Raw genomic sequence first — 57,025 nt, 5'->3', positions numbered from 1 at the left:
TGGGCGCCAGCCCCGGATCGGCGCGCATGGCGGCCAGCAGATCCTGGCGCATCCGCACCAGCTGCAGCGTGGCCCCCGGCGCCAGGTTCAGCCGCCGCAGCAGGGTCTGGCGGGCGGGCTCGACCACTCGGAACAGATCGGCCACCGCCGCCGCATCGGGCGCCTTGTCCCAGGCCGCATAGGCCTCGCGGATCGCCTGCGCATCGACGCCGTGATCGTCGCGCATCGACCGGAAGAAGGTGAGGCGCTCGTCGCCGTCCAGCTCGGCATAGGCGCGCAGCGCCTGCTCGGCCACCGCGACCCGTGCGGCGTCCCCGATCCGGCCCATCAGCACCGTGCAGGCGACCCGCGCGCGTTCCGAGGCGGGCCGCGCCAGCGCCTGCAGGGTCGCCGCCTCGCCCCCCCGCGTGCGGCGCGTGATGGCCTCCACGAAATCCGACAGGAATCCCAGTCTCTGCTTGCCCATGATGCGATCCTCCCCTGCGTCACATATACACAGTTTGGAGGCTGTTGTATATAACAACCCTCCGAATGGACTTTTCTGCTCCTTTCGGATGAGATGACCGCACCTGCACCGCCGAAGGCCGCCATGACCCTGCCCACCGCACAGCGCATCCGCCTTGCCTTGGAAAACGCCATCGTCGATGGCCGTCTTGCCCCCGGCATGCGCATCGATCCCGATCAGGTGGCCGCCGACTACGGCTGTTCCCGCACCCCGGTTCGCGAGGCGCTGCAGGCGCTCGAGGCCTCGGGCCTGCTGATCGTGCAGCCCAAGCGCGGCACCTTCGTGGCCCGGCTCAGCGTCCCGGAACTGATGGAGCGCTTCGAGGTCATGGCCCAGATGGAGGCCTTCTGCGCCCGCCTCGCCTGCCGCCGCGCCACCCCCGACGATCTGGCCCGGATCGAGGCCGCCAATCTGGCCTGCGCCGCCGCCCGCACCGATCCCGACCGCTACTATGCCGAGAACACCGCTTTCCATCAGGCCATCTACCGTGCCGCCCAGAACGACTTCCTGCAGGCCGAGACATTGCGCCTGCAGGCCATCCTGCAACCCTATCGCCGCCGCCAGCTGCAGGCGCCCGGCCGCGTGGCCCGCTCGCTCGAGGAACACCGCCGCATCGCCACCGCCATCTGCGCGGGCGACGGCGACGAGGCCGCGCGCGCCATGACCGACCATGTGCTGGTGCAGGGCGAACGCTTCCAGGATCTGGTGGCGCTGGTGGGGCGGCTTGCGCCTCAGGCGGGCGGGGTCGCCTTGCGCTGACGCCGCCGCTCCAGCCCCAGGGCATGCTCGCGCCAGATGATCAGGATGCCCGCCAGGATCACCAGCGCCGATCCTCCGATCACCGCCGCCCCCGGCACCTCGGCAAAGACCCACCAGCCGATCGCCACCGCCAGGATCATCGCCACATAGTCGAAGGGCGCCACGACCGAGGCATCCGCATGGCGATAGGCCGAGGTCAGCAGGATCTGCCCCAGCCCCCCCAGCAGCCCGGTCAGCACCAGCTGCATCAGCACATAGCCGCCGGGCAGCACCCATCCGAAGGGCAGCGTCAGCAGCGACAGCCCGGTCGAGGTGATCGAGAACCAGAAGACGATGGCCGAGGTGCGTTCCACCTGCACCAGCTGGCGCACGAAGATCTGCGCCAGCGCCGCCGCCCCTGCCCCGCCAAGCGCCACCGTCGCCCCCAGCATCCGCAGCGGATCGCCCCCGGTTCCGGCGCGGATCTGCGGCGACAGGACGATCAGCACCCCGGCCAGCCCCAGCCCGACCATGCCAAGCCGGAAGGCGCGCACGTTCTCACCCAGAAACATGCCCGCCAGGATCACCACCAGCAGCGGTGCCGCAAAGCCGATCGCCGTCACCTCTGGCAAGGGCAGGATCGACAGCGCCCAGAAGTTCAGCGCCATGGCCGTGGTCCCCACCAGCCCGCGATAGAGATGCCCCATCGGGTTGGCCGTCCCCAGCCCGATGCGCAGCTCGGACCGCCACAGCAGCCAGACCAGGATCACCGGCAGCGCGAAGAAGGACCGGAAGAAGACCTGCTGCCCGGGCGGGATCGCGGCGCTTTCCGCCGTCGCCTTGATCAGCGCCGCCATCAGGGTGAAGACGGTGACGCTGGCGCATTTCAGCGCGATGCCGCGCAGGGGAGAATCGCTCGGGGGCATGGCGGCGGCCTTGTTGGGATCGGGGGTCCCGAAGGGCTAGCCCCGGTTTGCACGATCTGCAAGGCAGTTTGGGGGGATTTGGGCTGCCACGGCGGCCTTAACTATGTATTATCATTAATTTTCAACTACTTAATATGAAGCCCGCGGGTCGGGTGCTTCGAGGGCAGGCTGCCTCCCCCGCTGCGGGCCGTCCTGACGGAAAAGATGGTGCCGCCCCGGCCCTGCCGGCGGGAAGAAGTCCCGGCTCCACGTCCTTCCCCGCGGGGAAGGACGGCCCCCCTGCCCTGCCGGACGTCCCTGCGGGGAAGATCAGAGGACCCCTCCCCGCAGGCTGATCTTCCCCGCAGGGAAGATCACTCGATCTGATCCAGCATCGAGGCCACCGCCGCCTCCAGCTTGCGCCGGTCGATGGTCGAGAAGTCGCGGGGCAACCGGATCTCCAGCCGCCCGTTGGCGGCGGTGCATTTGGCCTGACCCTGCGGGCGGGTCAGCTGGAAGGTGGTCTTGGCCTTGGCCTGCGCCTGCGGTTCCGGGGGCGCGGGACGCGGGGCCGGCCCGGTGGCCATAGCCGCCTCGCCCTGCCCCGCATAGCGGCGCAGCACGGCCAGCTCGTCGGTGATCGACCGCGTGTCCCAATCCTTCAGCTCTGACTTGATCGCCGCAACGATACCCGGCACGTCCTCCAGCTTCTGCGACAGCGACAGGCCCAGGGCGCGCGGGATCTCCTGCGGATACAGCAGCACCTCGCCCAAGCGCTCGACCAACGGGATGAAGTTGCGGATATAGCTGCGCTTCTGATACCCGGCCGAGCGGAACAGGATCGCCACCGCCTTTTCCGCATCATGCTCGGCGGTCATCGGGTCCATCGCGTAATGCACCGCCAGCTGCGCCATCTCGGCAAACGAAATGTCCTTGCGCACCATGTTCTCGTCGACCATCCGGCGATACAGCGCCTCCAGCTGGTCGCCGCGTGCCGCGATCCCGGACGGGATCCGCCCCCAGGCCTCGGCATCGCCGGTCTCCTCCAGCAGCTGCCGATAGGCCGACAGCCGGCGCCAACCCTGGATCAACTCATAGCGCCCCTCGGTCGAGGGCTCGACCTGGATCGGGTTCGACAGCCCGATGTCGCGGATCGAGGCGACCAGTTCGGCCAGCTCGAAATCGGCCACCGGCTTGCGGTCGCGGACCAGCTTGCCCGTGTCGATCGCGTCCAGCGAAATCAGGTCGGTAATCAGCCCGGCGCGCTTCAGCCGCACATGCTCCTGCGCCAGGGCGTCGTTCTCGGCCCGGATCCGCGCCTCCATCGCGGCCCGGTCGCGGGTGGATTCGGCCGTCTCGCTGATCGCGGCGGCCATCGGCCCGCGCCGCTGCTCCTTCCCGGCGGGGAAGGTTTCTGCCGGATCGGGACTGTCCTCCTCGGGAAGGTCGATGTCGAACATGCGGCGCTTGCGGCTCATGCTGTCTCCTCCAGCTGCGTCCAGGCGGCCAGGACATGGCCGCGAAACTCTTCATAGCCCTGATCGAAGGTCGCCCGCGCCCGGCGCCAAGTGCCCCGGGTCATCTCGCGATAGTCGATCTCGTAGATCGAGCTGAGGAACCGGCCCGACTGCTCGACCGCCCGGGTCAGCTCGATCGGGTGCTGCGCCAGGCGATCGCCGAAGACCTGGCGGAAGGCCGCGAACATCGCCTGGTGCAGTTCGTTCGAGGGCTCGAACCGGGTCATCAGGAAGCGGATGTCGGCAAAGGCCTTGGGCAGGGCGATCTTCCCCGTGGGGAAGTTCTCGAAGCCATGGGACAGATCCTCCAGCGCCTCGGCCAGCTGGCCGATGAAGCTGGTCGTGCTGTCATATTCCCAGTAGCCGGGGCCCGAGGGGATATAGAGCATGTCGGCGGCAAAGACCGCGTTCATCGACTGATAGCCGATGGCGGGCGGGCAGTCGAAGAGGATCAGGTCGTAGGCGTCATCCGCCAGGCTGTCGAGGAAGCGCGAGACGGCGCCGAAGAAGGTCCATTCCGGATTGAGGTGGCGGTACTGCGCGCTGGCGAACTCGACGAAGGCGGCGTTGGCGCAGCTGGGAACGATGTCGATGGTGGGCCAGGCGGTGGGCTTGATGAAGTCGGCGGGGCGCAGCGTGCCCAGGCCCATGTCGCGGATCGAGGCCGGCAGCTTGCGCCGGGGCAGGACCGTGCCGCTTTCGGCGCCGGAGGTGGCGGTGTTCATGCGGTCGGTCTCGCGCTCCAGATCGCGCGCCATGATGCCCCAGACCGTATGGTCCTCGCCCACGTCGTTCAGGCCCATCGAATGGGACAGGGTCGCCTGCGGGTCGAAGTCGACGACGAGGACGCGGTAGCCGTCCAGCGCCGCGGCATGGGCGAAGTGCAGGGCCACGGTCGACTTGCCGGCGCCGCCCTTGAAGTTGGCGATGGCGGCGCGGAAGGCGCGCTTGCCCTCGGGGCGGGGGGGCATCAGGGACTTCTTGTTGATGCGGATGCGGCGGCGCAGCTCGTTGACCTCGTCGAGGCTGAACCAGCGCTGCCGGCCATCCTCCTCGACTTCCCCGAGGGGAAGGTTCGGATCGGCGGCCAGCTTGCCCCGGAAGGTCGACTGGTTGATCCGGAAGATCAGTTCGGACACCTCCCAGGACGAGAAGCGCCGCAGCGTCTTCTCGTTGGCCGGGCTGAAGGTCTGGCGGCGGATCCAGCCCTGCATCTTGAGGGATTGGGATTGCAGCCGGGCGAGGTCTTCGTGCGTATACATGTTGTGCCTGTTTCCGAGGACGCTGATTGTTGCTGATCCCGGTTTTACGCGCGATTTGCGCTTTTGGCAAAAGCCTTGTTCACTGAACACCAAGAATACACCAATTCCAGCCCCTGTTGCGCGAATCGCCTGTGCAACGCGCGCTGTCTCCCGCTTCGCGGTGCTCCGGGAAGGAGCGCTGCGGCGCCCCGGATTGGGGGACAGGGTAGGGCAGGGCGCCCCGGATCAGGGGACATCCAGAGCGTAATGGGGGACAGCCAGAGCGGCCTCCTATACCAATGATACCCATTTTTGAGAGGGGGCAGCGAGCGTTGCAGGGCGCAACAGGGCGATCTGCTTGACAGGATCGCGTTTTAGGACGCTAATGCCGGCAGGATGGTGAAAGGCGTTTGCACTCGCACAAGACCTCGCCCTCCGACACAAGGCCGGACCCCCCGGCAGGCAGGAGCCGTGATGCAGATCGTCCGTCCGGTCGGCCGTGAGGCCGCGGCCAAGAAATACGACATCCTGTCGGCGTTGATGGCGCATGCCTTGGCGGGCGATGCGCATCGGCAGCGGCTGGTCCTGCGGCTGATGGCGCTGATCACGACCCGCTACAATTGGCAGAAGAACGAGCTGACCGTGGGCCAGCGCGAGATCGCGCGGCTGTGGTGCGTGGACGAGCGCACGGTCAAGCGCGACATGGCGCGGTTGCGGGGCTTGGGATGGATCACCGTCAAGCGGCAGGGTGCCCGGGGGCGGGTGTCGGTTCTGGGGATGGATCTGGAGCGGATCCTGCTGGACAGCCGCCCGGCCTGGCCCAATGTCGGCGAGGATTACGTGGCCCGCATGACGGGCCGCGAACCCTCTCTGGCCGAGGAGGGGGGGCCGAATGTCGTGCCGTTCCGCCGCGCCGACCCCGTCCCGGCGGGGCAGGGGGTCTGGGCGATGATTCGCGACCGGTTGCAGGCCGAGGACCCGGCACTGTTCGAGGCCTGGTTCGCGGGCCTGGTCGAGACGGGGCAGGGCGCGGGCGTGCTGCATCTGGCCGCGCCCTCGCGCTTTCACGCGACCTATGTGCGCACGCATCTGCTGGGGCGGTTGCAGATGGCCGCGCGCCGGGCGGATGCCGGGCTGCAGGCCGTGCGCGTGGATTGATCGGCACCCGGTATTTGCGCATTATGCACGTTCTGGTTGAATGGCGTCGAGAAACATCGGGATGGTGACAAATCCGGCACCGGACTGCTAAAAAATTCACGTAGTGCAAAAAATCCACACATCGCGCCTTTTCTGGGCCCCGGGGGGCTTGTCTCAAGCCCTTGGAGATGCGTAAAAATATTTGAACAAAACTGTGTGATGCAGGGAACCGACGTGAAATTGTCATTTGTTTACCCCCTTGCGCCCGCTGAACCATCCTGTCTATTTGGATAGGTGAATGCGCCGGAGACCATAGTTGGCCTAACCAGTTCTCGCTTTTTCGGCACCCGAAAAACATATGTTTAAAACAGTGGAACGGTCCGATGACCTTTGCCTATTCGATTGCGGTTGACCCTACGCTCGCCCGCGTCTGTGACGGACTTCTGGAACGCCACCTGCCCCCGACCCTGATCGGCATGCTGGACCTTGCCGCCAGCGACCGGCCCAGCCCCGGGCGCACCTGCCTGGCGCAGCTGATCCCTCTGGGGGCGGGTGCGGCGCAGGCGCAGCGGCTGTCGGAGAGCGGGCAACACGGCCTTCCGGTGATCGAGGTCGATCCGGAACATCCCGAACTGCTGGCCGAGCGGGTCACCGCCCTTCTGGTCGAGCGGCTGCAGCGCAGCGAGACGGCGGCGGCGGCCTCGCGCGAATCGGCGGCGATGCTGCGGCGCGAGAACATCTCGGGCGCGGTGCGGTTCCGCGAGATCGAAAGCTTCCTGCACGCGCTCGGCAATCCGCATGTCGCGCGCTCGCTGCATTGGGAGCCCTCGGGCGCCATGACCGAACTGGAGGCCGAGAGCTGGGTCAGCCAGCTGCTGCCCCTGAACATCGTCAGCATCACCGCGATCGACCTATGGCTGCCCGAGCGCGTGCATGCGCAGACTTGCGAGTTGCAGGTGCTGCTGCAGGACAGCACCGGCGACGAGCACGCGCTGACCGAGATCCCCGACGAGATGCGCATCGGGTCGGGCTGGGTGCGCTTTGCCCTGCCGATGGCGGTGCAGGGGGATGCGCGCAACTGCTCGCTGGTGCTGCGCAATCTGGGGCCCGCGCGGCTGGTCGTGGGATTGGGGATGCGCATGCCCGATGCCCGTTTCTGTGCCCAGGGCGAGACGATGCCCGGCGATCAGGTGCTGGCGCTGCGGGTCTGGAAGGCGCTGGCGGGCGCCTCGATCCCCGAGCGGCGCGAGAAGCCGATGATCGATCCGCGCCTAGAGATGACCGCGCGGGTGCTGCAGCCCTCGGCACTGCCGGCGCCCGAGATCTTCGCGATGCCGACCTCGGCGATGGATTACATCACCGCCGATTTCTGGGAGGCCGAGGATGCGATCATGGTCCATCCCTCGCGCAGCGGCCCGGTCTGCGCGGTGATCCGCGACGTGCCGATGCGGGGGCTGCTGCAGCTGTCGGCGGTGGTGACGGCGGGTCATGCGCGCTCGCCCAACCTGAACTTTGCCATCGGCGTCACGCCGCAGGGGGCGATCAGCCGCGACGGGATCTGGGAAAGCTGCCTGGGGGCCTGGGTGCACGGCCTGCCGGCGGCGGGCTGGGCGCAGGTCCATTGCGTGCCCACCGCGCCGATCACCGACCGGGCCGACATCTATCTGGCCACCTCGCTGGCGCAGGACCTGCCGAACGATCACAGCTGGGGCTTGTTCCGCAGCTTTCGCGCCGTGACCGGCCAGCGCGCCGCCGAGGAGGATCTGTGATGCAGCACAGCCCGATCCGTCTGGTCCCCCCGCAGGTCACCGTGGTCATTCCCGTCAAGGGACACCCGGTGCTGCTGGACGACGCCATCGCCTCGGTCCGCCGCGAGATGGCCGAGGGCGTGATCCTGCGGCTGATCGTGGTGGATGACGGCTGCCCCTATGCCGAGACGCGGCAATGCCTGGACGACTGGCAGGCGCGGATGGGCGCGCAGATGCTGGTGCTGCACCATGCCAATGGCGGGCTGTCCTCGGCCCGCAACCGCGGCATCGAGGCGGCGCTGCGGCTGGATCCGGGGCTGGACGCGATCTTTCTTCTGGACAGCGACAACCTGCTGGCCGAGCGCGCCGGGCTGACCATGCGCCATCTGCTGGAGACGCATCGCGATCACGACTGGTTCTATCCCGAGTTCGACTTCTTCGGACAGGCCGGCAACTATCGCACCGAGCCGGTCTTCAGCCCGCTGCTGCAGGCCGAGGCCAACCAATGCGACGCGGGCAGCCTGATCCGGCGCCGGGTCTTCGACGCGGGGCTGCGCTTCGACGAGGAGATGCGGCAGGGCTATGAGGATTGGGATTTCTGGCTGCAGGCGGCCAAGGCAGGCTTCACCGGACGCTCGGCCCGCCGGCCGCTGCTTCTCTATCGCAAGCGCCCGGCCAGCATGCTGAGCCATTCCCACGAGGTCGATCAGGATCTGCGCCGCTTCCTGCGCCGCAAGCATAAGTGGCTGTTCAACCCGGCCGCGCTGGTCGCGCTGGAGGCCGCCAGCTTTCCGCGCTTCGCGCTGATCACCGGCGAGGGGCGCACCGTGTCCACCTGCGTCGATCCCGATCACCAGACCCCGGTCGCCACGCCCGAGTTCGAACGCATGGTGCTGGCGGCGATGGCCGATCCGCATGCGAACCACGCGCCTGCGCATCTGATCTTCCTGCGCGAGGGGGTCGAGGATCATCTGCGTCAGGCGCGTCTGCTGCATGGCGTGTTGTGGAATTTCGAGCGCCGGGCGCTGCGCAATCCGCATGATCTGGACCTGCTGTTCCTGGACCGCCATCCCGACGGCGGCCATGACATCGCCACCGACAGCGGCAATCCCGACCGCACGCCCGACGCGATCTGCCTGCGCCTCTCCACCGCGCAGGACTGGGTGCGGCGCGGGGTCGAGGACCGGCTGCGCAAGCTGGATCTGGTGCCCTCGCAGGAGGATGTCTCCAGCTGGACGCTGCGGGCGCCGGCCCATGTGGGCGGGCTGGCCGGCGGGGCGGCGGCGGGCGAGGTCCTGCGCGGGACCATGCTGGCGCTGGTGCGCAGCCCCTATCTGGCGGCGCTGCAGACCGGATGGGGCTGGCGCGATCCCGGCGCCGCGATCAGCCGCGACCGCACCGTGCAGATCCCCCGGAATGCCGTCGATGGCGGGGTGACCTTCCCGCTGCTGCGCGCCAAGGGCAGGCATGACATCGCCCTGGTGCTGCCGATCTTCAACATCGGCGGCGTCGAGCGCGTCGCGGCCAGCATCGCGCGCGAGCTGTCGGCGGCGGGCCACCGGATGCATCTGGTCGTGCTCAGCGACCGTCCCATCGACACCGACCCCTGGTCGCTGGAGCCCTTCGCCACGATCACCTGGCAGGCCGACAGCAACGCGCTGGACTGGAGCGGCGACGAGTTCCTGGGCACCGCCGAACCCCGATGGGGGCAGGGCGCCGAGGGCACCGACCTGATGGGCCTTCTGGGAGGGATGGACGTGGTCATCAATGCCCATTCCGCAGCCCTGCACAAGGTCGCCGACCGGCTGCGGCGCCGGGGCGTGCTGATGATCGATCACGAGCATCTGGTCGAACGCTCGACCTATGGCCGCGCCTATGGGCCGCCGCATCTGGCCCTGGCCTATGAGCAGGCCTATGATCTGTTCCTGACCTGCTCGACCCGGCTGATGACCTGGATGCATGCCAATGGCGTGCCACGCGAGAAGCTGATGGCCGTTGTCAACGCGCCGGGCTATCCGATGTCGCGGGCCGAGCAAGGCTTCCTGACCGCCGCGCGCGTCACCGCCCGGGCCCGCCGCCAGCCGCTGCGCGTGCTGTTCATGGGCCGTCTGGACAAGCAGAAGGGCATCGACCGGGTCTGCGCCATCGCCCGCGCGCTGGCCGATCAGGCGCCGCGCATCACCCTGTCGGTGGCCGGGCGCTCGGTCGTCGAGGCGGATGGCGCGATGCTCAGCTGGCCCTCCGAGACGCGCTTTCTGGGCGCCGTGCGCGGACCGGCGGCGATCTCGCAGCTGCTCAGCCAGACCGACATCCTGATCCTGCCCTCGCTCTACGAGGGGCTGCCCTTGTCGGTGCTGGAGGCGCAGCGCTGCGGCGTGGTGCCGATCGTGGCCGAGGCGGGGGCGGTGCGCGAGGCGATCGAGGATGGCCGGAACGGCTTTGTCGTCCCGCAGCAGGACTGCGCCGAAGCGATGGTCGCCCGCATCCTGATGCTGGACGGCGACCGCGCGCGGCTGGCCGAGATGGCCCAGGCCGCCGCCGAGACCAGCCCGACCTGGACCGAGGCCACCGAAGGTCTGCGCGCGTGGCTGGACCAGCGGCTGCCGGAGCTGTCCGACCTGCCCGCCGGGACCCCGGCTGCGGCGGTCCAACCCAAATACATGTTTTCCTGAAACGGAGTTCAAGAATGCCTCAGACCATCCATGACAGCGCGGTCCGGAATTTCCAGATGGCGGCCAACCTGCTGATCGCCCTTCAGGGCCGCCGGCTGGTGCTGACCGGCGAGGCGGCGGCCCTGCTGGACGGACGTCCCAAGGCCCTGCTGTCCGAAGGCTATAACAGCCTGTCGCCGCGCTTCGGCATCTGCATCCCGCAGGACACAAGGGGCGAGTTCGCGATGACGCCCGAGGGCGACGGGCTGGAGTTCCGCAATTCCGGCACCCCCTGGATGACCATGGAGGGGCTGCTGTCTTCCATGGACCCCTGCAGCTGCTATCTGGATGCCGATGCCTCCTTCCCCACGCCGACCGTGGCCGATGTCTTCCTGCGCGACTTCACCGATGGCGGCACGATCCGCGACAGCCTGCAGACCGAATGGCTGCTGGGCAACGACCGCGCCACCGTCTGCAAGCTGGAACTGCCCGAGGCGGCGGATGATGTCGCCAACCGTCGCATCGTCATCCACCTGCGCCAGCCGCCCGTGCGCTTCACCCTGCGCAAGCTGGCGCTGACGCTGATCTGACCCCCCGGAAAGGGCCCGTCTTGGACCTGAAACTGCATGTCGACTTCTGCTTTTCCTGCCCCGGCGGCCGCGTCGTGGCCGCCGGCTGGAGCCAGGATCCGCGTCCGGCGCTGATGGTGCATGCGGGTTCGGCCTCGCTGGCGCCGGTGCATCTGATCCGCTTCGCGCGGCGCGACCTGCGCACGCTGGAGCCCTTCGGCTATCTGGCGGTCTTCGACCTGTCGGGTCATCCCGACGCGCTGGACGATCCCTCCGAGGAGATCTTCCTGGCCGTGGGCGCCGAGCATGCCCGCATCGGCGGCGCGCGCCTGGCCACGGACGCGCGCAAGATGGTCGAGATCGGCGTCGACGAGGCCTTCTTCGCGCTGCTGCGCCTGATGGCCGAGGGGTCTGTGCCGATGCCCGACCGGGCCCTGTCGGGGCCGGTGATCACCCGCATCCGCGCCGCCCGGCCGCTGCCCGCCGAGGCCGAGACCCATGCGCTGAGCGTCGATCTGGGCCAGATCGCCGAGGCGGGGCAGGGGGTCGCCTCGGGCTGGTTCCTGCCCACCGCCGCCACCCAAGGGGCGCTGCACGCGGTGGCCTTCGACGACCGGCAGCTGGCGCGGGTGACGCTGCTGCAGGGTGTCGTGACGCGGACCGATCTGGCCGCCTATGGCGACCGCTATGTCTATGGCGGGCAGGATGGCTGGCTGGCCGCCTTCCGCTTTGCCGCACCCGCAGCCGGCGCCGCGCGGCTGCTGGTCATGCTGCCGGGACAGCTGGCCGATGCGGGGGTCCTGCATCCGCTGACGCAGGTGGCCGCCCCGCAGATCGCGCGGCTGCTGGTCGAGGCGCGCATGTGGCAGGAGGATCCCGAGGGCGCCGACGCCCTGCACCGCGCGACGCTCGCTGCCTCGGACACGCCGGCGATTGCGATGCCCGACACGCCGCCGCTGCCCGGCGATGCGCCCATCCTGCTGATCCTGGATCACGATCTGGCCGCGCCCGATCTGCGCGACGTGCTGCGCCGGCTGTGCCAGGCGACAGGCCGCGCCATCGACCTGCATCTGCTGCGCCCGACGCTGACCCCCGATCTGCGTGACGCGATCGCGGGGGCGGCGCGCGAATGCGGCCCGCGCATCCGCATCCTGGGCTGTGCGCCCAAGCCTCCGGTCACGGCCGAGGGCCCGGCGCTGCTGGTCCATGCGCGCAGCTCGATCCTGTTCCATCTGGCCGCACGGCTGCCCGTCCGGGGCGAGGTGCCGGATCACGACCTGCAGGTTCTGGCGCTGGACGTGCTGGCCAGCCTGCCCGGCGGCGCGGGCCGGATCGCCGCGCGCTTCGGCACGGATCGCCCGGCCTTCCTGTGCTGGGGCGATGCGGCGCGGCTGCTGCCCGCGCTGGCGCCTCTGCTGGGCGATGCGCTGGTACCCGAATCGGCCTTCCGCCAACTGGCCGCGCAGCTGGACGGCGCGGGGCGGCTGGCGATCCTGCCCGCCGATCCCACCGGCTTTCACGCCGGCGATCAGGGGCCCTTCGCGGCGGCGCTCTTCGACAGCCTGACCGGCCATGATTTCGACGCGCTCTCGGCCCGTCTGCTGCAGGAGGCCGGGCAATGACCCGCACCGTGATCATCTCGCATTCCCATCCCGCACTGCGCTATGGCGGCGGCGAGGTCGCGGCCTATCGCCAGTTCCAGCACATGCTGGAGGGCGGCGAGGACGTGTATTTCGTGGGCTCGACCATCGGCCCCGAGGATGGCGCGCGCTTCTTCGGACCGGCGCAGCGGGTGCTGTCCTTCTCGGACCGCGATTTCTGCCTGCGCGGGCTGGGGATGGACGCCTTCGTGATGGAGCATCCCCGGATCGAGACCGAGGACTGGCTTCTGGACTTTCTGCTGGCGCTGGAGGGGGACGTCTACCATTTCCACCATTTCTGGAACATCGGCGCGGGCACGCTGCGCCGGCTGCGCGCCGCCCGCCCGCAGGCGCAGATGATCTGCACCCTGCACGAGATGACCGCGATCTGCGCCAATCACGGCCAGATGGTGAAGACCAGCGGCGAGCTGTGCTTTGCCGCCTCGGACGTGGCCTGCGCGGCCTGCCTCAAGCGCTCGCCCGCTGATTTCATGCTGCGCCGTGCGCGGATGGCGGGCATGCTGGACCTCTTCGACGTGCTGCTGTCGCCCAGCCAGTTCATGGCCGACCGCTTCGAGGTCTGGGGCATCGCGCCAGGCCGCGTCGGCGTGATCGAGAACGGGCTGGACCACGGTGACGCCCCCCCGGTGCAGTCCCAGGCCGACCTGACCCGCCGGTCGCGCCGCTTCGCCTTCTTCGGGCAGGCGACGCCGACCAAGGGCCTGGACGTGCTGATCCGTGCGACGCAGGAGATCGACGCCCGGATCCGTGCGCAGGCGACGGCGCCCGCCGTGGCCCCGGCCCGCGGCAAGGCGGCGGCCAAGCCCGCCCCGGGCGAGACGGCGGCACCGACCGGCCCGCGCGCGCCGATCTCGCTCGAGATCTACGGCGTCACCGCCGAGGGGTTCGCCGCGCTCTGGCCCGACCTGACGCCGCCCGATTGGGTGCGCTTTCGCGGCCGCTACCGCCCCCAGGACTGCATCGCGATCATGCGCCGCTTCGGCTGGATCGTGATCCCCTCGGTCTGGTGGGAGAATTCCCCGGTGGTCATCCAGGAGGCCCGCGCCGCGGGCACGCCGATGATCGCCTCGGATATCGGCGGCATGGCCGAGAAGACCGCCGGATGGGGCGTGCAGTTCCCCGTCGGAGACCCCGACGCCCTCGCCGCCGCGATCCTGTCGGTCCACGACCGCCCCGAGATCCTGGCCCAGCACATCGCCCTGATCGCCCCGCCGCTGGATATGGCGGGGTTCATGGAGGAATGGCGGGTGGCTGTGTCTGTCGTCAAATAAAAAAATATGCAGCTGCGACTGGAGATAGATGATGCGAACTGCCGTGATGACTATGGCCTATAATGAGGGAGTAATTTTGCCTAAATGGGTAAAGTACTATGGCCAAATCTTTGGAAAGGAAAACCTATTTATATTTGACCATGGGTCAGACGATGGGTCTACAGAAAATCTGGGCGCTGTAAACATAATTAAACTTCCTCGGACTCCATTTTCGGATATTGTCAGATCTAAGATGATATCTAGCTTTAGCGCTAGTTTCCTTAGTTTCTTTGATTACTTTATTTATACAGATGCGGATGAATTTCTTTGTGTGGATCCCGTTAAATATATAAATCTGAAAAATTACTTACATGTGAAAGCGCCCGAACATGTGACTGCCATAGGGTTGAATATTTTTCACTCCTTCGAGGATGAGGCTCCACTCAATATCTCTCGCCCGGTTCTCACGCAGCGTTCATACGCTTATTTTCTACCGTCAATGTGTAAGACGCTTATTACCAAAAAGCCAACAAACTGGGGAGGGGGTTTTCACGCGTGCAATCACAGACAGAACTTCGATGAAGTGTACAACTTTCACCTAAAGCAGATGGATCGCGAGATTGCGCTAGACCGCTTGCGCATCCTTCGAAGTATTGAAAGAGATGGTGATTTTGGAACTCACCAGAGAATTGAAGACGCAAAAATGAACTTGATCTTTAAACAGATAAACTCACGCGATAGAGAGGATAATTTTGATTTTTCTTTTGAGATAGAAGAACTTGAAGAAAACATTTCTAAAAATCACGCTGACAAGTATATTTTTAACGTAGACTACCAAAGCAGGCACAGGAACAACCTCCGTAAAATCCCTGAACAATTTAAAGGAATATTCTGATGTACCTCTATGTTAAAGTGTTCGGCGAGCGGAACAGTGGAACTATCTACCTTAACGCGCTAATAAGGGAAAATACCAATGCAATAATCTTGGATGGCGACACTAAAGGGAAAGGTGGACTTCTCGGAAGTGATAATTTGGTGTTTCCCGATTGCTATACTGGAGATAATGATTATCTCCAAGATATGGATCACGTTCGAATGCTGAATTCGGATTTTGGATGGAAGCATGCTGCTCCTCCCCTTAGCACAATCGAGTTTTCACCTTTCAAGAATTTTTGCCGACTGGTCTTTACAACAAAGCATCCTGTATTCTGGCTTAAGTCAATGTACAACCGGCCTTATAATCCTAGGCTGCAGCGCGCTGATGGGTTTTCTAATTTTATTAGAGCACCATGGCCGGTGTCTAGAAGAGATAATCTCGGGTGCGATTCAGTTCCAACTCCTGTCGAACTCTACAACAGGAAAGTGTTGTCGTACATAGAAGCAAGCAGAATTTTCGCGCCCAATTCAATTTTTGTGAAGTACGAAGATCTCTTGGCTGATACGGAAGCGACGGCTTCTAAAATATGTAGCGACGTTCTGGGTTATGGGAATGGAAAATTTAAGAATGTTTTGAATTCGACAAAGTCATCTGAGGAAAACTTTGAGTTTTACAAGAATAAGTACCTTTCTGAGGATTTCGGTTACGATGTCTCACAAGAGGATTTGGAGTTTATCAAGCAAAAACTCTCCCCTAGGGTAATGAGGTACTGCAACTATGATTTTAAGACCGGCTGAAAGGTGCTGCTTGCGCTGGCTAAGTTAGTCCTCTTGCGGTTCCTTAAATGTAGTTAAATAAAGTTTATCTAGGAACGGCTTCGGAACAATATAGTGCACAAGGGAGTTGAAAGCCTTGGCCGATAAGGAAAGATCTAATGATCCAATCAAGGTTCCGAATAGTTCTTAGAGTTTGTGCGATGGCAACTACAATTCTGTCAGCCCCCGCCTTTGCCCAAGACACCCCCGACCGCCTCAGCGAAGCCGGCACCTGTCCCGCTGCCGATACCATGGCGGAGCCGGCCAATCAGCCTGACGCCTCGGAGGATGCCACGGCGCCCGAGAATACCGGGACGACGGGGTGGAGCGGCGGGACCGGGGGGTCTCAGCTGGGGACGAACATCCAGGGCGCGACGGACAGCTCTCCGACCTGGCAGCCGCCGACGGCGCGGGGGCTGGACCTGGCGGGGCTGGCCGAGCCGGTGGCGGAGTGCTGAGCCTCCGCTGATCGCCGGACAGGGGGCGGGGATGGCGGAAGGGAATGGGAGTCGAACCCACCCGGGACAGGCTCGCTGCCCCAACCGGAGTTGAAGTCCGGCCGCCCCACCGGGGACGAATCCCTTCCACGCAAGAACGCATGCGCCCCCGGTCCTGTTGATGGACCGGGGGCGCTGTGATGACAAGGGCAGCCGTGGACGGGGGCAGCCCTGCCGGGGTGGCGGTGTGACGCGGGCGGGCCGGGCTCAGCCGGCCAGAAGCGCGGCATTGCCCCCGGCGGCGGTGGTGTCGACGCAGAGATGCCGCTCGTGGCACAGATGCGCGCGGTCGGGCAGGGCGGTGATCAGCGCCACCAGCGGGCCGGGACGTGCGGCCAGCGCCTGCGCCAGCGCGCGGCCGGTGGCCGCGTCGCCCCACCAGAGGACGCCCGCCAGATCCGGCAGGGCCGCGATCTCGTCGGGGGCGAGGGAGCCTTCGGCGCCGACCGCCTGTCCTTGGCCCCGCGTCACCGCCGCCATCTGTGCCGCCACTGCCGCAGGGCCGGGGCCGAGGCAGAGGATGGGGCCGCGCGACAGGGTTTGCAGGCGGTTCAGCTCTCCGGTGGGGCCGGGCATCAGCATCTCGGTCGGCGCGGGGGCCGGCGGGGGGGCGGTCAGCGCCTTGGTCAGACGCGGGGCGCTGTCGGTCGTGGTCCAGGCGGTGCCGGGTTGCGGCGCCTCGGGCGCCAGAAAGCGCGGTAGATAGAGCGGCCCGCCCGCCTTGGGGCCGGTGCCCGACAGCCCCTCGCCGCCGAAGGGCTGGCTGCCGACCGTGGCGCCGACCTGGTTGCGGTTCACGTAGAGATTGCCGGCATGGATGGCCTGCGTCACCTCCTGCACGCGGCTGTCGATGCGGGTGTGCAGGCCGAAGGTCAGCCCGTAGCCGCGCGCGTTGATGGCCGCGACGACCTTGTCCAGATCACGGGCCTTGTAGGTCGCGACATGCAGGACGGGGCCGAAGATCTCGTGATCCAGATCCTCGATGCCCGCAACGCGCAGCAGGGTGGGGGGGACGAAATGGCCGGTCTCGGGCGCGGCGATCCGGTGCAGGAGGCGGTCCTGGCGGGCGGCGAGATAGTCGAGGATGCCGGCCTTCGCCTCGGCATCGATCACCGGGCCGACATCGGTGGCCAGATCCCAGGGATCGCCCACACGCAGCTGATCCATCGCGCCCTTGATCATGTCGATCAGATGCGGGGCCACGTCCTCCTGCACATAGAGGCAACGCAGCGCCGAGCAGCGCTGGCCGGCCGAGCGGAAGCTGGAGGCCATGATGTCGCGCACCGCCTGTTCGGGCAGGGCGGTGCTGTCGACGATCATCGCGTTGAGGCCGCCGGTTTCGGCGATCAGCGGCGTGCCGGGCGCCATGTGATCGGCCATGCTGGCGGCGATGAGCCGCGCGGTGTCGGTGCCGCCGGTGAAGACCACGCCATTGATGCGCGCATCGCGGGTCAGGGCCGCGCCGACCGTGCCGCCCTCTCCGGGCAGCAGTTGCAGGGCATGGGTCGGCACGCCCGCGCGGTGCAGCAGGCGCACGGCATGGGCGGCGATCAGCGGGGTCTGCTCTGCGGGCTTGGCCAGCACGGCATTGCCGGCCATCAGCGCGGCGGCGATCTGGCCGGTGAAGATCGCCAGCGGGAAGTTCCACGGGCTGATCGCGGCGATGATCCCGCGCGGGGCGCGCGTGTCGCCCTCGCCCTGGCCGGCATAGTAGCGCAGGAAGTCCACCGCCTCGCGCAGTTCCGCCACCGCGTCGTTCAGCGTCTTGCCGGCCTCGCGCGTGAGGATGCCGAAGATCGGGCCGAACTCGGCCTCGTAGAGATCGGCGGCGCGGCGCAGGATCGCGGCGCGCGCGGGCGCGGGGGCGGTCCAGGGGCGGGCATTCGTGATGGCCTGGGCGACGGTGGTGTCGTCGGCGTTCGTGACCTGGGCGATCGGTTCGCCGGTGGCGGGGTTGGTAATCGGTTGCGTGGTAGCATCGCCGGGGGGCCAGCCCCCCGGGCCCCCCGGGATATTTTCGCCAAGATGAAGGAGGGGCGCGGCGTCTTCGGGGCGGGTGTCGCGGGCGGTGAAGATGGTGTGCAGGGTGTCTTCGGCGGTCAGGTCGAAGCCTTGGGAATTGGTGCGGCCCGCGCCGTAGAGGGCGTGGGGGGCGAGGAGGGCCTCAGGGGCATGGGCCTCGGCCAGGGCGTCGAAGGGATCGCGGGCGATCTCTTCGGGGGAGACCTCGTCATCGACGATCTGGTTGACGAAGCTGGAATTGGCGCCGTTTTCCAGAAGGCGGCGGACCAGATAGGCCAGCAGGTCCTGATGCGCGCCCACGGGTGCGTAGATGCGGCAGGCGGTGCGGCTGTCCTTCAGCACGATGTCGTGCAGGCGTTCGCCCATGCCGTGCAGGCGCTGGAACTCGAAGGGCGCGGCACCGCCCAGATTGCCGGCCAGTTCCAGGACGGCGGCAACCGAATGGGCGTTGTGGGTGGCGAATTGCGGATAGATGCGGTCGGTCATTCCCAGCAGCTTCTTCGCCAGCGCGACATAGCTGACATCGGTCGCCGTCTTCGAGGTGAAGAGCGGGAAGTCGGGCAGCCCCTCGACCTGGGCGCGTTTCATCTCGGTGTCCCAATAGGCACCCTTGACCAGGCGCAGCATGATGCGGCGGTCGTGCTGGCGGGCCAGCGCGTGCAGCGCGTCGATCATCGCCCCGGCGCGCTTGCCATAGGCCTGCACGACGACGCCGAAGCCGTCCCATCCGGCCAGCTCGGGGTCGGGCAGCACGGCGGCGATCACCTTCAGCGACAGGGCCAGGCGGTCCTGCTCCTCGGCGTCGATGTTCAGGCCCATGTTCGCGGCTTTCGCCTGACGGGCCAGGTCGCGGACCACGGGGACCAGCTCGGCCATCACGCGGGCCTCCTGCGCCACCTCGTAGCGGGGGTGCAGCGCCGACAGCTTGATCGAGATGCCGGGGTTCTTCGCCACCGAGCCATGGGTGCAGGCGCCCGCGATGGCGGCGATCGCCTTGCGGTATTCCTGCGCATAGCGGTCGGCGTCATGGGCGGTCATCGCCGCCTCGCCCAGCATGTCGTAGCTGTAGGTATAGCCCTTGGCCTCCTGCCCCTTGGCGCGGTCCAGCGCGGCGTCGATGGTCTGGCCCAAGACGAACTGCCGCCCCATCTCGCGCATGGCGCGGGTGACGGCGGTGCGGATCACCGGCTCTCCAAGCCGTCGGATCGCGCCGCGCAGCGTGCCCGCCAGGCCCGGCTGGTTGTCGTCCAGCACCCGACCCGTCAGCATCAGGGCCCAGGTCGAGGCATTGACCATGCTGGAGGAGCTGTCGCCCAGATGGCGGCCCCAATCGGACGGTGCGATCTTGTCCTCGATCAGCGCGTCGATGGTGGCGCGGTCGGGAACGCGCAGCATCGCCTCGGCCAGGCACATCAGCGCCACGCCCTCGCGGGTGGAAAGGCCGTATTCGGCCAGCATCAGCTCCATCATCGTGGGCTTCGAGTCGCTGCGGATGCGGCGGATCAGGGTGGCGGCGCGCGCGCTGATGCGGGCGCGGATGTCGGGGGCCAGCCCGGCCTCCCCGATCAGGCGGTCCAGAAGGGGGCCTTCGGGCTGGAACTTGGCGGTCGAATCGAGATCGTGCATGGCGGGCCCCCTTGGTTGTGCAGGCAGGATAGCGCGGCACGACTGGACGTTGTGACCAATCTTGGGGCAGGATGCAGGCGGATGTCCCAAATGATGGCGCTTCGACATGACCGACCTGCTGGATCCGATCAACCGCCGCATCCTGGCCGAGCTGCTGGCCAATGCCCGCATCCCGGTGACGGAGCTGGCGCGCAAGGTGGGGCTGTCGAAGACCCCCGTCGCCCTGCGCATCCGCCAGCTGGAAGAGGCCGGGCTGATCACCGGCTATCGCGCGATCCTGTCGCCGGTGCGGCTTGGCCTGACCCATGTGACCTATGTCGAGGTGCGCGTGACCGACACCCGCCAGAAAGCATTGGAGGCGTTCAACACGGCCATCCGCGCCGTGCCCGAGGTCGAGGAATGCTACATGATCGCGGGGGGGTTCGATTACCTGCTGAAGGTGCGGTCGCGCGACATGGCGGACTATCGCCGGATCATGGCCGAGCGGATTTCCGTGCTGCCGCATGTGCATGCAACCTCCAGCCATGTGGCGATGGAGGCGGTGGTGGAGCAGGGGGGCCTAAGCCTCTCCGAATAGGTCCAGCCGGTGCGGGTTCAGGCGGCGCAGGTCGCCCCTGCGCAGGGTGACGCCGTGGCGGTCGAAGAAATCCAGGATCTCGATGGCGACCTTGCGGCCGTTCTGCACCCGGTCGCGGAACAGGGGGGCGGTGAACCAGCCATCCTCGGTCTTGGCCGCCACGTCGCGCAGGATGGCGACCATGGCGGCGGTGACCTCGCGGGCGAAGAAGTGGTCATGGGCGATCTGGTCGGTGCGGCCCAGCTTCTGGGTCAGGCGCAGGATGCGGCGGATGTCCTTTTCGTCCGCGCCGAACTCGGTGGCGAAGTCGCGGACCCGGGGCGGGCGATAGCGTAGATCGCCCAGCAGGGCGGGACGGATGCGGTCCCAGATCGCCTCGTCCTCGGGTGACAGGCGGACCTCGTGGCCGGGCAGGCGCAGGAAGGCGCCATCCGGGACGATGCGGCCCGCCTCGGATTCGATGCGCAGCAGCGCGAGGAAGGCGTCCTTGGGCAGGCGCGGGGTCAGCGCCAGGCGCAGGCGTTCGCGCCCCAAGCCCGGCAGGTCGGGATTGGCCTCGTGGAACTGCGTCAGCTGGTCGGTGATGCCCGCGCGCAGCGTCTCCAGATGGGCGGGCGACAGGGCGAGGCTCGCGACGGTCGTGCCGCCCGCCGCTGCCAGCGCGGCCTGCGCCTGATCCGGCGACAGGCTGCGGTCGCGGGCGAAGACGGTCATGTCCTGGGGCGCGATGGCCAGCAGGGCGGACAGGGGATCCGGCGCGCGGGCGGCGCTTATCAGGGCCAGGCGTTCCGGCGTGCGGCGCTTGCGGGCGGGGGGGCGCAGGTCCAGGAAGCGGCCCCCGCCGATGGTGCGGCTGGCCGAGACGTCGCGCAAAATGAAGCGGTCGCCGATGGCCGCGGCGATGGGGCGGTCCAGCACGATCTGGACCGGTCCGGCCTCGCCCGGCGCGATGGGGTCGCCAAGTGGCACGATGCGGGCGCCGACCTCGGTCGCGTGGCTGTGCAGGCGGGCAGGGAACCAGGTGCCGATGGGCTTGGGCTCGCCGGCCAGCACGGTCAGGCGGGCGTCGATGCGGGCGGTGGGGGCGTGCAGCGAAGGCGTCAGGACGATGTCGCCGCGATGAAGCGCGTCCTTGGTCACGTCCTCTCCGGCCAGATTGAGGGCGCAGCGCTGGCCGGCCAGGCCTTCGGTCGCGGGGCGGTTCTGGGCGTGGATGGCGCGGACGCGGGCGGTGATGCCCGAGGGGCTGACGGTGACCGCATCGCCCACCGCGATGCGGCCCGTCAGCACGGTGCCGGTGACGACCGTGCCCGCGCCCTGCAGGGTGAAGCTGCGATCCACCGCCAGCCGGAAGGGACCATGGGCCGCGCGGGCGGTGGTGTCGGCCTCGGCCGCCAGAAGGGCGGCGCGCAGGGCCTCGATCCCCTCGCCGGTGACGGTCGAGACGGGCAGGATGGGCGCATCGGCCAGCGCGCTGCCCGCCAGCGTCTCGCGAATCTGGGCGGTGACCTCGGCGCGCCGCGCGTCGTCCGCCAGATCGGCCTTGGTCAGCGCGACCAGCCCGCGCGGCAGGCCCAGCAGGTCCAGGATCGCCAGATGCTCGCGCGTCTGCGGCATCACGCCGTCGTCGCAGGCCACGACCAGCAGCGCCAGATCGATCCCGCCCGCGCCCGCCAGCATGGTGTGGATCAGCCGCTCGTGGCCCGGCACGTCGACGAAGCCGGTGACCGCGCCGCCCCCCAGATCGGCATAGGCAAAGCCCAGGTCGATGGTGATGCCGCGCGCCTTCTCCTCGGCCAGGCGGTCGGCATCGGTGCCGGTCAGCGCCTTCACCAGCGCGGTCTTGCCGTGGTCGATATGGCCTGCGGTGCCGACGATCATGGCGCCAGCGCGTCCAGCAGGTCGCCATCGGCGCCGAGGCAGCGCAGGTCCAGGATCAGCGCGCCCGCATGGATATGGCCCAGCACCGGGCGGGGCAGGGCGCGCAGCCGTGCGGCCAGCCGGTCGGGCGCATCGCCCCCCGCCCCGGTGATCCGCAGCCCCGCCGAGGGGATCGTGTCGGTCGGCAGCGAGCCCGAGCCGATCTGGCTGGCGCAGTCCGTCACCGTCACCGCGTGATCGGGCAGCAGCGCCGCGACCTGCGGGGCCAGCCGGGCGGCCTGCGCGGCGATGTCCGCCTGCGGCCGCGACAGCATCCGCAGCACCGGCAGGCGCCGGTCCAGCCGGTCCGGGTCGCGATAGAGGCGCAGCGTCGCCTCCAGCGCCGCGATGCGGATCTTGTCCAGCCGCAGGGCGCGCTTCATGGGGTTCCTGTTGATCTGGGCGATCAGGTCGCGGCGGCCCAGGATGAAGCCCGCCTGCGGCCCGCCCAGCAGCTTGTCGCCCGAGAAGGTGATGAGGTCGGCGCCCTCGGCCACCGCCTCGGCCACGGTGGGTTCGCGGCGCAGCCCCCATCGGGACAGATCGACCAGCGACCCGGCGCCCAGATCGTTCATCATGATGACGCCCGCATCGCGGGCCAGCGCCGCCAGATCGGGGGCGGCGACCTCGGCCGTGAAGCCGTCGATGCGGTAGTTCGAGGTATGGACCTTGAGGATCAGGCCGGTGCGGTCGGTGATCGCCTCGACATAGTCGCGGGGATGGGTGCGGTTCGTGGTGCCGACCTCGACCAGATGGGTGCCCGCGCGGGCCATGATGTCGGGCATGCGGAAGGCGCCGCCGATCTCGATCAGCTCGCCGCGCGAGACGAGGCTGTCGCGCCCCAGCCCGAAGGTGTTCAGCGCGATCAGCACGGCGGCGGCGTTGTTGTTGACGATGGTGGCGTCCTCGGCCCCCGTCAGCTCGCACAGAAGGCCGCGCAGGTGGTCGTCGCGCTGGCCCCGCGCTCCGGTGGTCAGGTCGTATTCCAGCGCCAGCGGCGCGGCCATGGCGGCGCTGGCCGCCGCGATCGCCTCGTCCGCCAGGATCGCGCGGCCCAGATTGGTGTGCAGGACGGTGCCGGTCAGGTTCAGGATCGGGCGCAGCCGGGTCGCGGCCTGCCCCGCCAGATCGGCGGCCAGCAGATGCGGCAGGCGCGCGGCCTCGGTGGCGCCGTCGGCGCCCTCGCGGATGGCCGTGCGGGCCGCATCCAGCCGGGCGCGCGCGGCCTGCGTCACGGCCTGACGGCCATGATCCTCGACCAGCGCGGGCAGGGCGGCCAGCAGCTGGTCGACGGCGGGCAGCGCGCGAAAGCCCGACATCAGAACCCGGTCAGGAAGGGGTTCACGCCCCCGCGCCGAAGGCCGGTATCCTTCATCATCAGATCGAGGCCCAGGCTGGCCACGTCGTCGGCCACGGGTTCAAGGCTGTGGTTCTTGTTCTGGTAGAGGATCTTGACCCAGGAATCGCAATCCCCGCAGACCTCGGCGCGGACGGTCGCCTCGGTCGTCTCGACGCTGCGATAGCTGATGGCGGCGGTCGATCCGCAGCAGAGGCAGGTCAGCCGGACCTCGTTCCATTGCGTCTGGCAGCAGGCGCAGGCGGCATAGCGGACGCCGTCCAGATCACCCACCCCGATGACCGAGGAGGTCGCGGGCCGCCCCCCGCAGGCGGGGCAGACCCCGGTGCGGATCGGGACCAGCTGGCGCGCCTCCAGCGTCGCGGCGCGCCGCGCCATGTGCAGCTGCACCGCCAGCGCCGCGAACAGATGCGGGGCGACGCTGTCCTCGGGGACGGTGTCGGACAGGATGTTCTCCAGCAGCCAGTGCCGGTCGGCCAGCGGGGCCGAGGTCACCGCCAGCAGCGCCATCCGGGCGGGGTCGGGCATCTCCAATTCCGCCGCCGCCGTCAGCACGCGGTCGAGGATGTCGTGCAGCTGCGGATCGGTGGCCTCGGCCCGACGGTCCAGTGGCGGCATGCGGCTTTCGCGGGCCAGCCGCACGCGGTCGGGGGACAGGGGGGTGGCGGGGGGCAGGTCGCGGGCGAGGCGCGCCTGCAGGTCCGACAGCCTGCCCAGGAAGGCAAGCCAAGGCCCCAGATTGGCGCTGTGCCCGGCCAGGAAGTCCAGCCGCTTGGCGCGGGTCGAAAACAGCCGCGCGGGATCGGGCAGGAAGGCCAGGGGCGCGGTGGGCACGCCGCCGATCGCGGAGGGGTCGGGTTGGGGAAAGCGGGTCATGAAGGTCTCCGGGCCGACCGGCCACAGGGATGGTCCTTGGGGGTGCAGTCGGCGGTTGTGGCCGGCAGATTACTCTGCCGGGCCTTTCGTGTCGCGGCTGGCGATCTCTCGCAGCCATTTGCGGTGATGGCGCCAGGCCCATCCGCCGGTCACCGTGCCCCGGGTCATCGCCCGCAGCGTGCCGCGCGTCCAGATGGCGGCATAGACATGCATGATGAACACCAGGATGATCGCCACCGCGGCCAGCGCATGGACCAGCACCGCCACGCGGCGCACCGGCACGCTGACCAGATGGCCGACGACCTGCTGCCAGATCAGCACGCCCGAGACGATCAGCACGACGATCAGCCCGGTCATGCCCCAGAAGACGAACTTCTGCCCGGCATTGTACTTGCCCAGTTCCGGCAGGTTGTCCTCGTTGCCCTTGACCACGTCGCCGATCTTGGTGACCCAGGTCGTGTCCTCGGGCTTGGGCATGTTCAGGCGCCACAGCTGGATGAACATCAGGGCGAAGCTGACGAACAGCACCACGCCGATGATCGGGTGGATCCAGCGGGTGATCTGCCCGCCGCCGAAGAGGGCGGTCAGGAAGTACAGCGCCGGGTCGAACAGCGCCAGCCCCGACAGGGCCAGCGCGATCAGGCAGAAAGCCGTGACCCAGTGGTTGGCGCGGGTGAAGCCGCGATAGCGGCTCACCTCGACCGGGGCACGGCTTTCGATCCGGTCGCCACGTTCCGAATAATAGGGGCGGTGCGCCATCAGGCGGGCCCCCCCTTGTGCGGATCCTCGTCGGGGTCGCGGCCTTCGACCACCAGCGTCTTGGCGGCCTCGGTGTCATGCTCCTCGACCTCGTTGCCGCGCGAGAACAGGCCGTGCAGCGTGGCCCCCACCGCCGCCAGACCGATGACGGCCAGACCGGCGGTCTTGGTGACGCCCTTCCAGCCCTCGACGATGGGCGAGATGCGGGGGTTCTCGGGCAGCTCGTTGTAGATGCCCGGCTTGTCGGCATGATGCAGCACATACATCACATGCGTGCCGCCGACGCCCGCGGGGTCGTAGAGGCCCGCGTTCTCGTAGCCGCGCGACTTCAGATCCTCGATCCGCGTTTCGGCATGGGCCTGCATGTCGGCCTTGGTGCCGAAGACGATGGCCTGCGTGGGGCAGGCCTTGGCACAGGCCGGGCCCTGGCCCACCGCGACGCGGTCCGAACAGAGCGTGCACTTGTAGCTTTTATGATCGACCTGGCTGATGCGCGGGATGTCGAAGGGACAGCCGGTGACGCAATAGCCGCAGCCGATGCAGTTGTCCTTCACGAAATCGACGATCCCGTTGGAATACTGCACGATGGCGCCGGGGGCCGGGCAGGCCTTGAGGCAGCCCGGATCCTCGCAATGCATGCAGCCGTCCTTGCGGATCAGCCATTCCAGATCGTTCGTCGCCGGGTTCTCCCATTCCGCAAAGCGCATCAGGGTGAACATGTTCGGCGTCAGGTCGTGGGGGTTCTCATAGACCCCCACGTTCTCCTCGATCTCGGGATGCGTGTCGTTCCATTCCACGCAGGCGGACTGGCAGGCCTTGCAGCCGATGCATTTGGACACATCGATCAGCTTGGCCAGCTTTTCCAGCTGGCGGTCGGGTTGCGGCACGTTCCGGGTGGCCGAGATGCGGACGATGTCGCCCGCATTGAAATAGGCCTCGGTCGGCTGCACGGGCGGGTTCGAGACCGCCGTGGTCGGGCTGTTGGCCATATCGTTCATGCGACCGGCTCCTCTGCGGCGGGTTCGATGTTGACAAGGAACGCCTTGAATTCCGGCGTGTCCGTGTTGGCGTCACCGACGAAGGGCGTCAGGCTGTTGGGCCCCCAGCCTTTCTTCGCGGCGCCCATGAAGCCCCAATGCAGCGGAATGCCCACCACATGGACGGTCTTGCCGTCGCAGGTCATGGGCTTGATCCGCTTGGTCACCACGGCCTTGGCCCAGACCTGGCCCCGCGCCCCCCAGACCCGGACGCGACCGCCCTTGGTGATGCCGCGCTCGGCCGCCAGCTCCTCGCTGATCTCCACGAAGAACTCGGGCTGCAACGCGGCGTTCACCGGGTTGTGCTTGGTCCAGTAGTGGAAATGCTCGGTCAGGCGGTAGGACGTCGCGACGAAGGGGAATTCGTCGCTGCCGCCAAGCCGCGCCACGTCGGATTCGAAGATCCGGGCCACCGGGTTGCCGCGCATGCGCGGGTTGAACACGTTGGCCATCGGGCTTTCGAAGGGCTCCATATGCGTCGGGAAGGGCCCGTCGCGCATCATGCCCCGGGTGAAGAGCCGCGAGACCCCTTCCTGGTTCATGATGAAGGGGCCGACCTCGGAGGGGTTGGCCGTGGGCGCGATGTCGGGGACATCGTAGCCGCCCCAACGCTCGCCGTCCCATTGCACCAAGGGCCGCGTCGCGTCCCAGGGCTGGCCCTGAAGATCCGCCGAGGCACGGTTGTACAGCACGCGCCGGTTGGCCGGCCAGGCAAAGGCCCAGTTCAGGTACATGCCCACGTCGTCGGGATCGGAATTGTCCCGCCGCGCCATCATGTTGCCCTCTTCGGTCCAGCTGCCGGCATAGATCCAGCAGCCTGCCATGGTCGAGCCGTCGCCGCGCAGCTGCCCGAACCCGGACACCTGCTGGCCCGCCTGCACGATCACCGCGCCCGTCGCCGGGTCGGTCACGTCGCTCAGCGCGCGGCCGTTCATCTCGCGCGCCAGTTCGGACGGATGCGGCTCGCCGGGATCGGCATAGTCCCAGGACAGGTTCACGATCGGATCGGGGAAGGCGCCGCCTTCGGTCCGATACAGCTCGCGCACCCGCGTCCAGATCTGCGCCATGATCCAGGTGTCGTGCTTGGCCTCGCCCGGAGGCGTCGCGCCCGGCCAGTGCCATTGCAGCCAGCGGCCCGAATTGACCAGCGCGCCCTCGTCCTCGGCGAAGCAGGTCGTGGGCAGCTCCAGCACCTCGGTCTGGATCGAGGCCGTGTCCACGTCGTTATGCGCGCCGTGGTTCTGCCAGAAATGCGAGGTCTCGGTGGACAGGGGGTCCATCACGACCAGCATCTTCAGCTTGGACAGGCCCGTGGTGACCTTTTCCCGATTGGGGATGGACAGGAGCGGGTTGAAGCCCTGGCAGAAGTACAGGTTCACCCGGTCGTTGTTCATCAGCTCGAACATGCGCAGGATGTCATAGGCCGGGACATCCAGCTTGGGCAGATAGTCGAAGGCCCAATCGTTTTCCTCGGTGGCGGCATCGCCCCACATGGCCTTGAGGAAGCTGACCATGAAGGTGGGATAGTTCTGCCAGTAGCTGGTCTGGCCGGGCCGCAGCGGCGTGAAGCTGCGGGTGGACAGATAGGTCTGCCAATCGACCTCGGATTCCGTGGGGATGTTCAGATAGCCCGGGATCAGGTTCGACATCAGGCCGATATCGGTCAACCCTTGGATGTTGGAATGCCCGCGCAGCGCGTTCATGCCCCCACCCCGGACGCCGATATTGCCCAGGATCAGCTGCAGCATCGCCATGCCGCGGATGTTCTGCGCGCCCTTGGAATGCTGGGTCCAGCCAAGCGCGTACATCGAGGTCATGGTCTTGTCGACCGCCGAGCATTCGCCGATCATCCCGCAGATGTCGAGGAACTTGTCCCGCGGCGTGCCGGTGATGTTTTCCACGAATTCGGGCGTGTAGACATCGACATGCTTCTTCAGCATCTGCCAGACGCAGCGCGGGTTCTCCAGCGTCGGGTCGGTCAGCGCGAAGCCGTCATCGCCGATCTGGTAATCCCAGCTTTCCTTGTCGAAATCGCGCTTTTCCTCGTCATAGCCGCTGAAAAGCCCGTCCTGCCAGCCGAAATCCTCGCGCACCAGGAAGGAGGCGTTGGTGTAGTCGCGGACATAATCCCACTGCACCTTGTCGTTTTCCATGCACCAGCGGATCGCTCCCATCAGGAAGGCGATGTCGCTGCCCGGACGGATGGGCGCATAGTAATCCGCCACCGAGGCGGTGCGGGTATAGCGCGGATCGACCACGACCAGCTTGGCGCCGCGATGCGCCTTGGCCTCGGTCACCCATTTGAAGCCGCAGGGATGCGCTTCGGCGGCGTTTCCGCCCATCACGATCACCAGGTCGGTGTTCTTGATGTCAGTCCATGGATTGGTCATCGCTCCACGGCCAAATGTCGGGCCCAAACTGGACACCGTCGGGCCGTGTCAGACTCGCGCCTGATTGTCGAATCCCACAATCCCCATGGACCGGACCGTCTTGTAGGTCAGCCATGCGGTTTCGTTGGTGGTGGCGGACGCCGCCAGGAAGCCGGCCGTCGTCCAGCGGTTGACCGGCGTGCCCTCATCGTTCGTGGCGATGAAGTTGGCGTCGCGGTCGTCCTTCAGCTCGCGGGCGATCTTGTCCAGCGCCTCGTCCCAAGAAATCTCCTCGAACTGGTCGCTGCCCGCGCGGCGGATGCGCGGGTGGGTCAGGCGCGTGGGCGCATGGACGAAATCCTTCAGCGCCGCGCCCTTGGGGCACAGCGTTCCGCGGTTCGTCGGGTGATCGGCATCGCCCTCGATATGCATCAGCTCGGCGGTCTCGCCGGCCTTCACGTCGCCGCGCGAATACATGATGATCCCGCAGGCGACCGAGCAATAGGGGCAGGTGTTGCGTGTTTCCGTCGTCGTGGCCAGCTTGTAGGCGCGCACCTGCGCGGCCTCTGCTGCCTCGGCGCTGCCGAAGCCCATGGCTCCAAGCGACGTTGCCGCAACCCCCGCACCCGCAAGCCTCAGAAAGCCGCGGCGCGAAAGGTCGATATTCATGGGGACCTCCCTCTTGCCTGTCTGTCATAGATAGGTACGCGCCTATCGTCCGCCGCTGAACCGCTCGTGTCAAGTCACGCCCGTGCGCGTGGACGCGCGCCCGCGCGCGCGAGGGGCGGTCAGGGGGGCGCCGTCACGGGGCGTCTTGCGGCGGGGCGGGACGCCGGGCTAGACAGGGGCCGCAAGCCGATGCGCCGGGGGCGCTCGGGCCGCAAGGTGCGCCGCGATCCGCGGGGGCTTGACGACATGGCGCGCGGCCCGCAAGGCGGGGCCCGCCGGTCCTCATCCCCCCTCCGTTGCGTTCCTTCGAAAGGCTCCCCCTCCATGACCTTGCGCCTGACTGCCCCGATCCTCGCCGCCGGCCTCTTGCTGGCCGGCATGGCCCATGCCCAAGACACGCTCTATTTCTCGGCCATCCCCGACGAGGACGAGACGCGCCTGGCCGAGCGTTTCGGCGCGGTCGCCGAATACCTGTCCGAGGAGTTGGACGTGCCGGTGCAGTTCGTGCCGGTGAAATCCTACCCGGCCGCGGTCACCGCCTTCCGCAACGACCAGGTGCAGCTGGCCTGGTTCGGCGGGCTGTCGGGCGTGCAGGCGCGGCTGGTCGTGCCGGGCGCCCGCGCCATCGCGCAGGGCGACGAGGACACCAGTTTCGTCAGCTATTTCATCGCCCATACGGATACGGGGCTGGAACGATCCGAGGATTTCCCCGAGGCCACGCGTGGCCTGTCCTTCACCTTCGGGGCCAAGACCTCGACCTCGGGGCGGCTGATGCCCGAGTTCGCCATCCGCGAGAATACCGGCGCGGCGCCCGAGGACTTCTTCGACCGCGTGGGCTTTTCGGGCGATCACAGCCAGACGCTGCGGCTGGTCGCCTCGGGCGCCTGGCAGGTGGGGGCGCTGAACTTCACGGTCTATGATCAGGCCGTGGCCGACGGCGCCCCCGAGGTCGAGACGGCCAAGGTCATCTGGCAGACGCCGCCCTATCCCGATTACAACTGGACCATCCGCGGCGACGTGGACGACCGGTGGGGCGAGGGGTTTGCCGACCGCGTGCAGGCGGCGCTGATCGGCATGGACGATCCCGACCTGCTGGCGGCCTTCCCCCGCAACGCCTTCATCGCCGCCACGAACGACGATTACGCCCCCATCGAAGAGGTCGGCCGCCAGCTGGACCTGCTGGAGTAGGCCTTCCATGCTGCGTCTCGACGGGGCCGATCTGGGCTATGGCGGCGCCCCCGTGCTGGCCGATGTGCGACTGCATGTCGCGCCCGGCGAGCGGGTGGCGCTGCTGGGTCGCAGCGGGTCGGGCAAGTCGACGCTGCTGTCGGCGCTGCATGGCGCCGCGCAGGCGCGCGGGCTGCGGGTCGCGCTGGTGCCGCAGGACGCGGCGCTGGTCCCGCAGCTGAGCGCGCTGCGCAACGTCCTGATGGGGCGGCTGGACGATCACGGCGCCTGGCGCAACCTGCGGACGCTGGTCCGGCCCTCGGCCCCCGACCGGGCGGCGGCGCTGGCCGATCTGGCCCGCGTCGGCCTGACGCCCGAGGCCGACCGCGCCGTCGAGGGGCTGTCGGGCGGGCAGAAGCAGCGCGTGGCGCTGGCCCGCGCCCTGCACCGGGGTGGCGAGCTGATCCTGGGCGACGAGCCCCTCTCCGCCGTCGATCCCCGCCAGTCCGGGGCGCTGGCCGAGGTGCTGCGCGCGGCCTTTCCGACCGCGATCCTGGCGCTGCATGACGTGGCCATCGCCCGCGCCTTCGCCACCCGCGTCATCGGGCTGCGGCAGGGGCGGTTCCTCTTCGATCTGCCGGTGGGCGATCTGGATGCGACGCGGATCGAGGCGCTTTATGGCTAGGCCCGTGCGCCCGCGCCTGTCGCGGTCCCCCCGCCTGTCACGCCCCGGCGTTGTGGCGGGGTTCGTTTTGCTGGCCCTTCTGTGCCTGCCGCTGGCCGATTTGGCCGTGGCGGGGCACGATCCCTGGGCCGCGCTGGCGCGGATGGGGCAGGGTTTCCTGTCCCCCGATTTCAGCGCCATCGAGCAGATCGCCCGCGCCGTCGCCCTGACCGTGGCCTTCGCCGTGGCGGGGGTGGCGCTTGGCGGCGCGGCGGGGCTGGTGCTGGCGCCCTTCTATCGCCTCAGGCCCGTGCGCTGGCTGGCCATCGCGCTGCGGTCCGTGCACGAGCTGTTCTGGGCGCTGCTGCTGCTGCAGGTGCTGGGCATCAGCGTCTGGACGGGCGTCCTGGCCATCGCGCTGCCCTATGCGGGCATCTTCGCCAAGGTCCTGTCCGAGATCCTGGACGAGGCCGATCCCCGCCCCGGCCTGTGGCTGGGTCCGCGGGTCGATCCCTTGACGCGGTTTCTCTGGGCCCGCGCGCCGCTGGCTGTGCCCGAGATGGCGACCTATGCGCTCTACCGGCTGGAATGCGGGCTGCGGTCCTCGGCGGTGCTGGGCTTCGTCGGGCTGCCGACGCTTGGCTATCAGCTGGACACGTTCTTCCGGCAGGGGGATTACGGCGCGGCGGGCGCAGTCATGGCGATCTATATCGCGCTGATCGCCGGCGTGCGGGTCTGGATGCGGCCCCGGCTGGTGGTCCTCTGGCTGGGCTTTGCGGGGGTGATGCTGGGCAGCGTCACCTCGCCGCCGATGGCGCAGGGGGCGCTGTGGCGGTTCCTGTCCAGCGACATCGTCCCCGCGCCGCTGCGGCAGGGCGATCCGGCGGCACTGCTGCCGTGGCTGTGGGATCTGGCGACGGTCGCGATCCTGCCCGGGCTGGCCGCGACGCTGATCGTGGCGCAACTGGCGCTGGTGCTGGCGGGGGCCGTGGCCTTCGCCGCGCAGGCGCTGATCGTGCCGCGCGTGACCGGGCGCGTGGGCGCGGCACTGGGGCATCTGGTGCTGGTGATCCTGCGGTCCTTTCCCGAATACATGCTGGCCTATCTGTTCCTGCAGGTCTGGGGGCCGTCCATGCTGCCCGCCATCCTGGCCCTGGGCCTGCACAACGGCGCCATCATCGGCCATCTGCTGGGGCGGCAGGCCACGGGCCTTGCGCTGCGCCCCGATGCGCCGCGCGGGCTGACGCTGTGGGGGTGGGAGCTGGCGCCGCGCCTCTTCGCGCCCTTCGTGGCGCTGTGCCTCTATCGGTGGGAGATCATCATCCGCGAATCCGCGATCATGGGGATCCTGGGCATCGCCACCCTGGGCTTCTATCTGGACGACGCGATCGGAGAGCTGCGCATGGACCGCGCAGTCGTCATCCTCGCCGCAACCGGGCTGGTCACGGTCGGCATCGACGCGCTGTCACGCGCGATCCGCGCTCGGCTTGGCGCGGGCGATCTGCAGCAGCACGCCGCGCGGCCGGGGGATGTCCCCGGCCAGGCGTCCATCTGCTAGGCGGCCATCGGCTCAGGCGGCCATCTGGGGCTGCCGCACGGCGCAGGCGAAGGCCAGGAACTTGCCGTCGTCATTGCCGACCAGATCGCCCATCTTCCGGGGCGTCCAACCAAGCCGCGTGGCCATCCTGAGGAAGGCGGGCGGGCCCAAGAACAGGCAGTCCGACGCGCCGACCCGGTGCAGATAGGTGTTCGAGGCCTCCAGGATGCGCTCGGCCAGGCCCGGCAAAGGCAGGGCGGCAAAGCGCGTCAGCTCCCAGGCCTGCGGATCGACCGGGGGCTCGCCGTGGCAGAGGTTGGTGGGCATGCCCGGCAGCAGTCCCAGATGCGCGTCGCGGATCATGTAGGAATAGCGCACCGTGCCGCCCCCGAAGGAACAGTCGGTGCGCTTCAGCCGCGCGCCGCCGACCGCGCGACCGTCCTGATGGGCGATCACGTAGACGGTGTCGAAGGTGTCGTATTGCTCGAATTCGATGCCTTCGGCGTGGTGCAGCGGCCAGGCCATGCGGTCCACGAAGATCTGCTTGCGCAGCCGGAAGAAGCTGGCGACCAGATCGAAGCGGTGCATGTCGCGGGGAAGGATAATCGTGTCGACCTGAATATCGGACGCGGGATGAATATCGGACGTGGAATGCGTCATGAGAGTGTCCTTCATTGCCGATACCCTTCCGGCAGCTTCGCCAGGCCCAGGAACTGTCGTCCCCCGGTCGTCTTGTTGGGCAGCCACAGCCCCCAGCTGGTCACCTCGACCTTCAGGACGCCCTCTTCGGCATAGGCGTCGAAATAGGTCAGCATCGTCTCGACCATGTCGCGGCTGAATTCCGCGGTCGCCAGTTTCGGTTCACGAATTCCCATTGCTGTCGATCTCCTCCTTGCAAGATGGAATGAGAGAGCTTTGCGACCGGCCGGGCCCCCTGTCGCGGGAAAAGCGACAGGGTTGCCTTTTCAGTATGTCCGAAAAGGCATATCGTCGGCCGAACATGGCAGGAGCGCGCGATGCTGAACGATCTGATCCCCAATTTCGACGATGAAATCGCGCAGATGCACGCGCTGGCGCCCTCGGGCTGGATCATGGGGTTCAACCTGACCTACAAGGGCCCCGAGCATCTGCACAACGCCTATCCCGACGCCTGGCGGGCGATCTACGAAGAGCGCAACTACTTCTTCGGCGATCCGATCGCGATGTGGACGATGACCCATGACGGCCATGCCCGCTGGTCCGAGGTGCGCATCCCCGACCTGCGCGGCGTGATGCGCGCGGCCAAGCGGTTCCGGCTGAACTATGGGGTGGCGATCTCCCGCAAGGTGGCGGGAAAGCGGTCCTTCCTCACCCTGTCCCATCCCGAGCGCGAGTTCACCGATGACGAGATCGCGCGCTGCTCGGCCCGGTTCCACCTGTGGACCGACATGGTGCTGAACCGCGCCGCGCTGACGGCGGCGGAACTGGACGTGCTGCGCTGCTTTCGCGACGGGCTGGGGCAGATAGAGACCGCAGGCCATCTGGGCATCGCGGAATCGACGGTCAAGCAGCGCGCCCTGAAGGCCTGCGGCAAGCTGGGCGCGAAAAGCCGCACCCAGGCCGTCGCCATCGCCGTGGCGCGCAATTATCTGTGAGATGTCCGATCGGGCAGGTTTTCGCCCCCGCCTGCCCTACTGGACCGCGCGGATGGCCGGATATGCGGTGCGGAACCCCTGCAGCGCCGCGTCGAAGGCCCCGCGCAGGGCCGGATCGGGGGCGATCTCGTCGGTGATGTCGGGGGCGGTCATCACCTGATCGACGCTGCCCCCGCCTGCCGCGACCATGCCGAGCCGGGCGGCGCCCAAGGCTGCGCCGAACTCTCCGGCCTCGGGCAGGGTCAGGGTCACGTCCAGCGCGGTGGCGATGATCTGCAGCCATGTGCGCGACCGCGCGCCGCCGCCGATGGCCATCAGCCGGGTGGGATGGGCGCCCGTCGCCTGCAGCGCGGCCAGGCTGTCGGCCAGGCCGAAGGCCACCCCCTCCAGCACGGCGCGGGCCAGGTCGTCGCGGCCCGTGGCGCTGGCCAGTCCGGTGAAGCTGCCCCGGATGGCGGGGTCGTTGTGCGGCGTCCGCTCGCCCGACAGATAGGGCAGGAAGCGCACCGGCCCCGGCGCCCGCAGCGGCCCCAGATCGGCGGTCAGCGCGGCGGGGCTGGTGCCGGTGATCCGCCCCAGCCAGTTCAGGCAGTCGGTCGCGGCCAGCATCACCCCCATCTGGTACCAGCGCCCCGGCACCGCATGGCAGAAGCTGTGCAGCGCCGTGTCGGGCGCGGGCGCATAGCCGTCGCGCGCCGCCAGCAGCACCCCCGAGGTGCCAAGCGAGACGAAGCCCGCCCCCTCGGCCATCGCGCCGATCCCGCAGGCGGCGGCGGCATTGTCGCCCGCCCCCCCGGCCACGGTGACGGGATGGTCCAGCCCCCATTCGGCAGCCAGATCGGCGCGCAGGTGCCCTGCCGCCTCGGACCCCTCGACCAGGCGCGGCATCTGCGTGCGGGTCATGGTCGTGGCGGCCAGCAGCTCGTCCGACCAGTCGCGCGCGCCGGTGTCCAGCCAAGCGGTCCCCGAGGCATCCGACAGATCGCCCACATGCTCCCCGGTCAGCCACAGGTTCAGATAGGCGGCGGGCAGCAGCACCCGGGCGGCGCGGGCGAACAGATCGGGCTCGTGCGCCGCCATCCAGGCCAGCTTGGGCGCGGTGAAGCCCGGAAAGACGATATTGCCGGTCAGGTCGCGAAAGCGCGGATCGGCGTCCAGGGCGGCCGCCTGAACATGGCTGCGGGTGTCGTTCCACAGGATGCAGGGGCGCAGCACGCGGTCGGCGGCATCCAGCACGGTGGCGCCATGCATGTGCCCCGCCACCCCGATGCCGCGCAGGCCCGCGAACTGGGGATGCGCCGCGCGCAGGTCGGCCACGGCGCCCCGGAAGGCCGCGATCCAGTCGGCGGGGTCCTGCTCGGACCAGCCCGAGGCGGGGTTGGCCACCGCGTAATGACGCTCGGCGGCGCCAAGGGGGCGGCCCTCGTCATCCACCAGCAGCGCCCGCAGGCCCGACGTGCCCAGATCGATTCCCAGATAACTCATGCCCTGTCCCCTTCTCCGGGGCCGTGGCGGACGACCCTCTCCCTGCACCAGACCTTGCCGACCGGAACGGGAATGTCCAGCGGGGGGCGTCCGTGTTCAACAGTCTTGCCGGTTGTTGAACATGGGTGTAGTCAACAATCGTCCAAACTGTTGAACATCATGCCCCGATCCCATTCCGCCCTGGCCCATGCCGCCTATCACGACCTGCTGCGGTCCCTGCGCGATGAGGGGCTGCGCGACCTGCGCGGCACGCCCACGCGGGTCCTGCGGGGCGGGCGCGGCTACTGGTATGACAGCTTCCGCGTCGGCACCGAGGTCCGCAAGCGCTATCTGGGCGAGGACAGCCCCGACATGGCCGCCCGGATGGAGGCCCTGCGCCAGGACCGCGCCCCCGAGGGCCAGCGCCGCCGCGACCGGGCGCGGCTGGTGCGCCTGCTTCGGGCCGAGGGGTTCCTGGGCCTGGACCCGACCAGCGGCAGTCTGATGGCGGCGCTGGCTGGCGCGGGGGTGTTCCGGCTTGGCGGCACGGTCGTGGGCACCCATGCCTTCCGCCTCTACGAGGGCGAGCTGAGCCTGCGCCTGTCGCTGGAACAGACCGCGCAGACCGACGATCTGGACATCGCCAGCTTCGAGCGCCTGTCGCTGGCGCTGGAGGATGCGACCGCGCCGCCGGTCACGCAGGTGCTGGCCGAGTTCGACTTTGCCCCCGCCCCCAGTCTGGAGCCGGGCCGCGCCTGGCGCTGGCGTCAGACGACGGGCACCGCGCTGGTCGAGTTCCTGACCCCCGCCTTCGGCGCCGAGGGGCTGCGCGACCTGCCCGCGCTTGGCGTGCAGGCGCAGGCGCTGCGACATCTGAACTATCTGATCGCAGACCCGATCCCGGCGGCGATCCCCTATCGCTCGGGCGTGCTGGTGCAGATCCCGCGCCCCGAGCGCTTCGCCATCCACAAGCTGATCGTGGCCGAGCGGCGCCGCGCGCAGGACCGGATGAAATCGGCCAAGGACCGCGCACAGGCCGCCGTCCTGATCGAGGTGCTGGCCCGCGACCGCCCCGAGGATCTGGCCGAGGCCTATGAGGACGCACTGGACCGCGGCCCCCGCTGGCGGATGCGTCTGGAGGCCAGCCTGGCGCGGATGCCCGACACGGCGGCCCGGCTGGCGGCGCTGTAGGTCCTCAGACCACCACGACGCGGGTCTGCCAGTCGCGGCAGGCCCGGGCCAGCGGCTCGGGCAGGGGGCGGTCGGTGAAGATCGCGTCCAGCTCCGACAGCGATCCGATCCGGGCGGGCGCGCTGCGGGCCAGCTTGGAATGGTCGGCCACCAGAAAGGTGCGGCGCGACTGGCGCAGGATGGTCTGGCTGACCCCGACCTCCTGGATGTCGAAATCCAGCAGGTCGCCGTCGCGGTCCAGCGCCGAGCAGCCGATCACCGCCAGATCGAACTTGAACTGCCGGATGGTCTCGGCGGCCAGCGTGCCCACCAGCCCGCCATCCGCGCGGCGCAGGCTGCCGCCGGTCACGATCACGTCGCAATCGGGATTGGCGGCCAGGATGTTGGCGACGTTCATGTTGTTGGTGACGACCAGCATCTCGCGATGGCCCAGCAACTCGCGCGCGACCGCCTCGGTGCTGGTGCCGATGTTGAGAAACAGGCTGACCTTGTCGGGGACCTCGGCGGCGCAGGCCCGCGCGATGGCGGTCTTGGCGGCCAGATGCAGGGCGCGGCGTTCCTCGTAGCCGATATTGGCCACGCCCGAGGGCAGGATCGCGCCGCCATGCACGCGCTCCAGCCGGCCCGTCTCGGCCAGTTCGGTCAGGTCGCGGCGGATCGTCTGCAGGGTGACGCCGAAATGCCCGGCCAGCCCCTCGACCGTCACCTTGCCGTCGCGCCGGGCGATGTCCAGGATCTCGGGCTGGCGGAAGGTCTGCGACATGAACACCTCTGTTTCACCGGATGTCGCATGGCTGTCGCAGTCAGGCAAGATCTTCGTTTGCGCGCGGTTGCCCCGGGGGCGCGGCGCCGCGGCGCAGTTGACCCGCCGCGAAACCCCGCTATGCCGGGCCGATCACAACGGGGGACATTCGACATGACCAGTCACAAGGTGATCTTCGACACCGATCCGGGCGTGGACGACGCGCTGGCGCTGTATTACCTGATCCGCCATCCGCAGATCGAGCTGCTGGGGGTGACCACCGTCTTCGGCAATGCGCCTGTGGCGGTCACCACCCGCAACGCGCGCTTCCTGCTGGAGGCCTGGGGGCACGACGCGCCGGTCCATGCGGGGGCGGCGGGGCCGCTGACGCCCGGGATGCCGGGCGAGGACTTCCCGACGCATATCCACGGCGAGAACGGCCTGGGGGACCACCCGATCGACATGGCGCCGAGCGAGGATCCCGACACGGCGGCGCAGTTCCTGATCGACCAGATCCGCGCCCATCCCGGCCAGATCCGCATCCTGGCGGTGGGCCGGATGACCAATCTGGCCCGCGCGCTGCAGATCGCGCCCGAGATCGCCGGGCTGGTGCGCGACGTGACGCTGATGGGCGGCGCCTTCCGCGTGCCGGGCAACATCACCCCGGCGGCCGAGGCCAATATCTGGGGCGATCCGCTGGCCGCCGACATCGTTTTCGGCGCGTCCTGGCCGGTGGTGGCGGTGCCCTTGGACCTGACCACGCGCACCTTCATGGACCGCGCCGCGCTGGACGATCTGGGCCGGCGCGGGGGGCCGGGGATGCAGCTGGTCACCGACCTGTCGCAGGGCTATGTGCGTTTCTACCAGGCGGCGGGCTATGACGGGATGCTGGTCCATGACGCGACGGCGGCGGTCTTCCTGACCGATCCCGACCTCTTCACGCTGACCTCGGGCGAAGTACGGGTACTGTCCGAGGGCATCGCCCTGGGCCTGACCCTGATGAACCCCGAGGACCGCAAGGGCCCCCTGGGCGCATGGGAGGGGCGGCCGCGCCAGCGGGCGACGCTGGACGGCCAGCCGCAGGCGATCCTGGACCGCATCGCGCAGGTCTGCACCGCGTGAATTCCCCCCGGCAGGACGATCCGCGCGGATTGTCCTGCCTCATCGAACACAGAGCGCGCGAATTCGCGTCTAATCGCGCCTCCTTGGGCGGACTATCTGACAGTCATCGAAACGGCCCCGACCTTTACCGGCCGACTGCCAAAACCAAGGAAAAACGACCATGAAAACTTTTGTGTTTGCCCTGACCGCCCTGACCCTCGCCACCGGCGGCGCCTTCGCCTCGACCAGCAACGATGACCACGAGCGCGCCTCGGTCAGCGCCCCCACCCAGGCTGCCGAGACCGTGCAGGTTCCCGCCGGCGACGTGATGACCTCGCGCGAGTTGGGCCAGGCCGGCCTGAACGCCAGCGACCTGGTGACGATCACCCGCATCAACACCACCGAAGACACCGCGAGCATTGATAATTCCAGCCGCGGCTTCTACTGATCCTTGCGACCGGACGGCCCCGCTGACGGGGCCCGAGGGCCGTCGACCATCCGGTCGGCGGCCCTTGTGCATGTCGCGGTCCCGGCAGGGGGGCCGATCATGGACATCAAGAGCCTGCGCCTGTTCGTGGCCATCGTCGACGAGGGCAGCTTTGCCGCCGCCGCCCGGCGGATGGGCATCTCGAAAAGCATGGCCAGCAAGATGATCTCGGACCTGGAGGCGGATTTGGGCACCCGCCTGCTGACGCGGACCACCCGGGCGGTGACCCCCACGGCGGCGGGCCACGGTTATTGCGCCGAGCTGATCGAGGTGCTGGCCCGCCTGGACGCCGCGACCGAGGCGGTGCGCGCGGCCTCGGCCCATCCCTCGGGGCCGCTCAGGCTGGGGGTGCCGGTGCAGTACACGATGCGGGTCTTCCAGCCGCATCTGCTGCGCTTCATGGAGGAGTATCCCGACATCCAGCTGGATCTGGTGCTGGACGACAGCCGGGCCGACCTGTCGCGCGACGGCTTCGACGCGGTGATCCGCATCGGCCGGCTGGAGGACAGCAGCCTGCATGCCCGCCATCTGCAGGATGCCTGCATCCTGCTGGTCGCCTCGCCCGATTACATCGCCCGCATGGGTCAGCCGCGACGTCCGGCCGACCTGCGCGACCATCATTGCCTGCATTACACCAACCTGCCCGGCACCGGCACCTGGCCCATGCGGCAGGGCGGCGAGGTGATCTATCAGAAGATCGTGCCGACATTCTCCAGCAACAATGGCGAGTTGCTGCGCGCATTGGCGGTCAGCGGCAAGGGCATCGCGCTGACCCCCGAGTTCCAGGTGGCCGAGGATCTGGCAGAGGGGCGGCTGGTCGCCGTGCTGACCGATCACGCGCTGCCGGGCGTGCCCATCCACATCGTCTATTCCAGCCGCAAGCTGGTCACGGCGGCGCTGGCGGCGTTTCTGGACTTCATGGGACGGCTGGATCTGCGCTGACGGACAAAACGCCGCCTTGCGGCCCGGCGGCGGGGGCTGCACTGATGGGCGCAGCAGTCACGACAGGAAGCGGCACATGGGCGAGCGCATCAGGGTGGCCATCATCGGCGCGGGGCTGGCAGGGCTGACCTGCGGCGGCCTTCTGGCGCAGGCGGGGCTGTCCGTCACGCTGTTCGACAAGGGGCGCGGGCCGGGTGGGCGGCTGGCCACCCGCCGCGCCGAGGGCGGGCTGCGCTTCGATCACGGCGCGCCCTGCCTGACCGCCCGCGATCCGGTCTTTGCCGCCTTTCTGGACGAGCTGGCCGTGCAGGGCCATGCCGCGCCCTGGCCCGAGGTCGGCGCCATGACCGGCCTGCCCGGCATGTCGGCCCTGCCCAAGGCGCTGGCGGCGGGGCTGGATGTGCGGCAGGGCGCGATGGTCACCGCGCTCAACCGACAGGACGGCCTCTGGCATCTGGGCGGCGAGGGGATCGCGCATCAGGCCGATCTGGTCGTCCTCGCCATTCCCGCCCCGCAGGCCCGCGACCTGCTGGGGGCGGACCACGCCTTCGCGGCGGATCTGGCGCGGGTCCGCTATCACGCCTGCGTGACGCTGATGGCGGGGCTGGACACCGCCGCGCCGCGCCCCTTCGTCTACCGGCAGGGCCAGGGCGCGCTGCATCAGATCTGGCAGGACGGCGCCAAGCCCGGTCGTGCGGACCTGCCGCTGGTCCCGTGGGTCGCCCATGCCGATCCGGACTGGAGCATGGCCCATATCGACCTGCCCTTTGCCGAGCTGGCCGATCTGATGGCGCCGCTGCTTCTGGCCCAGCTGGGCGCCGATCCCGCACATCTGCACCACGCCGCCGCGCATCGCTGGCTCTATGCGCGCACGGACCGGGCGCTTGGCCGGGCGTTCCTCTCTGACGATGCGGCCGGGCTGGTGGCGGGCGGGGACTGGGCGCTTGGGCCGGATGCCGAGCACGGATGGGCCAGCGGCCGGGCGATGGCCGCGCATCTGCTGGCCCGCGCATGAGCGACGATCCCCCCGACCGCACCCCCCGCGCCGTCCCGCAGGGGCGGCTGACGCGGATGCTGCGGATCGGCGGTCTGGCGGGCGGCATCGGCGGGCGCGCCTTGGCGCAGGGCGCGCGGCAACTGGCCACCGGCCAGCGCCCCAATGCGCAGGAGCTGTTCCTGACCCCCGCCAATGCCGCGCGACTGGCCGCGCAGCTGGCGCAGATGCGCGGGGCGGCGATGAAGCTGGGGCAGCTGGTCTCGATGGAGGCCGGCGACATGCTGCCGCCCGAGCTGACGCAGATCCTGTCGCGGCTGCGCGCCGATGCCGACCCGATGCCGCCCAAGCAGCTGCAGCGGGTGCTGGACGCGGCCTGGGGGCCAGGCTGGCTGCGCCATTTCGCGCGCTTCCAGGTGCGGCCCATCGCGGCGGCCTCGATCGGGCAGGTGCATCGGGCGCAGACCAAGGACGGGCGCGACCTGGCGATCAAGGTGCAATATCCCGGCGTCCGGGACAGCATCGACAGCGACATCGCCAATCTGGGCCTGATGATGCGGATCCCGGGCCTGCTGCCCCCCGGCATCGACCTGCCCGCGCTGATGACCGAGGCGCGCGAGCAGCTGCATGCCGAGGCCGACTATCTGCGCGAGGCCGAACAGATGCGCCGCTATGCCGCCAATCTGGCGGGGCGCGACGAGTTCCTGCTGCCGGTGCCTGACGATCAGTTCAGCACGGCCGACGTGCTGGCGATGGATTTCATCGAGAGCCGCCCCATCGAGACCCTGGCCGAGGCCCCGCAGGAGATCCGCGACCGTGCGGGCCAGAACCTGGGCCGGCTGGTCATCGAGGAGCTGTTCCGCTTCGATCTTATGCAGACCGATCCGAACTTTGCCAATTACCGCTGGCAGGCCGATGGCGGCCATCCCGACGGGGGCCGCATCGTGCTGCTGGATTTCGGCGCCACGCGGGGGTTTTCCGCCCCCGTCGCACCGCGCTATCTGGCGCTGCTGCGGGCCGCCCTGTCGGGGGATCGCTCCGATATCCGCGACGCCGCCATCGCCATCGGCTATTTCCGGCCCGAGACGCCCGAGGCACATCAGCAGATGCTTCTGGGCATGATGGACGTGGCCTTCGCGCCGCTGCGGGCGGGCGGGATCTTCGATCCGGCCTCCAGCGGCATCCCGCAGCAGGTGGCCGATGCGGCCATGCAGGCGGCCCGCACCCGCGCCCCGGCCGAGATGCCCCCGCCCGAGATCCTGTTCCTGCACCGCAAGATCGCGGGCCTCTATCTGCTGCTGGCGCGGCTGCGGGCGCGGGTCGATCTGGACGCGCTGATCCGCCCCGAGGATCTGGACCGGATGCTGGCCGCGCGCGGCTGACCCGCCCGCGACCTCAGCCTTCGCCCTGTTCGACCTCGTGCAGGCGGTCGCCGACCAGCCGGGCGATCAGGCGGAACTCCTCGGACACGGCCAGCGCGGCGCCCATGTCGTCGGTCGGGACCGCGCCGGGATCCTCCTGCCCGTCGCGCAGGGTGTCGTGCTGGTCCAGCCAGTCCATCACCGGCTGGCGGGCGCCGGGCTCCAGCGCGGCGACCAGCCGCGCCAGCAGGCGGCGCTGCGCCTCGAGGCGCGCTTCCAGGATGGAGAGGGGGGTGTCGGTCATGGGGGCCTCGCTGCGATGGTCTGCCAGCGCAACGCCGATCCCCGCCGCAGGGGTCCGGGGCGCTGCAAGGAACCGCCGATGGAACATCACCGCATCGCGGGGGTTGGGCGCGCTGAAATGGAAAGGGCGTGCCCATGTGGGAGTGGATATCAGAGAACAGCGGTCTGGTGCAGGCCGGGATGGCGGCGGTGACCGCGCTGATCTGGGTCATCTACCTGCATATCCTGGTGCTGGGCATGCGCCGCCAGCGCCGCACCGAGATCCTGATCCATCTGGGCGGCGCGCGCGACCTGTCCGCGCGCATCCTGGTCAGCAATCTGGGGCTGGAGCCGCTTTACGTGCTGGAGATCATGCTGACCGTCTGGACCGCCGATGGCGAACGCATGTCCTCGGTCGCCGACCGGACCGAGATCGCCAAGGACCAGCATGAAAGCCCGCGCCAGGCCACGCTGCAGGGCGCGCTGAAAAGCGGCGACCATGTCGATATCGGCAGCGTCACCGACCTGCTGGACCGCGCCCGGCACCAGAGCTTCGATCAGATCGAGCCCGCCGACATCCGCCACCTGCAGGTCACCGTCGCGGCGATCACTGCCGCCGACAGCCATATCGCCGCCGCCCGGCGCCGCTTTGCCATGCGCCGCGAGGGCGAGACGCTGTCGCTGCGCCCGGTGAACCTGGCCGCCCAGCAGATCCGCTCGCGCCGCCAGCGCCGCAAGATCGAGACGCAGATGCGCAAGGGGCTGTGAGGGGCGGGCTCAGTCGCTGCCGAACAGGTCGCGGGTATAGACCTTGGCCTCGACGCCCCTCAGGTCTTCGGTCAGCCGGTTCGCCACGATCAGGTCGGCGCGCGCCTTGAAGGCGTCCAGATCGGTGATCACCTCGGATCCGAAGAAGCTGGTCTCGTCCATCGCGGGCTCGAAGACGATGACCTCGACCCCCTTGGCCTTCAGCCGCTTCATGATGCCCTGCACGGCGGATTGGCGGAAGTTGTCCGACCCGGCCTTCATCACCAGCCGATAGATCCCCACCACCTGCGGGCGCCGCGCCAGGATATGGTCGGCGATGACATCCTTGCGGGTGCGGTTCGCCTCGACCACGGCGGCGATCAGGTTCTGCGGCACATCGGCATAGTTGGCCAGCAGCTGCTTGCTGTCCTTGGGCAGGCAGTAGCCGCCATAGCCGAAGGAGGGGTTGTTGTAATGCGCGCCGATGCGCGGATCCAGACCCACGCCCTCGATGATCTGGCGGCTGTCCAGCCCGCTGGTCAGGGCATAGCTGTCCAGCTCGTTGAAATAAGCCACGCGCAGGGCAAGATAGGTATTGGCGAAGAGCTTGATCGCCTCGGCCTCGGTCGGGCCGGTCAGCAGGACCGGCACGTTCTCGTCCAGCGCCGCCTCGGCCAGCAGATCGGCGAAGGCACGGCCGCGCGGGCTGTCCTCGCCCACCACGATGCGCGAGGGATGCAGGTTGTCGTGCAGCGCCCGGCCCTCGCGCAGGAATTCGGGGCTGAAGATCACCTGATCGGTGCCGAGCCGCGCCCGGACATCGCGGGTGAAGCCCACCGGCACGGTCGATTTCACCACGATCACCGCCTGCGGAGCCAACCGCATCACATCCGCGATCACCGCCTCGACGCTGGAGGTGTCGAAGCGGTTGGTGACGGGGTCGTAATTCGTGGGCGTGGCCACGATCACATATTCGGCGCCCGTGAAGGCGGCGGCGGGATCGGTGGTCGCCGTCAGGTCCAGCTCGCGCGTCGCCAGATGATGCGCGATGTCCTCGTCGATGATCGGGCAGCGGCGGTCGTTCAGCATCGCCACGCGGCCCGCGTCCACGTCCAGCGCGCGCACGGTGTTCCGCCCGGCCAGAAGGACCGCGTTCGACAGGCCCACATAGCCGATGCCGGCGACCGCGATGATGTTTCCCGACATATGGGCCCGTCCTTCGTGCTGTTGCGCCGCGCACCCTAGGCGCGCGGCGGCGGCATCGCAACCGCCCGCCGCGCGGGGGTCAGCGGGCCTGCAGCGCCTTCGCCTCGGCGCGGCGGGCGTGCAGCGCGGGCTCGGTATAGCCCGAGGGCTGGTCGGCCCCGGTCAGGACCAGATCGCGCGCCGCGAGGAAGGCCGGGCCGTCGAAGCCCGGCGCCATCGGGCGATAGGCCGGATCGCCCGCGTTCTGGGCGTCCACCTTGGCGGCCATGCGGCGCAGCGCCTCCTCGACCCGCTCGGTCGAGACCACGCCATGGGCAAGCCAATTGGCCAGATACTGCGCGCTGATGCGGCAGGTGGCGCGATCCTCCATCAGCTGCACGTCGTCGATGTCGGGCACCTTGGAACAGCCGATGCCCTGATCGACCCACCGCACGACATAGCCCAGGATCCCCTGCGCGCTGTTGTCCAGCTCGCGGGCGACCTTGTCCTCGGGCAGCGGCGCCTCGGCCAGCGCGGGGGTCAGCAGCAGGTCCAGATCGGGGATCGGGCGACCTTCCAGCTCGTCCTGGCGCGCAGCCACGTCGACCACGTGGTAATGCAGCGCGTGCAGCGTGGCGGCGGTGGGCGAGGGGACCCAGGCCGTCGAGGCGCCCGATTTCGGGTGGCCGATCTTGGCCTCCAGCATCTCGGCCAGCGCGTCGGGCTTTGCCCACATGCCCTTGCCGATCTGCGCGCGGCCCTTCAGGCCCGCCGCCAGCCCGATCAGCACGTTGCGATCCTCGTAGGCAGCCAGCCAGGGCGCCGTCTTCATCGCGTCGCGCCCCAAGAAGGCGCCGGCCTGCATCGAGGTGTGGATCTCGTCCCCGGTGCGGTCAAGGAACCCGGTGTTGATGAAGAACAGCCGATGGCGCAGCGCGTGGATGCAGGCGGCCAGATTGGCGCTGGTGCGGCGCTCCTCGTCCATCAGGCCCAGCTTGACGGTGTTGGCGGGCAAGCCCAGCACGGCTTCGACATGGGCAAAGACGCGGTCGGCAAAGGCGGCCTCGTCGGGGCCGTGCATCTTGGGCTTGACCACGTAGACGGCGCCCGCGCGGCTGTTGCGGGGGCCGTCGGTCTTCGTCAGGTCGTGCATCGCGCAGGCCACGGTGACCATCGCATCCATCAGCCCCTCGGGGGTGGGCTGGCCGTCCTTGCGGATCACCTCGGTGGTCATCAGATGGCCGACATTGCGCACCAGCAGCAGCGCGCGGCCCTGCAGGGTGACGGTCGTGCCATCCGGGCGGGTGACGGCGCGGTCGGGGTTCAGGCGGCGGGTCATGGTCTTGCCGCCCTTGTCGAAGCTTTCTTCCAGATCGCCGCGCATCAGCCCCAGCCAGTTGGCATAGACGCCGATCTTGTCGGGGGCATCCACCGCCGCCACGCTGTCCTCGCAATCCTGGATGGCCGACAGCGCGGCCTCCATCACCACGTCGCGCAGGCCCGAGGCCGAGGCGGCGCCGATCGGATGGCCGGGATTGATCACCAGTTCCACATGCAGCCCGTTGTGGACAAGCACATAGGCGGTGTCCTCGCCATCGACGCGGGTGCCGACATAGGCGTCGGGATCGGCCAGCCGCACGGGCTGACCGGCGACGGTGGCGACCAGACCCTGATCGTCGGCGCCGTAGGCCTCGACCCCCGCATGGCTGCCCGCCAGCAGAGGCAGCGCCTGGTCCAGGACCTCGGCCGCGCGGGCCACGACCGCATCGCGGCGCGCCGCGTCGAAGCCGCCCGAGGGCACCGGCCCCATCACGTCCGAGCCGTAGAGCGCATCATAGAGCGAGCCCCACCGCGCATTCGCGGCATTCAGGGCGAAGCGGGCATTGCTGACCGGCACGACCAGCTGCGGCCCGGCCAGGGTCGCGATCTCGGGATCGACGCTGCCATTGTCGATGGTGAAGGGCGCGGGCTCGGGGGTCAGGTAGCCGATCTCGGTCAGGAAGGCGCGATAGGCGGCGGCGTCCCAGGGCTGGTTGCCGCGGCCCTTGTGCCAGGCGTCGATCCGGGCCTGCAATTCGGCACGGCGGTCCAGCAGGGCGCGGTTCTCGGCCCCAAAGTTATCCAGCAGCGCGGCATAGCCCTGCCAGAAGGCGTCGGGCGCGACCCCGGTGCCGGGAAGGACGCGGTCGGCGATGAAGGTGGCGAATTCGGCATCGACCTCGAGGCCGTGAAGGGAGGTGGTGGGTCGGGTCATGGGGGTCTCCTCGGGGTCGGTCGGGATTCGGCGCGGGGCCTCTTGCCTACGGGAATACGCCAGCAAGCATCATTTGCCAAGTATTCTGGAAGGATTTTCCAGAATGGGCGAAACCGCGCGGAAGATCAAAGTTGACAAATTCGGTCTGAAACTCGAAACATGCGGGCAGGAAATCAGGGGCCGTCCATGTCGCATCTTGCCAGCCACCGCCGCCACGGCGTCATTCCCCGCGCCTCGGGCGCTGCCGCCGCCGCGCTGAAGGCCCGCGCCAGCGCGTGGGAGGCGCCCTTGACCGAGACGCCGGGCGTGCTGTCCCTGTTTGTCTGGGGCTGCGAGATGCGCCTGACTGCCGAGACCGACAGCGCCCGGATCGAGCTGCTGGCCCCCGAGGCGCGGCTGATCGGCACGCTGCAGGACAGCGCCACCGAGATTTTCGCCGAGGCCGGGCTGGAGGTCGCATGGGACCGCGTGGACAAGGGCGCGCTGGCGCCGGGCCTGTCGGTGATGCGCGTGGCCTCGATCATCCGCCGCAGCCCGGGCTTCCTGCGCATCCGCCTGCAGGGGCCTGACGCCGCACGGTTCGGCGAGACCAGCCTGCATTTCCGCCTGCTGCTGCCGCAACCGGGCCGGGTCGCGGTCTGGCCGCGCGTGGCGGCCTCGGGGCGCACCCGCTGGCCCGAGGGGGCGGATGCGCTGCACCGTCCGGTCTATACGGTCGCGGCGCAGCAGGGGGACTGGCTGGAGTTCGACATCTTCCGCCATGCGGGCAGCCCGACCTGCGATTGGGCGATGTCGGGGGTCGAGGGATCGCAGGTGGCGATCATCGGCCCGGGCGGCGGCTGGTGCCCCGAGGGACCGGCGCTGAGCCTCTTCGGCGACCAGACCGCGCTGCCCGCCATCGCCCGGATGCTGGATCTGGCGCCGCATCTGGTCAGCGGCCCGGTCCGCGCGTGGGTCCGCGCGGCACCCGAGGATCTGGGTGCGTTGGCCGATGATCCGCGCGTGACGCGGACCGAGGATCTGCTGGGCGCGCTGGCCGGGGCGGATTTGCCAGCGGGCCATGTCTGGTTCGCGGGCCGCGCCCCCGAGGCCCGCGCCGCCCGCCAGCATCTGCTGGACCGGGGCTGGCCGCGCCGCGAGGTCACCGCCGCCGCCTATTGGGACTGAGCGGGCCGCCTGTCCCCGCGGGGGGCGGGGGCCCCGCAGCCCCGGGGCCCCCCTCGATGGAGGGCCTCGGGGCTTTTCTCCTTCAGGCGGCCAGCCGGGCATAGATGCCGCTCTGCGCGATCAGGTCGGCATGGGTGCCCAGTTCGGCGATGCGGCCATGGTCCATGACCACGATGCGGTCGGCGCCCCGGATCGTGCCCAAGCGATGCGCGATGACCAGCGTGGTGCGGCCTTCCGACAGGGCGTCCAGCGCCGTCTGGATCTCTCGTTCGGTCTGGCTGTCCAGCGCGCTGGTGGCCTCGTCCAGGATCAGGATCGGCGGGTTCTTCAGGAAGGCGCGGGCGATGGCCACGCGCTGTTTCTGGCCGCCCGACAGCATCACCCCGCGTTCGCCCACGATCGTGTCCAGCCCTTCGGGCAGGCCGTCGATCAGGGTGGTCAGCTGCGCCTTGGCGGCGGCCTGGCGGATTTCGTCTTCCGAGGCGTCCAGGCGGCCATAGGCGATGTTCTCGCGCAGGCTGCCGCCGAACAGGAACACGTCCTGGCTGACCAGCCCGATCTGACGGCGCAAGCTGGACAGGCGCATCTGCGGCAGGGCGATGCCGTCGATGGTGATGCGCCCCTGCGTGGGGTCGTAGAAGCGCGGCAGCAGCGCCAGCAGCGTCGTCTTGCCGGCGCCCGAGGGGCCGACGAAGGCCAGCGTCTCGCCGGCGCGCACGGTCAGGTCGATGCCCGACAGGATCGGGCGGCCCTCGTCATAGGCAAAGCCCACGGCCTCGAAGCGGATCTCTCCGGCCAGCTGCGGCGCGTCGATGGCGTCGGGCGCGTCGGCGATCTCGGGCTCGGTCGCCAGCAGCTCCTGATAGCGGCGGAACCCGGCGATGCCGCGCGGATAGGTCTCGATCACCGCGGCGATCTTTTCCAAGGGGCGATAGAAGACGCCGACCAGCAGCAAAAAGCCCACAAAGCCGCCGGTGGTCAGGTCGCCCGACAGCACATAGCCCGCGCCCACGACCATCACGATCACCTGCACCAGCCGCAACCCCATATATTGCAGCGCATTCGAGGCCGCCATCACGCGATAGGCGTCCAGCTTGGCCTGCCGATAGCGGGCATTGTCGGCGGCGAAGAGGTGGCTTTCGTGCGCCTCGTTGCCGAAGGCCTGCACGACGCGGACGCCGCCCAAGGTCTCCTCCAGCCGCACGTTGAAATCGCCGACGCGGGAATAGATGGCCCGCCAGGTTCGCGTCATCCGGCCCCCATAGACGATGACCAGCGCCAGCATCGCGGGCACGATCAGCGCCACGATCACCGCCAGCTGCGGGTTGATCCAGTACATCAGGCCGAAGGCGCCGACAAAGGTCATGATGGCGATGAACGCATCCTCGGGGCCGTGATGGGCGACCTCTCCGATCTCCTCCAGATCGCGGGTGACGCGGGCGATCAGCTTGCCGGTGCGGGCGCGGTCGTACCAGCGCCAGCTGAGGCGCGTGAGGTGGTCGAAGGCGCGGGCGCGCATCGCCGTCTCGATATTGATGCCCAGCTTGTGGCCCCAATAGATCACCACCGTCAGCAGCCCGGTATTGACGACATAAAGCACCAGGAGCCCGCAGGCGGCGGCGACGGTCAGCGTCCAGTCGCCCTGCGGCAGCAGCTGGTCGATGAAATAGGTGACCGCCAGCGGGAAGGCCAGCTCCAGCAGGCCCGACAGGACGGCGCAGCCGAAATCCAGCCAGAAGAGGCCCATGAAGGGGCGGTAATAGGCGAAGAACTGGCGCAGCATCGGGGGCGTCCTTTTCGGGCGGGACGGGCAGGGGGAAGGGGCAAATGTGCCGGGGTGATCGGCCCTTTCGGGCGGGGGTGTCAAGCCATACCTTACCCATTTGCTAGGATTAGCGATGGCGCATGTCGCACCCATGTCTGTTTCCGCTGGCCGAATGTCGCAATCCTGCCACGCTGCGGCGCCGGGGCGATTAGGGTGGGACGAACGCCCCCCGCCCCGGAATCCCGAGCCCGCCATGACCCATGCCCCGACCGCCCCGATGACCACCGCCCAGCTGATCGCCGCGCGCCGTCCGGGCCATTCGCTGCCCCGCGACCTCTATTGCGGCGAGGACGCCTATCGCGACGATCTGGAGCAGATCTGGTACCGCGAATGGCTGTTCGCCGGTCCCGCCTGCGAGCTGGCCAAGACCGGAAGCTACATCACGATGCAGGTCGGCGATTATCCGGTGATCCTGACGCGCGGCGCGGACGGGCGCATCCGGGCCTTCCACAATGTCTGCCGCCATCGCGGCCAGCGGCTGTGTGCCAAGGCTGGCGGCACCAACCCCAAGCTGGTCTGCCCCTATCACCAATGGACCTACGATCTAGACGGCAAGCTGCTGTTCGCCCGCGACATGGGCCCCGATTTCGACCCGTTGAAATACAGCCTCAAGCCCGTGCATTGCGTCGATCTGAAGGGGATGGTCTTCATCTGCCTGGCGCAGATCCCGCCCGCCATCAACGAGCTGGCGATGAACCTGATGCGCTATGCCGCGCCCTCGGGGCTGGCCGAGGCCAAGGTGGCCTACAGCTCGACCATCGTCGAGAAGGGCAACTGGAAGCTGGTGATGGAGAACAACCGCGAATGCTATCATTGCGGCGGCAGCCATCCCTCGCTCTGCCGGACCTATTCCGACGATCCGCTGATGACGGTGATGGAGGGGCCGAATGCGGCATCCCCCGAGATCCTGGCGCATTGGGACCGCTGCGACGCGGCGGGGCTGCCCGCGCGCTTCGTCAATGCGCCCGACATGCAGTGGCGCATGGCGCGGGTGCCGCTGATGGACGATCAGGAAAGCTTCACCATGTCGGGCAAGGCCGCCGTGGCGCGGCGCATGGGCGACATTCCGTGGAATGACGCGGGCAGCCTGATGTTCTATCACTTCCCGTCGTCCTGGAACCACTTCCTGGCCGACCATGCCATCGTCTTCCGCATCCTGCCGATCAGCCCCACGGAAACGCAGGTCACCACCAACTGGCTGGTCCACAAGGACGCGGTCGAGGGGGTTGATTACGATCTGGAAACCCTGACCCGCGTCTGGCTGAACACCAATGACGAGGACCGCCAGGTGGTCGAGGAGAACCAGAAGGGCATCCTGTCGCCCGCCTACGAGCCCGGCCCCTATTCCCCCAGCCAGGAGGCCGGGGTGATCCACCTGATCGACTGGTATTGCGGGCTGATGGGGTCGCGGCTGTCGCAGCGGATGGCGGCGGAATAGATGGCGCGCCCCCGCCAGAACTGGACCGCCGAACCCTGGGCGGATGACGAGGCGCTGGAATGCGTCATGGTCGTCCCCGAGACGCGCGACACCTTCAGCTTCATCTTCCGCGCGCCCTCGGGGGCGTGGTTCGACTATCAGCCGGGGCAGTTCGTGACGCTGGACCTGCCGGTTCCGGGCGGCAACGTGCAGCGGACCTACACGATCAGCTCGTCGCCCTCGCGTCCGCTGTCGATCTCGGTCACGGTCAAGGCGCAGGCGGCCTCGGTGGGCACGCGCTGGATGCTGGACCACCTGAAGCCGGGAATGCGGATCCGGGCCTATGGCCCGAACGGCATCTTCAGCTTTCACCGCCATCCGGCGACGAAATACCTGTTCGTCTCGGCGGGCTCGGGCATCACGCCGATGATGTCGATGACCACCTGGGCCTGGGACCGGGCGCAGGACACCGACATCGTCTTCGTCCACGCCGCGCAGCGCCCCTCGGACATCATCTTCCGCGACCAGCTGGAACATTACGTCGCCCGCGTGCCGGGCCTGCAGCTGCGCCTGACCGTGGAACAGCCCGAGCCGTTCCGCGTCTGGCACGGCTATCAGGGCCGCCTGAACAGCCTGATGCTGGGCCTGATGGCGCCGGATTATCTGGACCGCGAGGTCTTCTGCTGCGGGCCCGAGCCCTTCATGCAGGCGGTGCGCGAGATGCTGGTCTCGATGGGCTACGACATGGAGCGCTATCACCAGGAAAGCTTCGGCGCGCCCGTGGCCTCCGAGGCCGAGGCGCCGGTGATCGAGGACGTGGCCCCCGATCAGGACGCCCGCGCGCAGGTGCATTTCGCGACCAGCGGCGTGACGGCGGTCTGCGCGGAAACCGACACCGTGCTGGCCGTGGCCAAGCGGGCGGGGCTGAACATCCCCTCGGGCTGCACCTTCGGGCTGTGCGGGACCTGCCGGATCCGAAAGACGGCCGGAGAGGTCCACATGGTCCATAATGGCGGCATCAGCGACGAGGACATCGCCGAGGGCTGGATCCTGGCCTGCTGTTCCAACCCGATGGGCCGCATCGCCGTCGAGGTCTGAGCGTCCGGGCCGGGTCCGGGCGTCAGGCCTGGCGGTCCAGATGCCGGCGCAGGATCTCGACATTGCGCAGGTTGGCCTTGAAGCCGATGTCGAACAGGCTGCCCAGCAGCGGGATGCTGCCCACGATGCCGTCGATCGCGACATTGCCGATCTGGCGCATCATCTTGTGACGCGGCAGCCCCATGCGGCGGCTCTCCAGCACGATCCAGGCGGCGGGCACCGTCGCCGCCGCATCCCCGATCACCGGCAGCAGCCCGGCGATGGAATCGAAGCCGATGCGGATGCGCGTGCCCGGGATGCGGAAGATCGAATCGAGCCGCTGCGACAGGCGGTCGAGACGCTGAAACCGCGCCATGTGAGGGTGAGCGATGCGAGGGTGATCTGTCATGGGGTCCGAAGTCCCGGGGGCCGGTCCGGGTTCCCTCGCGGGGAAGCGGGGGTCTGCGGCATCGCGCCCGGGAAACGTTCGCGCCGGGGCGGCGTTGGGGATGCGGTTTCCGGCCCGCGCGGGCAGGGCCGCCCTGCAGACGCGACGGATCCGACATATGGCCCCCGATGACCGATGACAGCGCTTCGACGACCCTGACCCGCCGCCCGCTTCTGGGCTGGGGCGGCACGGGGCTGGCCCCCGGCCCGGCCTTCCTGGTCATCGCGCTGGCGGTGGCGGCCAAGCTGGTCTTCTTCGCCGTGCTGGACAGGCCCTTGGGCTGCGATTGCGGGCGGATCTGGGCGATGCCGGACAATCCGGCCTCGAACTCGCTGATCATGCTGGACCCCTACAGCCTGCTGCATCTCGTCTTCGGCGCGCTCTTGGTGACCTGGCTGGCCTGGATGCGCCCGGGCTGGGGGACCTGGACCCTGATCGCGGTGGTCGTGACCGGCAGCACCCTGTGGGAGCTGGCCGAGAACCTGCCGCAATCCATCCAGCTGTTCAACTACGACACCGGCGACCCGCGCGACTATCGCGGCGACAGCCTGCTGAACGCGATGGCCGACACGGCTGCGGCGGCCCTGGGGGCATGGATCGCGTGGCGGCTGCTGCCGGTCTGGGCCGTGCTGGCGTTGGCGCTGGCGGTCGAACTTATCGTCTCGCTGTGGATCGGAGACGGGTTCGTCATGGCCACGCTGCGCGCGGTGCAGATGATCTGAGCGCGGCTTGGGGTTTCAGGCCCGCAGGATCGCGGGCAGGCGGGCCTGCCCGAACAGATGCGTCTCGATCAGGTCCACGGCGCCGGCGGCGCCGGGCCAGGCGGGGGCCTGCCGGGCAAAGCGCCGGGCCTGGGCGCGAAAGCTGTCCTCGTCCAGCAGGCGCTGGATCGCCAAGGCCAGCCGCCGCTCGGTCGACAGGCTGGGCGACAGCCGCAGCCCGGCCCCGCAAGCGGCGATGCGCGCGGCGACGCCCGGCTGGTCGTTGGCCAGCGGCAAGGCCAGCATCGGCACGCCCTGCTCCAGACATTCCAGCGCGGTGTTCAGCCCGGCATGGGTCACGCACAGATCCGCCCGGGCCAGCACCGCCCGCTGCGGCACGAAGGCCCGGACCCAATCGGCGGGGATGCGCGCGGCCTGCGCTGCCGACAGGCCCTGTCCATGCGTGACCAGCACCTGCGCCCCGGCGCGGCGGCAGGCCCGCGCCAGCCGCATCAGCAGGGCCAGCCGGTGCCCCTGCAGCGTCCCCAGGCTGACGAAGACGAAGGGCCGGTCGGGATCGGGACGGATGTCGCCCGGAAAGGTCTCGGCAGGCGCGGCGCGGAAGGGTCCCAGGGGGTGGACCCGCGCACCGCTGACCGGGCGGGGATAGTCGAAGCCCGGCGGCACCTGCGCCAGCGTCAGTACAGGCGACAGGCAATCCGCGAAATCCCGCCGCCGCCCCAGCCCCCAGGCATCGGCATGGTGCTGCAGCACCCGGCCATGCGCCGCCATCACCCAGCCCGCGATGCGCCGGGCCGAGGCCAGCCTCTCGACCCCCTTGGGCGAGGGATCGCAGCGCCAGCCCAGGAAGGGCAGCGGAATGCCGGGCTCGGGATCGAAGGGCAGGGCGCAGGCGACCGAGATCATCGGCAGGCCCAGATGCTGCGCGATCAGGCCGGCGGCGGGCTCGGTCTGGTCGCCCAGGATCAGGTCGGCGCGCAGCCCCGCGATCAGCGCCGGGCCGTGGCGGCACAGCCGGTCGGTCCGCGCCGCCCCCTGCGCGATGTCCTCGCGCAGAGTCGCGGGGCGCAGCCGGGCGGGCGGCGGCTCTGGCGGAGAGGTCAGGCAGCGCGCGCGGTCGGCACAGAGATAGCGCACCTGATGCCCGCGCGCCCGCAACTCCTGTGCCAGCGCCTCGAAGGCCTGCACATGGCTGGGATAGGGGGGGCAGACCATGACGATGGACGATCCCGGCTTGTCATGCGCTACCATTGTCGTCTCCGGTGACACCTTTGTGTCGGGGCTCAACCATGGCGGCCGTGACTTGTTCCCACCCCCGCGACGCGGCCCCGGCGCCTGCGGCCCAGATGCCCCGCAGGGCGCGCACCGCGCCCGCATTCGGCCCAATGAAAGCGACATTCCTCTGGAACGATCCGCCATCACAGAACTTGACCCTGACAAATCAAAGACGTGAGGGCAGACCATGGACAGACTGGCGCAACGGTTGGGCCTTCGGGTGGATCCGACCATCTTTTTCGTCTCGGCGGGTCTCAGCCTGATCTTCGTGGTCCTGCTGGTCGCGATGCCCGTGCCGATCGGGGCCGCCTTCGCCGCCGGGCGGGCCTGGATCGTGACCAACCTGGGCTGGTTCTTCATCCTGGCGGTGAATGTCTGGCTGGGCTTCCTGATCTATGCCGCCATGTCGCGGCACGGCCATATCCGGCTTGGGCCGCGCAATTCGCGCCCCGAATATACCAACCTGTCGTGGTTCACCATGCTGTTCGCGGGCGGCATCGGCACGGTCCTGATGTTCTGGGGCGTCGCCGAGCCGATCAGCCATTACCAGACCCCGCCTTTGCCGGGAGTCGAACCCTTCACCCTGCAGGCCGCGCAGGACGCGATCTCGATCTCGCTCTATCACCTGGCGCTGCACACCTGGACGATCTTCGCGCTGCCAGGCCTGGCCTTCGCCTATTTCATCAACCGCTACGACCTGCCGGTGCGGGTCAGCTCGGTCTTCTACCCGCTGCTGCGCGAGGGGATCCACGGGCCCATCGGCAAGACCATCGACATCGTCTCGATCCTGGGCACGCTGTTCGGGGTGGCGGTGTCCCTGGGCCTGGGCTCGTCGCAGGTGGCGGCGGGCCTGTCCGAGCTGTTCGGATGGTCCAACGACACCGGGCTGCGACTGGCGATCCTGGGCAGCCTGACCATCGTGGCCACGATCTCGATCGTGGCGGGGTTGGACAAGGGCGTGAAGTTCCTGTCGAACCTGAACATCGGCATGGCCGTGGGGCTGATGCTGTTCGTGCTGGTCACCGGATCGACGCTGTTCCTGCTGCGCGGCATCGTCGAGACGATGGGCCTCTACCTGTCCAACCTGCCGCGCCTGGCGTTCTGGAACGACATGCTGCACGGCGAGGGGATGGCCACCGGAGACTGGGGCTGGCAGGGCGACTGGACGGTCTTCTATTGGGCCTGGACGGTGACCTGGTCGCCCTTCATAGGGCTCTTCGTGGCGCGCATCTCGCGCGGGCGGACGATCCGGGAATTCGTCTTCGGCGTGCTTCTGGCGCCGTCGCTGTTCACGGTGATCTGGTTCGCGATCTTCGGCTGGCAGGCGCTGCAGATCGACGGTCTGGGGCAGGCCGCGCGCGCCGCGATGGGCGAGGGCGCGGGCAGCATCAGCGCGGCGGTCACCGAATCCGTGCCGCTGGCGATGTTCGCCTTCTTTGCCGAACTGCCCTGGGCGCCGCTGATGCAGGGGCTGGCGGTGCTGGTCGTGGCGATCTTCTTCGCGACCTCGTCGGACAGCGCCTCGCTGGTGGTGGACATGCTGTGCTGCGGCACGGCCGAGCCGGGCCCGGTGCGCCAGCGCGTCTTCTGGGGCTTGGCCGAGGGCGCCATCGCCGCGACCCTGATCCTGCTGGCGGGCGAGGCCGGCCTGACCGCGCTGCAGCAGGTCATCACGGTGGTCGGCCTGCCGATCTTCCTTTTGGTGTCGATGATGATCCCGGCGCTGATCCGGGGCTTCGCGGCCGAGGATATCGAGCATATCAGCATCGGCAAGCGCCCCGCGCTGAGCGAGTTCGACCCGGCCCCCTCCGAGGATGCCGATTCCGCGATCCGGTGACGGCAAGGCGCGGATGGGGCGGAAACCAGCCCCACCCGCGCTGTCGCGAAAGCTTGCCAGCCTCACGCTTATCGCAAAAATGCATATTGTAAACCATTTCATCCTGTGGTTTCGTTGGATGAAACCGATTACACACTGTGGAGAGACGCGGAGTTGGGTCGGGCAAGGAGGAGCTTCGGGGA

49 protein-coding genes and 1 tRNA gene (1 of these 50 cut by a window edge) are annotated in these 57,025 nt (G+C 68.7%); 27 read left to right on the top strand and 23 right to left on the bottom strand.

What is annotated here, in order from left to right; translation table 11 throughout:
• Positions 1-466, bottom strand: partial view of a malonyl-CoA decarboxylase domain-containing protein gene (locus tag FA743_RS09055; RefSeq protein ID WP_136885790.1) — the start only. It extends 845 nt beyond the left edge of the window; the window shows 466 of its 1,311 coding nt (coding positions 1-466); the start codon lies at positions 464-466; its stop codon lies off the left edge, out of view.
• A 123-nt stretch (positions 467-589) separates the two neighbouring features.
• Between FA743_RS09055 and FA743_RS09050 the strand changes: the two genes are divergently transcribed.
• On the top strand, positions 590-1,264 hold the full coding sequence (locus tag FA743_RS09050) for a GntR family transcriptional regulator (protein ID WP_136885789.1): 675 nt from the start codon (positions 590-592) through the stop codon (positions 1,262-1,264).
• On the opposite strand, the gene FA743_RS09045 is transcribed toward FA743_RS09050, so the two are convergent.
• The 3 genes from FA743_RS09045 to FA743_RS09035 form a co-directional block, all read right to left on the bottom strand.
• The gene (locus tag FA743_RS09045; protein WP_136885788.1) at positions 1,237-2,169 is read right to left on the bottom strand and encodes a DMT family transporter; all 933 of its coding nucleotides are present in this window, start codon (positions 2,167-2,169) and stop codon (positions 1,237-1,239) included. The genes FA743_RS09050 and FA743_RS09045 overlap by 28 nt on opposite strands.
• A gap of 353 nt (positions 2,170-2,522) precedes the next feature.
• A complete protein-coding gene (locus FA743_RS09040; protein WP_136885787.1) occupies positions 2,523-3,626 on the bottom strand; it encodes a ParB/RepB/Spo0J family partition protein in 1,104 nt (367 codons plus the stop codon).
• Positions 3,623-4,927 carry an AAA family ATPase gene (locus FA743_RS09035; RefSeq protein ID WP_136885786.1) on the bottom strand — a complete coding sequence of 435 codons (1,305 nt, stop codon included), beginning with the start codon at positions 4,925-4,927 and terminating at the stop codon, positions 3,623-3,625. Before FA743_RS09035 ends, FA743_RS09040 begins: the two co-directional genes overlap by 4 nt.
• 453 nt (positions 4,928-5,380) lie before the next feature.
• On the opposite strand from FA743_RS09035, the gene FA743_RS09030 reads away from it, so the two are divergent.
• From FA743_RS09030 to FA743_RS08990, 9 genes are all read left to right on the top strand, one after another.
• A complete protein-coding gene (locus FA743_RS09030; RefSeq protein ID WP_136885784.1) occupies positions 5,381-6,064 on the top strand; it encodes a DnaA N-terminal domain-containing protein in 684 nt (227 codons plus the stop codon).
• A 362-nt stretch (positions 6,065-6,426) separates the two neighbouring features.
• Positions 6,427-7,812 carry a DUF6212 domain-containing protein gene (locus tag FA743_RS20275; RefSeq protein WP_169308827.1) on the top strand — a complete coding sequence of 462 codons (1,386 nt, stop codon included), beginning with the start codon at positions 6,427-6,429 and terminating at the stop codon, positions 7,810-7,812.
• The gene (locus FA743_RS09020) at positions 7,812-10,463 is read left to right on the top strand and encodes a glycosyltransferase (protein ID WP_169308826.1); all 2,652 of its coding nucleotides are present in this window, start codon (positions 7,812-7,814) and stop codon (positions 10,461-10,463) included. The genes FA743_RS20275 and FA743_RS09020 overlap by 1 nt, the downstream gene beginning before the upstream one ends.
• Positions 10,464-10,477: 14 nt before the next feature.
• Positions 10,478-11,032, top strand: a complete 555-nt coding sequence (locus tag FA743_RS09015) for a hypothetical protein (protein WP_136885778.1) — start codon at positions 10,478-10,480, stop codon at positions 11,030-11,032.
• 20 nt (positions 11,033-11,052) lie between these two features.
• Positions 11,053-12,633 carry a hypothetical protein gene (locus FA743_RS09010; RefSeq protein WP_136885776.1) on the top strand — a complete coding sequence of 527 codons (1,581 nt, stop codon included), beginning with the start codon at positions 11,053-11,055 and terminating at the stop codon, positions 12,631-12,633.
• Positions 12,630-13,943: a glycosyltransferase gene (locus tag FA743_RS09005; RefSeq protein WP_136885774.1), complete on the top strand. Its 1,314-nt coding sequence runs from the start codon at positions 12,630-12,632 to the stop codon at positions 13,941-13,943. Before FA743_RS09010 ends, FA743_RS09005 begins: the two co-directional genes overlap by 4 nt.
• A 31-nt stretch (positions 13,944-13,974) precedes the next feature.
• The gene (locus tag FA743_RS09000; protein ID WP_169308825.1) at positions 13,975-14,817 is read left to right on the top strand and encodes a glycosyltransferase family 2 protein; all 843 of its coding nucleotides are present in this window, start codon (positions 13,975-13,977) and stop codon (positions 14,815-14,817) included.
• Positions 14,817-15,596, top strand: coding sequence for a hypothetical protein (locus FA743_RS08995; RefSeq protein WP_136885770.1), 780 nt, complete (start codon positions 14,817-14,819; stop codon positions 15,594-15,596). The genes FA743_RS09000 and FA743_RS08995 overlap by 1 nt, the downstream gene beginning before the upstream one ends.
• Positions 15,597-15,775: 179 nt before the next feature.
• Positions 15,776-16,072 (top strand): hypothetical protein, encoded by a 297-nt coding sequence (locus FA743_RS08990; RefSeq protein WP_246054902.1) that lies wholly within the window; start codon positions 15,776-15,778, stop codon positions 16,070-16,072.
• 32 nt (positions 16,073-16,104) lie between these two features.
• Here FA743_RS08990 and FA743_RS08985 read toward each other — a convergent pair.
• Positions 16,105-16,200: transfer RNA gene (locus tag FA743_RS08985), tRNA-Sec, on the bottom strand.
• 118 nt (positions 16,201-16,318) lie between these two features.
• A complete protein-coding gene (gene putA, locus FA743_RS08980) occupies positions 16,319-19,759 on the bottom strand; it encodes a bifunctional proline dehydrogenase/L-glutamate gamma-semialdehyde dehydrogenase PutA (RefSeq protein ID WP_136885767.1) in 3,441 nt (1,146 codons plus the stop codon).
• Positions 19,760-19,865: 106 nt separating this feature from the next.
• Here putA and FA743_RS08975 point away from each other — a divergent pair, with 106 nt between their 5' ends.
• The gene (locus FA743_RS08975; protein ID WP_136885765.1) at positions 19,866-20,336 is read left to right on the top strand and encodes an Lrp/AsnC family transcriptional regulator; all 471 of its coding nucleotides are present in this window, start codon (positions 19,866-19,868) and stop codon (positions 20,334-20,336) included.
• Here the strand turns inward: FA743_RS08975 and selB are convergent.
• The 7 genes from selB to FA743_RS20990 form a co-directional block, all read right to left on the bottom strand.
• On the bottom strand, positions 20,319-22,217 hold the full coding sequence (gene selB, locus FA743_RS08970; RefSeq protein WP_136885763.1) for a selenocysteine-specific translation elongation factor: 1,899 nt from the start codon (positions 22,215-22,217) through the stop codon (positions 20,319-20,321). The two genes, FA743_RS08975 and selB, sit on opposite strands and share 18 nt — an antisense overlap.
• Entirely contained in the window at positions 22,214-23,575 is a 1,362-nt protein-coding gene (selA, locus tag FA743_RS08965) for an L-seryl-tRNA(Sec) selenium transferase (protein ID WP_136885761.1), read from the bottom strand. Before selA ends, selB begins: the two co-directional genes overlap by 4 nt.
• Positions 23,575-24,489, bottom strand: coding sequence for a formate dehydrogenase accessory protein FdhE (gene fdhE / locus FA743_RS08960; protein ID WP_136885759.1), 915 nt, complete (start codon positions 24,487-24,489; stop codon positions 23,575-23,577). Before fdhE ends, selA begins: the two co-directional genes overlap by 1 nt.
• A gap of 69 nt (positions 24,490-24,558) precedes the next feature.
• Positions 24,559-25,248 carry a formate dehydrogenase subunit gamma gene (locus FA743_RS08955; RefSeq protein WP_136885757.1) on the bottom strand — a complete coding sequence of 230 codons (690 nt, stop codon included), beginning with the start codon at positions 25,246-25,248 and terminating at the stop codon, positions 24,559-24,561.
• Complete coding sequence (gene fdxH, locus FA743_RS08950) at positions 25,248-26,246, bottom strand: formate dehydrogenase subunit beta (protein ID WP_211242224.1); 999 nt, start codon at positions 26,244-26,246, stop codon at positions 25,248-25,250. Before fdxH ends, FA743_RS08955 begins: the two co-directional genes overlap by 1 nt.
• The gene (gene fdnG, locus FA743_RS08945) at positions 26,243-28,711 is read right to left on the bottom strand and encodes a formate dehydrogenase-N subunit alpha (RefSeq protein ID WP_211242223.1); all 2,469 of its coding nucleotides are present in this window, start codon (positions 28,709-28,711) and stop codon (positions 26,243-26,245) included. The genes fdxH and fdnG overlap by 4 nt, the downstream gene beginning before the upstream one ends.
• A 12-nt stretch (positions 28,712-28,723) precedes the next feature.
• Complete coding sequence (locus FA743_RS20990; protein ID WP_211242222.1) at positions 28,724-29,323, bottom strand: molybdopterin-dependent oxidoreductase; 600 nt, start codon at positions 29,321-29,323, stop codon at positions 28,724-28,726.
• Between the two features lie 324 nt (positions 29,324-29,647).
• Here FA743_RS20990 and FA743_RS08940 point away from each other — a divergent pair, with 324 nt between their 5' ends.
• From FA743_RS08940 to FA743_RS08930, 3 genes are read left to right on the top strand one after another with little or no spacing between them, the layout of a single operon-like run.
• Entirely contained in the window at positions 29,648-30,511 is an 864-nt protein-coding gene (locus FA743_RS08940; RefSeq protein ID WP_136885753.1) for a putative selenate ABC transporter substrate-binding protein, read from the top strand.
• 7 nt (positions 30,512-30,518) lie between these two features.
• Positions 30,519-31,175, top strand: coding sequence for an ATP-binding cassette domain-containing protein (locus FA743_RS08935; protein ID WP_136885751.1), 657 nt, complete (start codon positions 30,519-30,521; stop codon positions 31,173-31,175).
• Positions 31,168-32,712 (top strand): PhnE/PtxC family ABC transporter permease, encoded by a 1,545-nt coding sequence (locus tag FA743_RS08930; RefSeq protein WP_136885749.1) that lies wholly within the window; start codon positions 31,168-31,170, stop codon positions 32,710-32,712. Before FA743_RS08935 ends, FA743_RS08930 begins: the two co-directional genes overlap by 8 nt.
• 12 nt (positions 32,713-32,724) lie before the next feature.
• On the opposite strand, the gene FA743_RS08925 is transcribed toward FA743_RS08930, so the two are convergent.
• Both FA743_RS08925 and FA743_RS08920 read right to left on the bottom strand, forming a co-directional pair.
• On the bottom strand, positions 32,725-33,351 hold the full coding sequence (locus FA743_RS08925) for an acyl-homoserine-lactone synthase (protein ID WP_169308824.1): 627 nt from the start codon (positions 33,349-33,351) through the stop codon (positions 32,725-32,727).
• A gap of 11 nt (positions 33,352-33,362) precedes the next feature.
• Positions 33,363-33,566: a hypothetical protein gene (locus FA743_RS08920; RefSeq protein ID WP_136885745.1), complete on the bottom strand. Its 204-nt coding sequence runs from the start codon at positions 33,564-33,566 to the stop codon at positions 33,363-33,365.
• A 141-nt stretch (positions 33,567-33,707) separates the two neighbouring features.
• Here FA743_RS08920 and FA743_RS08915 point away from each other — a divergent pair, with 141 nt between their 5' ends.
• Positions 33,708-34,325 (top strand): helix-turn-helix transcriptional regulator, encoded by a 618-nt coding sequence (locus FA743_RS08915; protein WP_136885743.1) that lies wholly within the window; start codon positions 33,708-33,710, stop codon positions 34,323-34,325.
• Positions 34,326-34,361: 36 nt separating this feature from the next.
• Here the strand turns inward: FA743_RS08915 and xylB are convergent, their stop codons facing one another.
• Positions 34,362-35,810, bottom strand: a complete 1,449-nt coding sequence (xylB, locus tag FA743_RS08910; RefSeq protein ID WP_136885741.1) for a xylulokinase — start codon at positions 35,808-35,810, stop codon at positions 34,362-34,364.
• A 159-nt stretch (positions 35,811-35,969) separates the two neighbouring features.
• Between xylB and FA743_RS08905 the strand changes: the two genes are divergently transcribed.
• A complete protein-coding gene (locus FA743_RS08905; protein ID WP_136885739.1) occupies positions 35,970-36,980 on the top strand; it encodes a nucleotidyltransferase family protein in 1,011 nt (336 codons plus the stop codon).
• A gap of 4 nt (positions 36,981-36,984) precedes the next feature.
• Here the strand turns inward: FA743_RS08905 and FA743_RS08900 are convergent, their stop codons facing one another.
• Positions 36,985-37,743: a DeoR/GlpR family DNA-binding transcription regulator gene (locus tag FA743_RS08900; RefSeq protein WP_136885737.1), complete on the bottom strand. Its 759-nt coding sequence runs from the start codon at positions 37,741-37,743 to the stop codon at positions 36,985-36,987.
• Between the two features lie 153 nt (positions 37,744-37,896).
• Between FA743_RS08900 and FA743_RS08895 the strand changes: the two genes are divergently transcribed.
• From FA743_RS08895 to FA743_RS08875, 5 genes are all read left to right on the top strand, one after another.
• Positions 37,897-38,844 (top strand): nucleoside hydrolase, encoded by a 948-nt coding sequence (locus FA743_RS08895; RefSeq protein WP_136885735.1) that lies wholly within the window; start codon positions 37,897-37,899, stop codon positions 38,842-38,844.
• A gap of 160 nt (positions 38,845-39,004) precedes the next feature.
• Positions 39,005-39,271: a hypothetical protein gene (locus FA743_RS08890; protein ID WP_136885733.1), complete on the top strand. Its 267-nt coding sequence runs from the start codon at positions 39,005-39,007 to the stop codon at positions 39,269-39,271.
• Between the two features lie 99 nt (positions 39,272-39,370).
• Positions 39,371-40,252 (top strand): LysR family transcriptional regulator, encoded by an 882-nt coding sequence (locus FA743_RS08885; protein ID WP_136885731.1) that lies wholly within the window; start codon positions 39,371-39,373, stop codon positions 40,250-40,252.
• A 76-nt stretch (positions 40,253-40,328) separates the two neighbouring features.
• Positions 40,329-41,267, top strand: coding sequence for an NAD(P)/FAD-dependent oxidoreductase (locus FA743_RS08880; protein ID WP_136885729.1), 939 nt, complete (start codon positions 40,329-40,331; stop codon positions 41,265-41,267).
• Positions 41,264-42,628, top strand: coding sequence for an ABC1 kinase family protein (locus FA743_RS08875; RefSeq protein WP_136885727.1), 1,365 nt, complete (start codon positions 41,264-41,266; stop codon positions 42,626-42,628). Before FA743_RS08880 ends, FA743_RS08875 begins: the two co-directional genes overlap by 4 nt.
• A 13-nt stretch (positions 42,629-42,641) precedes the next feature.
• Here FA743_RS08875 and FA743_RS08870 read toward each other — a convergent pair whose 3' ends face one another.
• Positions 42,642-42,911 carry a hypothetical protein gene (locus FA743_RS08870; protein ID WP_136885724.1) on the bottom strand — a complete coding sequence of 90 codons (270 nt, stop codon included), beginning with the start codon at positions 42,909-42,911 and terminating at the stop codon, positions 42,642-42,644.
• A gap of 134 nt (positions 42,912-43,045) precedes the next feature.
• On the opposite strand from FA743_RS08870, the gene FA743_RS08865 reads away from it, so the two are divergent.
• The gene (locus FA743_RS08865) at positions 43,046-43,657 is read left to right on the top strand and encodes a hypothetical protein (RefSeq protein ID WP_136885722.1); all 612 of its coding nucleotides are present in this window, start codon (positions 43,046-43,048) and stop codon (positions 43,655-43,657) included.
• Between the two features lie 9 nt (positions 43,658-43,666).
• On the opposite strand, the gene FA743_RS08860 is transcribed toward FA743_RS08865, so the two are convergent.
• A complete protein-coding gene (locus FA743_RS08860) occupies positions 43,667-44,842 on the bottom strand; it encodes a nucleotide sugar dehydrogenase (protein WP_136885721.1) in 1,176 nt (391 codons plus the stop codon).
• Positions 44,843-44,921: 79 nt separating this feature from the next.
• On the bottom strand, positions 44,922-47,075 hold the full coding sequence (locus FA743_RS08855; RefSeq protein ID WP_136885719.1) for a malate synthase G: 2,154 nt from the start codon (positions 47,073-47,075) through the stop codon (positions 44,922-44,924).
• Positions 47,076-47,261: 186 nt separating this feature from the next.
• On the opposite strand from FA743_RS08855, the gene FA743_RS08850 reads away from it, so the two are divergent.
• Positions 47,262-48,242: a siderophore-interacting protein gene (locus tag FA743_RS08850; RefSeq protein WP_136885717.1), complete on the top strand. Its 981-nt coding sequence runs from the start codon at positions 47,262-47,264 to the stop codon at positions 48,240-48,242.
• Between the two features lie 82 nt (positions 48,243-48,324).
• Here FA743_RS08850 and FA743_RS08845 read toward each other — a convergent pair whose 3' ends face one another.
• Positions 48,325-50,025, bottom strand: a complete 1,701-nt coding sequence (locus tag FA743_RS08845) for an ABC transporter ATP-binding protein (protein ID WP_136885715.1) — start codon at positions 50,023-50,025, stop codon at positions 48,325-48,327.
• Between the two features lie 259 nt (positions 50,026-50,284).
• Between FA743_RS08845 and FA743_RS08840 the strand changes: the two genes are divergently transcribed.
• Entirely contained in the window at positions 50,285-51,505 is a 1,221-nt protein-coding gene (locus FA743_RS08840) for an aromatic ring-hydroxylating oxygenase subunit alpha (protein ID WP_136885890.1), read from the top strand.
• Positions 51,506-52,582 (top strand): FAD-binding oxidoreductase, encoded by a 1,077-nt coding sequence (locus FA743_RS08835; protein ID WP_136885713.1) that lies wholly within the window; start codon positions 51,506-51,508, stop codon positions 52,580-52,582. It abuts the gene before it with no gap.
• A gap of 22 nt (positions 52,583-52,604) precedes the next feature.
• Here the strand turns inward: FA743_RS08835 and FA743_RS08830 are convergent, their stop codons facing one another.
• A complete protein-coding gene (locus FA743_RS08830) occupies positions 52,605-52,970 on the bottom strand; it encodes a DUF4112 domain-containing protein (RefSeq protein ID WP_246054899.1) in 366 nt (121 codons plus the stop codon).
• A 167-nt stretch (positions 52,971-53,137) separates the two neighbouring features.
• Between FA743_RS08830 and FA743_RS08825 the strand changes: the two genes are divergently transcribed.
• Positions 53,138-53,731, top strand: coding sequence for a DUF2585 family protein (locus FA743_RS08825; protein WP_136885709.1), 594 nt, complete (start codon positions 53,138-53,140; stop codon positions 53,729-53,731).
• A 15-nt stretch (positions 53,732-53,746) separates the two neighbouring features.
• On the opposite strand, the gene FA743_RS08820 is transcribed toward FA743_RS08825, so the two are convergent.
• Positions 53,747-54,982 (bottom strand): glycosyltransferase, encoded by a 1,236-nt coding sequence (locus FA743_RS08820; RefSeq protein ID WP_169308823.1) that lies wholly within the window; start codon positions 54,980-54,982, stop codon positions 53,747-53,749.
• A 211-nt stretch (positions 54,983-55,193) separates the two neighbouring features.
• Here FA743_RS08820 and FA743_RS08815 point away from each other — a divergent pair, with 211 nt between their 5' ends.
• Positions 55,194-56,843: a BCCT family transporter gene (locus FA743_RS08815; protein WP_136885705.1), complete on the top strand. Its 1,650-nt coding sequence runs from the start codon at positions 55,194-55,196 to the stop codon at positions 56,841-56,843.
• The last annotated feature ends 182 nt before the right edge of the window (positions 56,844-57,025 follow it).

This window comes from Paracoccus gahaiensis (genome assembly GCF_005048225.1).
Classification (GTDB): Bacteria; Pseudomonadota; Alphaproteobacteria; order Rhodobacterales; family Rhodobacteraceae; genus Paracoccus; species Paracoccus gahaiensis.
This window is presented reverse-complemented; position numbering and strand designations above follow the sequence as displayed.

Coding starts and splice junctions, on each gene's coding strand:
- FA743_RS09050 (WP_136885789.1), top strand. CDS start 590: ATGACCCTGCCCACCGCACAGCGCATCCGCCTTGCCTTGGAAAACGCC.
- FA743_RS09045 (WP_136885788.1), bottom strand. CDS start 2,169: ATGCCCCCGAGCGATTCTCCCCTGCGCGGCATCGCGCTGAAATGCGCC.
- FA743_RS09040 (WP_136885787.1), bottom strand. CDS start 3,626: ATGAGCCGCAAGCGCCGCATGTTCGACATCGACCTTCCCGAGGAGGAC.
- FA743_RS09035 (WP_136885786.1), bottom strand. CDS start 4,927: ATGTATACGCACGAAGACCTCGCCCGGCTGCAATCCCAATCCCTCAAG.
- FA743_RS09030 (WP_136885784.1), top strand. CDS start 5,381: ATGCAGATCGTCCGTCCGGTCGGCCGTGAGGCCGCGGCCAAGAAATAC.
- FA743_RS20275 (WP_169308827.1), top strand. CDS start 6,427: ATGACCTTTGCCTATTCGATTGCGGTTGACCCTACGCTCGCCCGCGTC.
- FA743_RS09020 (WP_169308826.1), top strand. CDS start 7,812: ATGCAGCACAGCCCGATCCGTCTGGTCCCCCCGCAGGTCACCGTGGTC.
- FA743_RS09015 (WP_136885778.1), top strand. CDS start 10,478: ATGCCTCAGACCATCCATGACAGCGCGGTCCGGAATTTCCAGATGGCG.
- FA743_RS09005 (WP_136885774.1), top strand. CDS start 12,630: ATGACCCGCACCGTGATCATCTCGCATTCCCATCCCGCACTGCGCTAT.
- FA743_RS09000 (WP_169308825.1), top strand. CDS start 13,975: ATGCGAACTGCCGTGATGACTATGGCCTATAATGAGGGAGTAATTTTG.
- FA743_RS08995 (WP_136885770.1), top strand. CDS start 14,817: ATGTACCTCTATGTTAAAGTGTTCGGCGAGCGGAACAGTGGAACTATC.
- FA743_RS08990 (WP_246054902.1), top strand. CDS start 15,776: ATGGCAACTACAATTCTGTCAGCCCCCGCCTTTGCCCAAGACACCCCC.
- putA (WP_136885767.1), bottom strand. CDS start 19,759: ATGCACGATCTCGATTCGACCGCCAAGTTCCAGCCCGAAGGCCCCCTT.
- FA743_RS08975 (WP_136885765.1), top strand. CDS start 19,866: ATGACCGACCTGCTGGATCCGATCAACCGCCGCATCCTGGCCGAGCTG.
- selB (WP_136885763.1), bottom strand. CDS start 22,217: ATGATCGTCGGCACCGCAGGCCATATCGACCACGGCAAGACCGCGCTG.
- selA (WP_136885761.1), bottom strand. CDS start 23,575: ATGTCGGGCTTTCGCGCGCTGCCCGCCGTCGACCAGCTGCTGGCCGCC.
- fdhE (WP_136885759.1), bottom strand. CDS start 24,489: ATGACCCGCTTTCCCCAACCCGACCCCTCCGCGATCGGCGGCGTGCCC.
- FA743_RS08955 (WP_136885757.1), bottom strand. CDS start 25,248: ATGGCGCACCGCCCCTATTATTCGGAACGTGGCGACCGGATCGAAAGC.
- fdxH (WP_211242224.1), bottom strand. CDS start 26,246: ATGAACGATATGGCCAACAGCCCGACCACGGCGGTCTCGAACCCGCCC.
- FA743_RS20990 (WP_211242222.1), bottom strand. CDS start 29,323: ATGAATATCGACCTTTCGCGCCGCGGCTTTCTGAGGCTTGCGGGTGCG.
- FA743_RS08940 (WP_136885753.1), top strand. CDS start 29,648: ATGACCTTGCGCCTGACTGCCCCGATCCTCGCCGCCGGCCTCTTGCTG.
- FA743_RS08935 (WP_136885751.1), top strand. CDS start 30,519: ATGCTGCGTCTCGACGGGGCCGATCTGGGCTATGGCGGCGCCCCCGTG.
- FA743_RS08930 (WP_136885749.1), top strand. CDS start 31,168: ATGGCTAGGCCCGTGCGCCCGCGCCTGTCGCGGTCCCCCCGCCTGTCA.
- FA743_RS08925 (WP_169308824.1), bottom strand. CDS start 33,351: ATGACGCATTCCACGTCCGATATTCATCCCGCGTCCGATATTCAGGTC.
- FA743_RS08920 (WP_136885745.1), bottom strand. CDS start 33,566: ATGGGAATTCGTGAACCGAAACTGGCGACCGCGGAATTCAGCCGCGAC.
- FA743_RS08915 (WP_136885743.1), top strand. CDS start 33,708: ATGCTGAACGATCTGATCCCCAATTTCGACGATGAAATCGCGCAGATG.
- xylB (WP_136885741.1), bottom strand. CDS start 35,810: ATGAGTTATCTGGGAATCGATCTGGGCACGTCGGGCCTGCGGGCGCTG.
- FA743_RS08905 (WP_136885739.1), top strand. CDS start 35,970: ATGCCCCGATCCCATTCCGCCCTGGCCCATGCCGCCTATCACGACCTG.
- FA743_RS08900 (WP_136885737.1), bottom strand. CDS start 37,743: ATGTCGCAGACCTTCCGCCAGCCCGAGATCCTGGACATCGCCCGGCGC.
- FA743_RS08895 (WP_136885735.1), top strand. CDS start 37,897: ATGACCAGTCACAAGGTGATCTTCGACACCGATCCGGGCGTGGACGAC.
- FA743_RS08890 (WP_136885733.1), top strand. CDS start 39,005: ATGAAAACTTTTGTGTTTGCCCTGACCGCCCTGACCCTCGCCACCGGC.
- FA743_RS08885 (WP_136885731.1), top strand. CDS start 39,371: ATGGACATCAAGAGCCTGCGCCTGTTCGTGGCCATCGTCGACGAGGGC.
- FA743_RS08880 (WP_136885729.1), top strand. CDS start 40,329: ATGGGCGAGCGCATCAGGGTGGCCATCATCGGCGCGGGGCTGGCAGGG.
- FA743_RS08875 (WP_136885727.1), top strand. CDS start 41,264: ATGAGCGACGATCCCCCCGACCGCACCCCCCGCGCCGTCCCGCAGGGG.
- FA743_RS08870 (WP_136885724.1), bottom strand. CDS start 42,911: ATGACCGACACCCCCCTCTCCATCCTGGAAGCGCGCCTCGAGGCGCAG.
- FA743_RS08865 (WP_136885722.1), top strand. CDS start 43,046: ATGTGGGAGTGGATATCAGAGAACAGCGGTCTGGTGCAGGCCGGGATG.
- FA743_RS08860 (WP_136885721.1), bottom strand. CDS start 44,842: ATGTCGGGAAACATCATCGCGGTCGCCGGCATCGGCTATGTGGGCCTG.
- FA743_RS08855 (WP_136885719.1), bottom strand. CDS start 47,075: ATGACCCGACCCACCACCTCCCTTCACGGCCTCGAGGTCGATGCCGAA.
- FA743_RS08850 (WP_136885717.1), top strand. CDS start 47,262: ATGTCGCATCTTGCCAGCCACCGCCGCCACGGCGTCATTCCCCGCGCC.
- FA743_RS08845 (WP_136885715.1), bottom strand. CDS start 50,025: ATGCTGCGCCAGTTCTTCGCCTATTACCGCCCCTTCATGGGCCTCTTC.
- FA743_RS08840 (WP_136885890.1), top strand. CDS start 50,285: ATGACCACCGCCCAGCTGATCGCCGCGCGCCGTCCGGGCCATTCGCTG.
- FA743_RS08835 (WP_136885713.1), top strand. CDS start 51,506: ATGGCGCGCCCCCGCCAGAACTGGACCGCCGAACCCTGGGCGGATGAC.
- FA743_RS08830 (WP_246054899.1), bottom strand. CDS start 52,970: ATGACAGATCACCCTCGCATCGCTCACCCTCACATGGCGCGGTTTCAG.
- FA743_RS08825 (WP_136885709.1), top strand. CDS start 53,138: ATGACCGATGACAGCGCTTCGACGACCCTGACCCGCCGCCCGCTTCTG.
- FA743_RS08820 (WP_169308823.1), bottom strand. CDS start 54,982: ATGGTAGCGCATGACAAGCCGGGATCGTCCATCGTCATGGTCTGCCCC.
- FA743_RS08815 (WP_136885705.1), top strand. CDS start 55,194: ATGGACAGACTGGCGCAACGGTTGGGCCTTCGGGTGGATCCGACCATC.